The 54,797-nt window shown below is 63.5% G+C and carries 54 protein-coding genes and 2 pseudogenes (1 of these 56 running past the window's edge); 26 read left to right on the top strand and 30 right to left on the bottom strand.

The genetic code is table 11. The annotated features are described in order from the left end of the window. Window positions 1-228: 228 nt before the first annotated feature. Window positions 229-2,655, bottom strand: a complete 2,427-nt coding sequence (locus J2X70_RS00005; protein WP_051501681.1) for a DUF3772 domain-containing protein — start codon at window positions 2,653-2,655, stop codon at window positions 229-231. A 90-nt stretch (window positions 2,656-2,745) separates the two neighbouring features. Further along, a complete protein-coding gene (locus tag J2X70_RS00010) occupies window positions 2,746-2,994 on the bottom strand; it encodes a hypothetical protein (protein ID WP_025874572.1) in 249 nt (82 codons plus the stop codon). A gap of 182 nt (window positions 2,995-3,176) precedes the next feature. On the opposite strand from J2X70_RS00010, the gene J2X70_RS00015 reads away from it, so the two are divergent. From J2X70_RS00015 to J2X70_RS00025, 3 genes are all read left to right on the top strand, one after another. After that, window positions 3,177-3,671, top strand: coding sequence for a lipocalin family protein (locus J2X70_RS00015; protein WP_025874571.1), 495 nt, complete (start codon window positions 3,177-3,179; stop codon window positions 3,669-3,671). Window positions 3,672-3,683: 12 nt separating this feature from the next. Beyond that, window positions 3,684-4,892, top strand: a complete 1,209-nt coding sequence (locus J2X70_RS00020; RefSeq protein WP_025874570.1) for an FAD-dependent oxidoreductase — start codon at window positions 3,684-3,686, stop codon at window positions 4,890-4,892. A gap of 125 nt (window positions 4,893-5,017) precedes the next feature. Then, window positions 5,018-5,509 carry a hypothetical protein gene (locus J2X70_RS00025; RefSeq protein ID WP_025874569.1) on the top strand — a complete coding sequence of 164 codons (492 nt, stop codon included), beginning with the start codon at window positions 5,018-5,020 and terminating at the stop codon, window positions 5,507-5,509. Between the two features lie 151 nt (window positions 5,510-5,660). On the opposite strand, the gene J2X70_RS00030 is transcribed toward J2X70_RS00025, so the two are convergent. Then, entirely contained in the window at window positions 5,661-6,095 is a 435-nt protein-coding gene (locus J2X70_RS00030; protein WP_025874568.1) for a PepSY domain-containing protein, read from the bottom strand. A gap of 155 nt (window positions 6,096-6,250) precedes the next feature. Here J2X70_RS00030 and J2X70_RS00035 point away from each other — a divergent pair, with 155 nt between their 5' ends. Genes J2X70_RS00035 through J2X70_RS00045 form a run of 3 tightly spaced genes read left to right on the top strand, consistent with a single transcriptional unit; the run spans window position 6,251 to window position 8,516 of the window. Continuing rightward, a complete protein-coding gene (locus J2X70_RS00035; RefSeq protein WP_049465658.1) occupies window positions 6,251-6,541 on the top strand; it encodes a PepSY domain-containing protein in 291 nt (96 codons plus the stop codon). Beyond that, a complete protein-coding gene (locus tag J2X70_RS00040; protein ID WP_025874566.1) occupies window positions 6,541-7,200 on the top strand; it encodes a response regulator transcription factor in 660 nt (219 codons plus the stop codon). The genes J2X70_RS00035 and J2X70_RS00040 overlap by 1 nt, the downstream gene beginning before the upstream one ends. Next, window positions 7,197-8,516, top strand: coding sequence for a sensor histidine kinase (locus J2X70_RS00045; RefSeq protein WP_100437016.1), 1,320 nt, complete (start codon window positions 7,197-7,199; stop codon window positions 8,514-8,516). Before J2X70_RS00040 ends, J2X70_RS00045 begins: the two co-directional genes overlap by 4 nt. A gap of 118 nt (window positions 8,517-8,634) precedes the next feature. On the opposite strand, the gene J2X70_RS00050 is transcribed toward J2X70_RS00045, so the two are convergent. Next, window positions 8,635-8,955 (bottom strand): DUF6122 family protein, encoded by a 321-nt coding sequence (locus J2X70_RS00050; protein WP_033832425.1) that lies wholly within the window; start codon window positions 8,953-8,955, stop codon window positions 8,635-8,637. A 43-nt stretch (window positions 8,956-8,998) separates the two neighbouring features. Next, entirely contained in the window at window positions 8,999-10,888 is a 1,890-nt protein-coding gene (gene speA / locus J2X70_RS00055; RefSeq protein ID WP_080149658.1) for an arginine decarboxylase, read from the bottom strand. Between the two features lie 179 nt (window positions 10,889-11,067). Here speA and speE point away from each other — a divergent pair, with 179 nt between their 5' ends. Next, window positions 11,068-11,919, top strand: coding sequence for a polyamine aminopropyltransferase (gene speE, locus J2X70_RS00060; protein ID WP_025874562.1), 852 nt, complete (start codon window positions 11,068-11,070; stop codon window positions 11,917-11,919). Between the two features lie 144 nt (window positions 11,920-12,063). Here the strand turns inward: speE and J2X70_RS00065 are convergent, their stop codons facing one another. Then, window positions 12,064-12,969, bottom strand: a complete 906-nt coding sequence (locus J2X70_RS00065) for an aspartyl/asparaginyl beta-hydroxylase domain-containing protein (protein ID WP_049465655.1) — start codon at window positions 12,967-12,969, stop codon at window positions 12,064-12,066. A gap of 441 nt (window positions 12,970-13,410) precedes the next feature. Between J2X70_RS00065 and J2X70_RS00070 the strand changes: the two genes are divergently transcribed. Continuing rightward, window positions 13,411-14,070, top strand: a complete 660-nt coding sequence (locus J2X70_RS00070) for an RIO1 family regulatory kinase/ATPase (RefSeq protein ID WP_032951715.1) — start codon at window positions 13,411-13,413, stop codon at window positions 14,068-14,070. 88 nt (window positions 14,071-14,158) lie between these two features. On the opposite strand, the gene J2X70_RS00075 is transcribed toward J2X70_RS00070, so the two are convergent. Beyond that, entirely contained in the window at window positions 14,159-14,497 is a 339-nt protein-coding gene (locus tag J2X70_RS00075; protein ID WP_025874559.1) for a P-II family nitrogen regulator, read from the bottom strand. Between the two features lie 158 nt (window positions 14,498-14,655). On the opposite strand from J2X70_RS00075, the gene J2X70_RS00080 reads away from it, so the two are divergent. After that, window positions 14,656-14,910, top strand: coding sequence for an accessory factor UbiK family protein (locus J2X70_RS00080; RefSeq protein ID WP_080149656.1), 255 nt, complete (start codon window positions 14,656-14,658; stop codon window positions 14,908-14,910). Window positions 14,911-15,026: 116 nt separating this feature from the next. On the opposite strand, the gene J2X70_RS00085 is transcribed toward J2X70_RS00080, so the two are convergent. After that, complete coding sequence (locus tag J2X70_RS00085) at window positions 15,027-15,455, bottom strand: hypothetical protein (protein ID WP_309908283.1); 429 nt, start codon at window positions 15,453-15,455, stop codon at window positions 15,027-15,029. Between the two features lie 175 nt (window positions 15,456-15,630). Here J2X70_RS00085 and J2X70_RS00090 point away from each other — a divergent pair, with 175 nt between their 5' ends. Beyond that, on the top strand, window positions 15,631-15,831 hold the full coding sequence (locus tag J2X70_RS00090) for an accessory factor UbiK family protein (RefSeq protein ID WP_279208962.1): 201 nt from the start codon (window positions 15,631-15,633) through the stop codon (window positions 15,829-15,831). Window positions 15,832-15,956: 125 nt separating this feature from the next. Then, window positions 15,957-16,391, top strand: a complete 435-nt coding sequence (arr, locus tag J2X70_RS00095; protein ID WP_279208963.1) for an NAD(+)--rifampin ADP-ribosyltransferase — start codon at window positions 15,957-15,959, stop codon at window positions 16,389-16,391. Between the two features lie 425 nt (window positions 16,392-16,816). Here arr and J2X70_RS00100 read toward each other — a convergent pair whose 3' ends face one another. Then, entirely contained in the window at window positions 16,817-17,740 is a 924-nt protein-coding gene (locus J2X70_RS00100; RefSeq protein WP_301865287.1) for a LysR family transcriptional regulator, read from the bottom strand. Between the two features lie 130 nt (window positions 17,741-17,870). Between J2X70_RS00100 and J2X70_RS00105 the strand changes: the two genes are divergently transcribed. The 5 genes from J2X70_RS00105 (at window position 17,871) to J2X70_RS00125 (ending at window position 21,386) form a co-directional block, all read left to right on the top strand. Then, window positions 17,871-18,653 (top strand): glucose 1-dehydrogenase, encoded by a 783-nt coding sequence (locus tag J2X70_RS00105; RefSeq protein ID WP_301865285.1) that lies wholly within the window; start codon window positions 17,871-17,873, stop codon window positions 18,651-18,653. A 56-nt stretch (window positions 18,654-18,709) separates the two neighbouring features. Next, entirely contained in the window at window positions 18,710-19,117 is a 408-nt protein-coding gene (locus tag J2X70_RS00110) for a nuclear transport factor 2 family protein (protein WP_279208260.1), read from the top strand. A 54-nt stretch (window positions 19,118-19,171) separates the two neighbouring features. Then, entirely contained in the window at window positions 19,172-19,894 is a 723-nt protein-coding gene (locus J2X70_RS00115; RefSeq protein WP_301865283.1) for an HAD family phosphatase, read from the top strand. A gap of 585 nt (window positions 19,895-20,479) precedes the next feature. Continuing rightward, complete coding sequence (locus J2X70_RS00120) at window positions 20,480-20,836, top strand: hypothetical protein (protein WP_279208258.1); 357 nt, start codon at window positions 20,480-20,482, stop codon at window positions 20,834-20,836. Between the two features lie 46 nt (window positions 20,837-20,882). Further along, window positions 20,883-21,386, top strand: a complete 504-nt coding sequence (locus tag J2X70_RS00125; protein ID WP_279208257.1) for a cold-shock protein — start codon at window positions 20,883-20,885, stop codon at window positions 21,384-21,386. A gap of 725 nt (window positions 21,387-22,111) precedes the next feature. Here J2X70_RS00125 and J2X70_RS00130 read toward each other — a convergent pair. The 6 genes from J2X70_RS00130 to J2X70_RS00155 all read right to left on the bottom strand — a co-directional run bounded on the left by J2X70_RS00130 (window position 22,112) and on the right by J2X70_RS00155 (window position 28,005). Continuing rightward, entirely contained in the window at window positions 22,112-23,359 is a 1,248-nt protein-coding gene (locus tag J2X70_RS00130; protein WP_309908290.1) for an FtsX-like permease family protein, read from the bottom strand. Next, window positions 23,356-24,669, bottom strand: a complete 1,314-nt coding sequence (locus J2X70_RS00135) for an ABC transporter permease (RefSeq protein ID WP_238582221.1) — start codon at window positions 24,667-24,669, stop codon at window positions 23,356-23,358. Before J2X70_RS00135 ends, J2X70_RS00130 begins: the two co-directional genes overlap by 4 nt. 4 nt (window positions 24,670-24,673) lie before the next feature. Continuing rightward, a complete protein-coding gene (locus J2X70_RS00140) occupies window positions 24,674-25,447 on the bottom strand; it encodes a class I SAM-dependent methyltransferase (protein ID WP_059065422.1) in 774 nt (257 codons plus the stop codon). Next, complete coding sequence (locus J2X70_RS00145) at window positions 25,437-26,282, bottom strand: hypothetical protein (protein ID WP_309908293.1); 846 nt, start codon at window positions 26,280-26,282, stop codon at window positions 25,437-25,439. The genes J2X70_RS00140 and J2X70_RS00145 overlap by 11 nt, the downstream gene beginning before the upstream one ends. Further along, a complete protein-coding gene (locus tag J2X70_RS00150; protein WP_025874548.1) occupies window positions 26,279-27,526 on the bottom strand; it encodes a hypothetical protein in 1,248 nt (415 codons plus the stop codon). Before J2X70_RS00150 ends, J2X70_RS00145 begins: the two co-directional genes overlap by 4 nt. A 170-nt stretch (window positions 27,527-27,696) precedes the next feature. Next, window positions 27,697-28,005, bottom strand: coding sequence for a hypothetical protein (locus J2X70_RS00155; RefSeq protein WP_059065428.1), 309 nt, complete (start codon window positions 28,003-28,005; stop codon window positions 27,697-27,699). A gap of 447 nt (window positions 28,006-28,452) precedes the next feature. Between J2X70_RS00155 and J2X70_RS00160 the strand changes: the two genes are divergently transcribed. The 3 genes and pseudogenes from J2X70_RS00160 (at window position 28,453) to J2X70_RS00170 (ending at window position 30,378) form a co-directional block, all read left to right on the top strand. Next, entirely contained in the window at window positions 28,453-28,803 is a 351-nt protein-coding gene (locus tag J2X70_RS00160; protein ID WP_025874546.1) for a helix-turn-helix transcriptional regulator, read from the top strand. Window positions 28,804-28,932: 129 nt separating this feature from the next. Further along, window positions 28,933-29,568 (top strand): annotated as a pseudogene (locus tag J2X70_RS00165) (magnesium chelatase domain-containing protein); the annotation flags it as partial. Window positions 29,569-29,748: 180 nt separating this feature from the next. Further along, window positions 29,749-30,378, top strand: coding sequence for a hypothetical protein (locus J2X70_RS00170; protein ID WP_197612465.1), 630 nt, complete (start codon window positions 29,749-29,751; stop codon window positions 30,376-30,378). A gap of 21 nt (window positions 30,379-30,399) precedes the next feature. On the opposite strand, the gene J2X70_RS00175 is transcribed toward J2X70_RS00170, so the two are convergent. The 4 genes from J2X70_RS00175 to J2X70_RS00190 all read right to left on the bottom strand — a co-directional run bounded on the left by J2X70_RS00175 (window position 30,400) and on the right by J2X70_RS00190 (window position 33,785). Then, a complete protein-coding gene (locus J2X70_RS00175) occupies window positions 30,400-31,356 on the bottom strand; it encodes a reverse transcriptase family protein (RefSeq protein ID WP_197612464.1) in 957 nt (318 codons plus the stop codon). Continuing rightward, the gene (locus J2X70_RS00180; RefSeq protein ID WP_309908299.1) at window positions 31,334-31,627 is read right to left on the bottom strand and encodes a helix-turn-helix transcriptional regulator; all 294 of its coding nucleotides are present in this window, start codon (window positions 31,625-31,627) and stop codon (window positions 31,334-31,336) included. The genes J2X70_RS00175 and J2X70_RS00180 overlap by 23 nt, the downstream gene beginning before the upstream one ends. A 51-nt stretch (window positions 31,628-31,678) precedes the next feature. Beyond that, the gene (locus J2X70_RS00185) at window positions 31,679-31,912 is read right to left on the bottom strand and encodes a hypothetical protein (protein ID WP_081280509.1); all 234 of its coding nucleotides are present in this window, start codon (window positions 31,910-31,912) and stop codon (window positions 31,679-31,681) included. Window positions 31,913-32,738: 826 nt separating this feature from the next. Further along, window positions 32,739-33,785 (bottom strand): ImmA/IrrE family metallo-endopeptidase, encoded by a 1,047-nt coding sequence (locus tag J2X70_RS00190; protein WP_197612463.1) that lies wholly within the window; start codon window positions 33,783-33,785, stop codon window positions 32,739-32,741. A gap of 279 nt (window positions 33,786-34,064) precedes the next feature. Between J2X70_RS00190 and J2X70_RS00195 the strand changes: the two genes are divergently transcribed. After that, window positions 34,065-34,637, top strand: coding sequence for a recombinase family protein (locus J2X70_RS00195; RefSeq protein ID WP_309908302.1), 573 nt, complete (start codon window positions 34,065-34,067; stop codon window positions 34,635-34,637). Here the strand turns inward: J2X70_RS00195 and J2X70_RS00200 are convergent. The 3 genes from J2X70_RS00200 to J2X70_RS00210 all read right to left on the bottom strand — a co-directional run bounded on the left by J2X70_RS00200 (window position 34,634) and on the right by J2X70_RS00210 (window position 38,393). Beyond that, on the bottom strand, window positions 34,634-35,335 hold the full coding sequence (locus J2X70_RS00200; RefSeq protein ID WP_197612461.1) for a hypothetical protein: 702 nt from the start codon (window positions 35,333-35,335) through the stop codon (window positions 34,634-34,636). The genes J2X70_RS00195 and J2X70_RS00200 overlap by 4 nt on opposite strands. A 10-nt stretch (window positions 35,336-35,345) precedes the next feature. After that, a complete protein-coding gene (locus J2X70_RS00205) occupies window positions 35,346-35,705 on the bottom strand; it encodes a helix-turn-helix transcriptional regulator (protein ID WP_309908304.1) in 360 nt (119 codons plus the stop codon). Window positions 35,706-36,737: 1,032 nt separating this feature from the next. Next, window positions 36,738-38,393, bottom strand: coding sequence for a recombinase family protein (locus J2X70_RS00210; RefSeq protein ID WP_309908306.1), 1,656 nt, complete (start codon window positions 38,391-38,393; stop codon window positions 36,738-36,740). A 24-nt stretch (window positions 38,394-38,417) separates the two neighbouring features. Here J2X70_RS00210 and J2X70_RS00215 point away from each other — a divergent pair. The 3 genes and pseudogenes from J2X70_RS00215 to J2X70_RS00225 form a co-directional block, all read left to right on the top strand. Continuing rightward, window positions 38,418-39,287: pseudogene (locus J2X70_RS00215) on the top strand (ATP-binding protein); the annotation flags it as partial. 183 nt (window positions 39,288-39,470) lie between these two features. Beyond that, on the top strand, window positions 39,471-39,839 hold the full coding sequence (locus tag J2X70_RS00220) for a hypothetical protein (RefSeq protein ID WP_025874544.1): 369 nt from the start codon (window positions 39,471-39,473) through the stop codon (window positions 39,837-39,839). Between the two features lie 36 nt (window positions 39,840-39,875). After that, window positions 39,876-44,222 (top strand): AAA domain-containing protein, encoded by a 4,347-nt coding sequence (locus J2X70_RS00225; RefSeq protein WP_309908308.1) that lies wholly within the window; start codon window positions 39,876-39,878, stop codon window positions 44,220-44,222. Here the strand turns inward: J2X70_RS00225 and J2X70_RS00230 are convergent. The 3 genes from J2X70_RS00230 to J2X70_RS00240 all read right to left on the bottom strand — a co-directional run bounded on the left by J2X70_RS00230 (window position 44,219) and on the right by J2X70_RS00240 (window position 47,964). Next, entirely contained in the window at window positions 44,219-44,521 is a 303-nt protein-coding gene (locus tag J2X70_RS00230; RefSeq protein WP_309908310.1) for a hypothetical protein, read from the bottom strand. The two genes, J2X70_RS00225 and J2X70_RS00230, sit on opposite strands and share 4 nt — an antisense overlap. 706 nt (window positions 44,522-45,227) lie before the next feature. Then, window positions 45,228-47,543 (bottom strand): TonB-dependent receptor, encoded by a 2,316-nt coding sequence (locus J2X70_RS00235; RefSeq protein WP_309908312.1) that lies wholly within the window; start codon window positions 47,541-47,543, stop codon window positions 45,228-45,230. Window positions 47,544-47,670: 127 nt separating this feature from the next. Then, window positions 47,671-47,964 carry a hypothetical protein gene (locus tag J2X70_RS00240; protein WP_309908314.1) on the bottom strand — a complete coding sequence of 98 codons (294 nt, stop codon included), beginning with the start codon at window positions 47,962-47,964 and terminating at the stop codon, window positions 47,671-47,673. 45 nt (window positions 47,965-48,009) lie between these two features. Between J2X70_RS00240 and J2X70_RS00245 the strand changes: the two genes are divergently transcribed. Next, window positions 48,010-48,492 carry a hypothetical protein gene (locus J2X70_RS00245; RefSeq protein WP_025877402.1) on the top strand — a complete coding sequence of 161 codons (483 nt, stop codon included), beginning with the start codon at window positions 48,010-48,012 and terminating at the stop codon, window positions 48,490-48,492. A gap of 60 nt (window positions 48,493-48,552) precedes the next feature. On the opposite strand, the gene yidA is transcribed toward J2X70_RS00245, so the two are convergent. Next, window positions 48,553-49,386: a sugar-phosphatase gene (gene yidA, locus J2X70_RS00250; protein ID WP_309908317.1), complete on the bottom strand. Its 834-nt coding sequence runs from the start codon at window positions 49,384-49,386 to the stop codon at window positions 48,553-48,555. A 172-nt stretch (window positions 49,387-49,558) separates the two neighbouring features. On the opposite strand from yidA, the gene J2X70_RS00255 reads away from it, so the two are divergent. Continuing rightward, window positions 49,559-50,221 (top strand): exopolysaccharide biosynthesis protein, encoded by a 663-nt coding sequence (locus J2X70_RS00255; RefSeq protein WP_025877405.1) that lies wholly within the window; start codon window positions 49,559-49,561, stop codon window positions 50,219-50,221. Between the two features lie 50 nt (window positions 50,222-50,271). On the opposite strand, the gene J2X70_RS00260 is transcribed toward J2X70_RS00255, so the two are convergent. The 4 genes from J2X70_RS00260 to J2X70_RS00275 all read right to left on the bottom strand — a co-directional run bounded on the left by J2X70_RS00260 (window position 50,272) and on the right by J2X70_RS00275 (window position 52,855). After that, window positions 50,272-51,582 carry a sorbosone dehydrogenase family protein gene (locus J2X70_RS00260; RefSeq protein ID WP_309908319.1) on the bottom strand — a complete coding sequence of 437 codons (1,311 nt, stop codon included), beginning with the start codon at window positions 51,580-51,582 and terminating at the stop codon, window positions 50,272-50,274. Beyond that, the gene (locus tag J2X70_RS00265) at window positions 51,575-52,015 is read right to left on the bottom strand and encodes a DUF2231 domain-containing protein (protein WP_025877408.1); all 441 of its coding nucleotides are present in this window, start codon (window positions 52,013-52,015) and stop codon (window positions 51,575-51,577) included. Before J2X70_RS00265 ends, J2X70_RS00260 begins: the two co-directional genes overlap by 8 nt. A 94-nt stretch (window positions 52,016-52,109) precedes the next feature. Then, window positions 52,110-52,433, bottom strand: coding sequence for a hypothetical protein (locus J2X70_RS00270; RefSeq protein ID WP_080149642.1), 324 nt, complete (start codon window positions 52,431-52,433; stop codon window positions 52,110-52,112). Further along, entirely contained in the window at window positions 52,430-52,855 is a 426-nt protein-coding gene (locus J2X70_RS00275) for a hypothetical protein (protein WP_309908321.1), read from the bottom strand. The genes J2X70_RS00270 and J2X70_RS00275 overlap by 4 nt, the downstream gene beginning before the upstream one ends. Window positions 52,856-53,133: 278 nt before the next feature. On the opposite strand from J2X70_RS00275, the gene J2X70_RS00280 reads away from it, so the two are divergent. Further along, window positions 53,134-54,797 carry the 5' portion of a S8 family serine peptidase gene (locus J2X70_RS00280; RefSeq protein ID WP_025877415.1) on the top strand. The gene runs 103 nt beyond the window's last position, so only the first 1,664 of its 1,767 coding nucleotides appear in the window; the start codon lies at window positions 53,134-53,136; its stop codon lies beyond the right edge, outside the window.

Consider the following 54,797-nt stretch of genomic DNA (forward strand, 5'->3'; position numbering starts at 1 on the left):
GGTTGCGGGGGTGTCCGCGGCATGGATGCCGCGGCCAAGCCCCCAAGGACGGGTTTACGGCGTCCCCCGCAACCGGACCCACCCCGCCATCCCACAGGAAACCCGCTTTTGCTTTTGCTTTCGCTGTTGCCGTTGCTGTTGCTGTTGCTGTTGCTCCTGAGGTTGCCGGCCAGCGGCCGGCACTACCGCTTCGGCGGGTGCAGGGCGCAGCCCTGCCGACCCACCCGCTTACTGCGGCGGATCGCGGGTGATATGGATGTCGGTCGGCGTGGACAGCGGGATGTTCCGCTCGGCCAGGATCTGCAGCAGGCTGAAATACAGATCGCTGCGCGTGCCATACACCTGCCGCGGGCTGGCCACGTAGGCGAAGCTGTTGATGGTGATCTGGCCGCCAGCGATGCTGTCGATGTACACAGACGGCGCCGGCTGCTGCAGCACCGTGTTGTGGGCACCGTAGGCATCCAGCAGCGCCTGCCGCAGGCCCGCGACATCGGTGCTGGCCGGCACCGCGAACTGGATCTGGATGCGGCCCTGGTTGTTGCCCATCGTCATGTTGCGGATGGTCTTGGTGATCAACTCGGAATTGGGCACGATCAAGGTGGACTTGTCGCTCACCTGGATCTCGGTGGAGCGCACGTTGATGCGGCGGATGTCGCCTTCCTGATCGCCCAGCTTCACCCAGTCACCGATCTTCACCGGCCGCTCGGTCAGCAGGATCAGGCCGGAGACGAAGTTCTGGATGATCGCCTGCAGGCCGAAGCCGATACCTACCGAGAGCGCACTGACCAGCAACGCCAGGTTCTTCAGGTTCAGGCCCATGGCGGTCAGCGCCCACAGCGCCACCAGGATGATGCCCACGTAGCGGGTGATCGTGCTGATTGAATTGCGCGCGCCCAGGTCCAGTTCGGTCTTGGGCAGGTAGGTGTCGGTCAACCAGCGCTGCAGCAGCTGCGTCAGCCCCAACCCGACCAGCATCACCAGCAGGGCGATGGCGATACGCGCAGGCTTGAGCGTGATGTCGCCGATGGAAATGCCGTTGGCCAGCGAAGCGACGCGCTCGACCACCGAGCCGATGTTGCCGAACGGCGCCGCCAGTGCCAGCAGCGCGATCAGCACCACGAACGTGCGCAGCACGGCGGACAGCAGCACACCGGCCTGCTCCAGCCGCGACACGCTCAGACCGGTGCTGAGCAGGATGGTCTGGCCGACCTTGCTGTCGGCGTTGAGCAGCCAGGTGGAGAAATCATCGACGAACTTGAACAGCAGCGTCGCCGCCAGCACCACGATGCTGCCGCCGATCAGCTGCTGGTTGACGAACTTGGCGAAGTTCACATAGCCCATCAGGGTGGCGATGATCGCGGCCACCACGGCGATGTTGCCGGCCACACGTGCCAGCACCAGCCAGCTGCTGCGCCGCACCGGAACGGCCGCACCCTGGCCGTCGGCCTGCGCTTCCAGCTTCGCCTCAGCCTCGGCGGTCTGGCGCCGATGCAGGCGCGCCAGGGTCACCAGCATGGCCATGATCAGGCCCAGATAGGTCAGCGCGATCACGCCGTCCAGCGCCACCGTAGTGACGTCGCTGGTGCGGGTGGCGCGATCGATGGCCACCAGCACCGTGCTCAGCCAGGCCAGTGCTGCGGCACCCCAGGCGTACTTGCGTAGTTTCAGCGCGGCGGTGTCATCCAGGTTCAGCAGCCGCCACGAAGGCCGCTTGGGCACCAGCAGGCAGGCGCTGAGCGCGGAAATGAAGGCCGCAGCAAACGTCGCCGCCTGTACGCCTTCGGCCACGCTCTGCAGGCGCGGCGGAATCGCGCCGATGGCATCCAGTGCAGCCACCAGCACCACCACGGCGTAGCCGGGCAGCAGGGTGCCCACCAGCAGCAGCCACATGGCCAGACCGGAGCGGCGCAGGCGGCCGTCGGGGGCACGCTCGGACGCAGCGAACCGGCGCCCCAGCGCGCGCAGCCACAGGCGCAACGGGAACATCATCACCAGTGCCGCCGCCAGCCCCAGCAGCAACGTGCCCCAGCCATGGGTGGCAATGGCCGTGGTCAGCGCGGCACGGCCCTGCTGGGCCAAAGGAGTGACGCGGGCGATGTCGTTTGGCAACTGGTCGGCCACCTGTCGCCACAGCGTTGGCGACAGTGGCGAGGCGACCTTGCGCCCCAGTTCCTCGGTGCGCTGCGCGTTGCGCTGCTTGTCGATGTCCGCGCTCAACTGCTGCGCACGGACGGCACTGGACTTGGCCTGGGCAATCGATGCCGCCAGGGCATCGCGCTGGCGCGTCAGCGTGCGCCGCTGCGCCGCCAGCTCCGGCGGTTCAGTGGTGTCCTTGGGCGCCTCGCCCAGCTGCGTCAGCTGCTCGTTGAGCTGGTCCAGCTGCGGCTGCAGGGTCTTTTCCAGCGCCTCGGCATCACGCTTGGCCTGTGATGCATTTTCCGAAAGCGTGCCCAGCGTTTCGGTGGCCTCGGCATCAACACGCTTGCGCTCAACATCTTTCAGCGTGCTGTCGATCTGCGCCAGCTGCTGCTTGGGCGTGGGGTCGTCATCCTGGGCCAGCGCCGGCACAGCCAGCAGCAGCGTGCAGCACAACAGCAGGGCCAACCAGGGGCCACGCACCAGGATCGTTCGGAAGAAGGAAGACAAGCCAGCCACACCGTTTTGCGCGGACCACCGCGCCTGCGCGCGACTATACGGCAGGTACTGTAAACGGCGGATGCGCAGGCGCTGGCCGCTGGTTGCGGCTCAGTACTTCAGGCGCAGCTCTTCCACCTGCGGCTGCTGCAGCGCGTACCAGTCCTGGAATTCTTCCTCGGTGATCTCATCCGGCGCATACACCGCGATCGGGTGCCAGGCGTGGTCGGTCGGCAACGGCTGGCGCGGCCCGGCGCGCAGGCTGTAGGCCACGCCTTCGTAGTCCACCAGATCGTCCACCTGCGGCCACTGCTCGCGGGCGAACTGGGTTTCACTCTTCAACAGGATCACCTGGTACATCGGCACCTCCACTTCGGTTGGATCGGAAAAACGCGGCGCTGGCGGAAGCATACCGCTGCGCCGATGACGGCACGCGCTCCGCCCGGGCGACGGAATGTTCTGGACATGGCCCTCGCCCCGGCTTCACCCGCCCGTGGCAGTGTCCTCGGCATCGTGGAGGTCCTCTCCTGCCACGCCTGACAATGACCGACCTGCCTCCCCTGAAGACCGTCACCGACCTCAAGCTGCCCCGCTACCTGGGCACCTGGTACGAGATCGCCCGCCTGCCGATGCGCCACGAGCCGGAGGGCTGCACCGATGTGTCGGCCCATTACCAGCTGCTCGACAACGGCAACGTGGGCGTCACCAACCGCTGCCGCATGGACGGCGAGATCGAGGAAGCCACCGGAGAGGCCTGCGCGATCGACAACGACAGCGCGCGGCTGGAAGTCAGCTTCCTGCCCAAGGGCCTGCGCTGGCTGCCCTTCGCCAAGGGTGACTACTGGGTGATACAGGTGGCGCCGGACTACAGCGTTGCCCTGGTCGGCAGCCCGGATCGCAAGTACCTGTGGCTGCTGGCACGTGAGCCCCGGCTCGATGCCACCGTGCAGGAACATTATCTGGCCAGCGCGCGCCTGCAGGGCTTCGATCTGTCCGAACTGATCCTGACCCCGCATACCGGCCACCCCACCGCCTGAGCACGAACCCGCATGGACCTGAAGAGTGGCTACCCGTGGTGGGCGGTGCGCAACGGCCTGATCCAGGCCTTTCCGCCGCTGGAACAGGATCTGCAGAGCGATGTGCTGGTGGTCGGTGGTGGCATCACCGGCGCGCTGATCGCCGATGAGCTGTCGGCCCATGGCCACGACGTTGCGCTGATCGAGCAGCGTGACATCGGCTGGGGCAGCACCGCAGCCAGTACCGCGCTGCTGCAGTACGAGATCGATACCCACCTGCTGGAGCTGGCCTCGCAGTATGGCCAGGACGCTGCGGCACTGGCCTACCAGGCCTGTGCGGACGCGATCCCTGCATTGGGCGAGGTCGCGCGCGGCCTGAAGGACGTCGACTTCAAGCAGATGGACAGCCTGTACCTGGCCAGCCGTCGCCGTGACGTACCGCGGCTGATGGCCGAAGGCGAGGCGCGCCGTGGTATCGGCCTGGATGCGCGCTGGCTGGACCGGGATGCGCTGCAGGAACGTTTCAGCGTCGATGCCGGAGGCGCCCTGCTGACCCGCCAGGCCGCACGGGTTGATCCCTACTGCTTCACTTACGGGCTGCTGCGGCGGTTGCAGCGGCGCGGCGGCACTGTGCATGACCGCACCGTGCTGCATGCCCTCACCCCCACCGCGCGCGGCGTAACCGCCCGCACCGAATCCGGCATGCAGATCCGCGCCCGCCACGTGGTGCTGGCGATGGGCTATGCCAACCAGCAGTGGCTGGACCCACGCGTGGCCCGCAACCGCAGCAGCTATGCGTTCATCACCGACCCGATCAACGCCGATGAACTGGGCTGGCTGCAGCGCACGATGGTCTGGGAGAGCGCGCGCCCCTACCTGTACCTGCGTGCCACTGGCGACCGCAGGCTGTTGGTGGGCGGGCTGGACGATGCCATCGATATTCCCGCCCGCCGCGATGGCCGGGTGGACAGCAAGGCCCGCAAACTGATGAAGCAGCTGCTGCAATGGTTCCCGCACCTGCAGCCGACCCCGGCGTTTTCATGGGCGGGCACCTTTGCCGAGACCGCTGACGGCCTGCCGTTCTTCGGGCCGCATGCGCAATGGGGGCCACGGGTACAGTTCGCCATGGCCTATGGTGGCAACGGCATCACCTATTCGATGATCGGCGCCGGGCTGCTGCGGGCGCGGATCGAGCGGCGCCGGCACCCGCTGCAGGACCTGTTCGGGTTCGGGCGGTTGTAGCGTGAAGCCAGGCATGGCCTGGCTCTACCGCAAACGGGCGCCGACAGGCATCATTCAAGCAACGCCTGCTAGCGTCGGCCTGTACCGCCGCGTGCTGCGCGGCCCCTCTGCGCTGGAGTGCCGTCATGATCCGCCCCCTGACCCTGCTGCTGTGCCTGGCCGCCCTGCCCGGGACCGCGTTGGCGCAGTCCGCCGCCGGCGCCACCGCGCCGCAGGCGTCCGGCCTGGACCTGTCCGTGCCGCAGACGCCGATGCGCTATCTCAACGATCCGACGCTGCAGCAGGATCCGCCCGGCACGTTCTACGGCGACAAGACCGGCCCGCGCGTGCACGGCGACGGCAGGATCGCCGACGTGCAGGACGACAAGGTCAAGGTCTCCGGCAGCTTCACCACCGGCATCGGCTATGCCAAGAATTACGGCAACACCCACTACAACGCCGCCACGCTGAATCTCAGCAAGAACTACACCAACGATGAAGGCAAGACCCGTGGGGTCAACGTCAACATCCACGTGAGCGAAGGCAAGGGCCCGGGCTTCTTCGGGCCGTACGGTGGTGGTGGGTATTACGGTGGTGGCCCGGGCTATTGGGATTACCCGCCGCCTTACGGCTGGTAAGCCCCGCGTCGGGCCTGGGCCGACCAAGGTCGGCCTCTACTGGTAACAGCGGAAGGTAGCGCCGGGCCATGCCCGGCGGCCTGATGCGTCCGCTGCGCTCGCCGGGCATGGCCCGGCGCTACCAGCGACACGCCCCATCCCGAAGCAGGCGTCAATCCAGCCAGCCATCGCGCTCGCTGTGCAGGATGCGGCCGTCATGACCGCTCAGGCGCACTTCCACCTTCTGGTTGCGGGCATTGCGCGCTTCCAGCGACCACGTCGCACCATCGCGTTCCAGCGAATGGATCTCGCGCAGGCCCTGCGACTGCGCCTTGGCCAGCACCTGCTCGGTGCTCAGCTGCGCACGCCCATCGTGCTCGTCGAAGATCTCGCCGGTCTTCGGGTCCACATACACCTCGCTGAAACGACCGTCGGCACGGCTGACATCGGCTTCCCACAGGCCATCATCCCGCTCGATCTCATGGATCTGGGTGTAGCCGGCCTTGCGCAGGGTCTGTTCGACCTGGGCCATGCCCAGCGGTGCCGCCTGTACGGCGGGGGCCACGGCCAGGGCGACAACGGTAGCGAGGGTGAGCGACTTCAACATGGGGTTCTCCTGTTCGGTGCCGGACCATCCCGGCAACGCCACGATGCACGGCGTGGTTAACAGCGGCCTAGCCGGCGCTGTTAGCCAACCGTTAGTCGGCCGCGGCACACTCGCGCCTGTCACTTGTTCCCATGCTCCCAGCCACTCACGTGCCGATCCTGCCCTCCCTGTCCCTGCTGCTGGCCCTGGCCAGCGCCCCGACCGCCACCGGCCCTGCCCAGGACCCGGCGCAGCAGGTCGCGCGCCGCGCCGTGCAGCAAGGCCGCTACGTGCCGCTGGAAGGCGTGGTGCGCGATGCGCTCAAGCGCCACCCCGGCCAGCTGCTGGAAGTGGAACTGGACGATGGCGTGTACGAAGTGGAGATCCTGCGCGCCGACGGCGTGGTGGTGGAGCTGGACTATGATGCGCGCAACGGCAGGCTGTTGAAGACGGAGCTGGACGACTGATGCGCATCCTGTTGGCCGAAGACGATGCCGCATTGGCCGAGCGCCTGCAGCCGCTGCTGGAGCAGGCCGGTTACGTGGTCGAGGTGGTGGCCGATGGTCGCCAGGCCGAGGAGATCGGCCAGGTGGAAGACCTGCAGGCCGCCATCGTCGATCTGGGCCTGCCCGGGCTGGACGGCCTGAGCGTGATCGAACGCTGGCGCGGCAACGGCCGCGACTTTCCGGTGCTGGTGCTGACGGCACGCGGCCGCTGGCACGACAAGCTGGCCGGCTTCGACGCCGGTGCCGACGACTACCTGACCAAACCCTTCCAGGCCGACGAACTGGTGTTGCGCCTGCGCGCGCTGATCCGCCGCAGCCACGGCCATGCCAGTCCACGGTTGCAGTGCGGTCCGCTGCAGCTGGACGTCAATGCCGGGCGCTTCGACCTGGATGGCCAGGCGTTGGCGCTGAGCCCGCAGGAATTCCGCCTGCTGAGCTACTTCATCCACCACAGCGGCCAGGTGATCGGCCGCGACCGCCTGGGCGAACATGTGTTCGATGGCGGTCACGACCCCGATTCGAATGCGCTGGACGTACTGCTGGGGCGGGTGCGCCGCAAGCTCGGCACCGACCTGATCCAGACCGTACGCGGCCAGGGCTGGCGGTTGGCCGCGCCGTGAGCCGGCAGCCGTCATTGCGACGCCGGCTGCTGTTGGCCGGTGGCATCGGCCTGCTGCTGGTCTCGGCACTGGCCAGTGCGCTGCTGGGCGAACTGTTCAAGCGCAGCGCGCGCGACCGCCTGGACAACGAACTGCAGCAGGACATGCTGACCCTGCTGGCGCAGGCCGAGATCGATGCCGATGGCCAGCTGCAGCTGCGCCAGGAACCCAACGATGCGCGCTTCCAGCGCGTGTTCTCCGGCGCGTACTGGCAGATCGCCGATGGCAGCGGCAAGGTGCTGCTGCAGTCACGTTCGTTATGGGACGAAACGCTGCCAGTGGCCGCCACTGGCACGGCCGAACGCAATCTTCCGGGCCCGCTGCAGCAATCGCTGCGCGCGCGCGTGCAGCCGGTGCGCCTGCCCCGCGCCAACCAACCCTATGTCGCCGTGGTCGCCACCGACCGCAGTGCACTGGATGCGGACGTCGCCGCGTTCCGCCAGCGCAGCGCAATGGCGTTGGCCGTGCTGGTGGCGGCGTGGCTGGCGGTACTGGCCAGCCAGGTACATTTCGGTCTGCGGCCCCTGCAGCGTCTCGGTGCGCAGCTGGAACGCGTGCGCCGCGGCGATGCACAGCGCATCGATACGGCCGGATTGGGCGCTGAAATCGCACCGCTCGGTGAGGAGCTCAATACCCTGCTCGACCACCAGCAACGGATGGTGGGCCGCGCCCGCACCAGCGCACAGGATCTGGCGCATGCGCTGAAAACACCGCTGAGCGTGCTCGCCGCCGAAGCCGATGGCGAGGGCCGCGCGTGGCGGGCGACGCTGCGCGAACAGGGCGCACGCATGCAGGCCAGCGTCGATCGCTACCTTGCCGCCGGGCTGACCGCCGACCATCGCGAACGCACGCCGGTGGCCACGGTTGCACAGGCGCTGTGCGGGCTGATGGCGCGCGTGCATGGCGACCGTGCGCTGCAGTTCCAGGCCGAAGGCATTGCCGACGACCTGCAGTTCGCCGGTGCCAGCGCCGACCTGGAAGAGATGCTCGGCAACCTGCTCGACAACGCCGGCAAGTGGGCACAGCGGGAGGTGACGGTCACTGCGCGCGTGGACGACGAACAGTTGCGCATTGATGTGCGCGACGACGGTCCGGGGCTGGCAGCCGAGGCGCTGGCGCAGGTGACCCAACGTGGCGTACGGCTGGATGAGCGCGAAAACAGCAGTGGCCTGGGCCTGGCCATCGTGGGTGATATCGCCGCCAGTTATGGTGGACGGCTGGCGCTGGAGAATGCACAACCGGGATTGCGCGCCACGTTGTGGTTGCCGATGGGGTGACGCGCCGCTGCGCTCGCCGGGCATGGCCCGGCGCTACCGGATCATGCGCGCGCCGGCAGGTGTCGACCGTGGTCGACACGCATCAAGAGCGCCGACCAAGGTCGGCATCTACCAAGCCTCAACGGTGATGCATCCACCAGCAGTCGATGGCATCGAGCACGATGTGGATCATCAAACCGATGCCCACCAGCCGCGTTTTCTTCGGCACGCACAGCCCGGCATACACGGCAATCGCCGGTGCGGTATGCAGCGGGTGGAAGCCGATGCTGCAGCGGTTCGGGGCGTAGATCGGATCGGCCAGCAGGTGGTCCAGATCGATGATCCAGCCCAGCAGCAGCAACAGCCACGCCGAGGCGAAACGCTTGCGCCAGAACAGCCATGCCAGCAGGGCTGGCACGGCGGCATGCAGGAACAGATGAAAGATCGCGCGGGCGCTCATCAGCACCGGTAGCGCCGGGCCATGCCCGGCTTTCCCGTCACCCTCAGATCAACGGTTCGTCGGACAGGTAGGTGTAACCGGTCAGGCCCGCTTCCAGCGCTTCGGACAGTTCCTGGGCGCGCTCCGGCGACAGGTCCGCCGATGCCACGCGTTCGGCGTAGGCCGCACGCAGGTCATCCAGCTTGTAGCCCACGTAGTCCAGCATCACGTCGGTGGTATCGCCGCGACGCTGCTGGGTGATGGCATAGCCATCGGCATCGGCCAGCACTTCCACCGCGTCGGTATCGCCGAACAGGTTGTGGATGTCGCCGAGGATTTCCTGGTAGGCACCGACCATGAAGAAACCGATGCGGTAGCTCTCGCCGTGCTTGATCGCGTGCAGCGGCAGCGAGCTGTCCAGGCTTTCGTTCTCGACGTAGGTCTTGACCATGCCATCGGAATCGCAGGTCATGTCGGCGATGATCCCGCGGCGATCCGGCATCTCGTTCAAGCGCTCGATCGGCACGATCGGGAACACCTGGTCGATCGCCCACGCATCGGGAATCGACTCGAACACGCTGAAGTTGACGAAGTACTTGTCGACCAGGCGCTCGTTCAGTTCATCCAGCGCCGGGCGATGGCTCTTCTCGTCGTAGCTCAGGCGCGCACGCACGCCATGGGCGATGGCATAGAACAGATCGTCGATGCGTGCACGCTGCGGCAGGTCGATCTGGCCCAGCGCATAGCTGGACAGGCCTTCGGCGTGGAAGTGCTGTGCTTCCTGGAACAGCTCCACCGCCGGGCGCACGTCCAGTTCTTCGTGGATCTCGCGCAGGTGGCGGATCGAAGCCGGCTCGTCATCGTGCTGGTCCGGCACGCGGCCTTCCTGCGCCTGTTCCACTTCAGACACGTTGGCGATCAGCACCGCGTGGTGCGCGGTCATCGCGCGGCCACACTCGGTGACGATGCGCGGCGGGGTCAGGCCGTGTTCTTCGCAGGCATTGGCCAGCGGCTGCACGATGTTGCTGGCGTACGAATTGAGGCCGTAGTTGATCGAGCAGAAGCTGCGCGAACGGGTGCCTTCGTAGTCCACGCCCAGGCCACCGCCCACGTCGACGTGGGTGATCTTCGCACCCAGCTGTGACAGCTCGACGAAGTAGCGGGTGGCTTCGCGCATGCCGTTGGCGATGTCGCGCACGTTGGAGATCTGCGAGCCCATGTGGAAGTGCAGCAGGCTCAGGCAGTCGGCGTATTCGGTATCGCGCAGCGACTTCCACAGGTCCAGCAGCTGGCGCGGCGACAGCCCGAACTTGGCCTTGTCGCCACCACTGTTCTGCCACTTGCCGGCGCCCAGCGAGGCCAGGCGCATGCGCACGCCCAGGCCCGGCTTCACGTCCAGCGCCTTGGACTCTTCCAGCACCAGCTTCAGCTCGGACGGCTTCTCGATGACGATGAAGGTCTGCAGGCCCAGCTTGCGGCCGATCAGGGCCAGGCGGATGTACTCGCGGTCCTTGTAGCCGTTGCAGACGATCAGGCCACCCGGGCGCGACAGCGCCAGCACGGCCATCAGTTCCGGCTTGCTGCCCGCTTCCAGGCCGAAGCCTTCACCGTGGTGGCTGGCCAAGGTTCCGGCCACGCCGCGGTGCTGGTTCACCTTGATCGGATACACGGCCGTGTAGCCGCCCGGGTAGTCCCAATCCTGCTGGGCCTGGGCGAACGCCGCCTGCAGCTTGCCCAGGCGCTGGCCGAGGATGTCCGGGAAGCGCACCAGCAGCGGCAGCTTGGCACCGGCCGCGCGCGCGGCATCGACCACCTTGGGCAGCGACACCACCGGGCCATCCGCCCCGGTCGGTCTCACCACCATGTGCCCGGCCTGATCCACGTCGAAATAGCCATCCGCCCAGTGCGGGATCGAGTAGGTCTTGCGGGCTTGGTCGAGGGACCAATCGGTCATTGCAGTCGGCCTTGTGGCAAATAAAAGGGGGGGCATGATAACGCCTATATGCCCACAGGTTCGTTATCATGCGCGCCCGCGCCCGTGGCAGGTCTGAACCTGAACGGGCCGATCCGTCCGGATGCGTGGCACCCCGCCTTCAGCCCGGCTCCATCCCCTCCGAACAGGAATGCTTTCCCATGACTGACAACAGCAACTGGTACATCGAACACTTCGAGCGCACCGGCTCGGCCATCGGCTACCGCATCACCGGCAAGCTGGACGAAGTGCAGTCGCCGTTCCAGAAGATCGAGATCTTCCAGACCACCGACTGGGGCAACCTGATGACCATCGATGGGGCCATCATGCTGACCAGCAAGGACAACTTCTTCTACCACGAGATGATCAGCCACCCGGTGCTGTTCACCCACGCCGCGCCCAAGCGCGTGGTGATCATCGGCGGCGGCGACTGCGGCACCCTGCGCGAAGTGCTCAAGCACAAGGGCGTGGAGAGCGTGACCCAGTGCGACATCGACGAGCAGGTGACGGTGATGGCGCGCAAGCACTTCCCGGAACTGTGCGATTCCAACGACGACCCGCGCGCCGAGCTGATGTTCGACGACGGCGTGGCCTACATGGCCAACTGCCCGGCCGGCAGCGTGGACGTGGTGATCGTCGATTCGACCGATCCGGTTGGCCCGGGTGAAGGCCTGTTCAACAAGGCGTTCTACGAGAGCTGCTTCAAGGCCCTGAAGGACGACGGCATCCTGGTGCAGCAGTCCGAGTCGCCGCTGATGCAGCTGGAGCTGATCAACGAAATGCGCACCGAGATGGGCAAGGCCGGCTTCGGCTCGTTCAAGACCCTGCCGTTCCCGCAGCCGTGCTACCCCACCGGCTGGTGGAGCGTGACCCTGGCGCGCAAGGGCGACAGCAGCTTCGACTTCCGCCAGGCCGATTCGGCCGCCAAGACCTTCGACACCCTGTACTACACCGCCGCGCTGCACACCGGCGTGCTGGTGACCCCGCCGTTCGTGAAGGCGGCGTTGAAGTAAGGCGTGCCGACCAACGGTCGGCACCCACCGGGGTTGGGATGTGCCAACCAAGGTTGGCACCTACCAAAGCAAAAACCCGCGCTGGCGACAGCGCGGGTTTTTTCGTTTTCCGGTAGCGCCGGGCCATGCCCGGCGGCCGTCCGCTTACAGCGCCCAGATACCGGCGATCACCGCCACCACCAGGCCCCACTTGATCACCTGATAGGCCACCACGCTGCGCTCGCGCAGCGCCTTGGCCTTCAGCCGCACCTTGTAGACGCTGCCGAAGGCCTTGTTGACGCCACCGGTCGGGTCGCCCGGCAGGTTCGGCGAGGCGCCACCGGCCAGCAGCGTGGACGCCACCAGGCGGTTGAACAGGCCCGGCAGGCCGAAGCGCAGCGGGCGGGCGATATCGCAGAACAGGATCACCCGGTCATCGGGCGTCTCGTTGTGCGCATGGTGGATGTAGGTTTCGTCGAACATCATCCACTCACCGTCACGCCAGCTCTTCTTGATGCCGTCCACTTCGATGTAGCAGGCATCGTTGTTGGGCGTGGCCAGGCCCAGGTGCAGGCGCAGCGAACCGGCGAACGGGTCGCGGTGCGGGCGCAGCTCGCTGCCCGAGGGCAGCTGCGCGAACATCGCCGCGCGCACGTCCGGCAGCGATTCCAGCAGCGCGGTGGTCTTGGGGCACATCGCCTTGGCCGACGGGTGCGAGGGGCCGTACCACTTCAGGTAGAAGCGCTTCCAGCCGCGGCGGAAGAACGAATTGAAGCCGGCATCGTTGAACGTGCTGGAGGCAGCGATCGCCTGCGCATCGCGCAGCGCCAGTGCCTCGTCGCGGATCATCTGCCAGTTCTGCCGCAACGGCTCCAGCTGCGGGAATTCCTTGCCCGGGTCCAGGAACGGCGTGGTCGGCACCTTGGAGAACATGTACATGACCACGTTGATCGGGGCCATGAAGCTGGAGTGGTCCAGCAGCTGGCGCGACCAGCGCGCACGGACCTTGCCACGGAAGTGGATGTACAGCACGCAGGACACGAACAGCGCCGCAAGTACGATTTTGATGATCAAAGCACTTTCCTCCAGCACGCGCCGGACAGGGAAACAGGGCGATGCGGCCGCAGGGCCGGCATCAGTGGGGGAACGCGGCAGGAGACGGGGACGTGCCGGGTGGGTGCGGCCGTCGATGTCGCGTGTAACAGCTTATGGTCGGCAGGCCGTGCGCCGGGGTCAAGCCAAGCGTGCGTGGGCCGCAGCGCCGCGCCGCGAGCGCTGCCGGACGCATCTGCAAGCTATTGAAATCAAATTGCTTTTCGAAAAGTGAGACAGAATTGTCCGAAAAAGCGCGACGAACTGTTCCAGCCACGACGCCGACATTTCTCCGACAAATCGTGGAATAGCGAACTTGCCGGTACTAAAATTGACTTAACGAAAGTTTAGCCAGTTCCCCCCGTCGTACCGGTTCGCTTGACGCTTCAGCGCCGCCCACCGGGTCGCCCGAGACCCCACATGATCCCTTCCATCACTCCCTCCCCGTCCTGCGGCGATGACGCCGTGGCGCCGCTGCTGCTCAAGCGCGGCGAGCGCTTCCTCGCCCCCGATGTCTACCGCACCTGCCTGGACGGCCGTCCGGCGGTGGTGAAGGACTACTCCCGCTACCGTGGCACCCCGGTGTCGCCGATCGCCCGGCTGATGGTGCGCCGCGAGGCACGCATGCTGGAGCGGCTGGGCGGCTGGAAGCACGCCCCGGCCCTGCTCGGCACCCTCGGTGGCCTCGCACTGGGCATGGAATTCATCCCCGGCCAGACGTTGAGCACCGCGCAGGCCGTGGGCAATGAAGTGTTCGAACAGCTGCAGCACGCGCTGAGCCGCCTGCATGCCGCCGGCATCACCCACAACGACCTGCATGGCACCAACGTGGTGGTCAGCGCCGGCGTGCCGGTACTGCTGGATTTCACCTCGGCCTGGCGCGTACCGCGCTGGCTGCGCCGCAACCCGCTGAGCCGGCAGCTGAGCCGCAGCGACATGAAGAACCTGCTGAAGATGCGCCAGCGCGTGACCGGGCAGGCGCCGAGCCCTGCGCAGGCGGCCATGGTGGCCGACCCCGGTTGGGTGGCGGCTGTGCGCCAAGGCTGGAAGCGGTTCTACAAGTGGGCCAAGCGTCGGTAGGCGCTTCGCTCTGGTGGGGGTCGAGCTTGCTCGACCGCTCTTCGTTCCGGCGACGCAAAACCTCGCCGGTCCCGTCCCTCTCGGCGGCTTACAACGCGTCCGCGTCCAATTCACCGGTACGAATACGCACCACGCTGCCCAGGTCGTACACGAACACCTTGCCATCGCCGATCTTGCCGGTGCCGGCCGCCTTCACGATGGCTTCCACCACCACGTCCACCTGATCGTCGGTCACCGCCACTTCCAGCTTCACCTTCGGCAGGAAGTCGACCACGTACTCGGCGCCACGGTACAGCTCGGTATGGCCCTTCTGGCGACCGAAGCCCTTCACTTCCGTCACCGTGATCCCGGTAACCCCGCGCTCGGCCAGCGCTTCGCGCACGTCGTCGAGCTTGAACGGCTTGATCACCGCCATGACCATCTTCATCGTCTATCTCCTGTATTCCGGCGTGGAGGATAGCGCCTGAACGCGGCCGGTGCGAAACCCGCAGCGCCTGTCCGGCAGGCCGGGGCCGGCAGTATCCTTAGCGCCGAACAGCCGTGGCCGCGCCGGATGCGCAGGCCCACCACCCCACGGAGCACCCCATGATCGACCTGAACCAAATCGATGACCTCGCCCGTCGCCTCAGCGACCTGGTGCCGCCGGGCCTGCGCGAATCGCGCGAGGAGCTGCAGGCCACCTTCAAGAGCGCACTGCAGGCCGGCCTGGCCAAGCTGGACCTGGTGACCCGCGAAGAGTTTGAAGTGCAGCGCGCAGTGCTGCTGAAGACCCGCGAGAAGCTGGATGCGCTGGAAACGGCGGTGCGCGAGCTGGAACAGGGCCGCAGCGACGCCGGCTGAGTGGACCGCCCCTGCGGCGGTGAACAACAAGGCCCGCGATTGCAGGCCTTGCCGTGTCATGCCCAGCGAGCTCACTCCAGCATGGTCAACACGTAGCATCTGCCCGGGCCATCGGCTTACTCATTGAACCGGAACGACCGGACCTCCTCAATGTCAAAGACAACGAGACCCTCCGGCTGCAGCCGTACCCGCCCAGATACCTCCACGACGGCCGTGGTGTTGCACACCGCTGGAGCATCGCGCTTCAAGCAGATGCGCTTCTGTTCCGCGTAGAACCGCTTGACCGAATCGGACGACCCATGCCTGCCGATCACCAGGATGTGCCCACCCTCGCCGCAATGGGAATTGCGCAACATCTCGAAGTGCCGGTTATCCGTTATGTACGTTGCGGACAACACAAGCTCTTCCCCATCGTGTTGGCTGGGGTTGCCCGCGATGGCGCACAGTAATTCGTCGCGGGGCTCTACCTCCACCGTGGTCGCGACACGATGCGCGCATGCAGGCAGCATCAGGGTCAGCACGAACGCGGCACACGCTGGCTTCATGGTCATTTGTCCTTCGCGGTCCTTTGCTGACGTGCTTCCCAGCACTTGACGGAACCCTCAACGCTCTTGGGCTGAGGCCCGAAACAGCGTGTACACGACACGCCCTTACAGCGGCGTTCTGCTGCACCCCGGCCCGGAGCATAGCGCTTGCACGCAGCCGGCGCGAAACCACCGAGTGCCGCCGGGCCTGCGCGAATCGCGCGAGGAGCTGCAGGCCACCTTCAAGAGCGCGCTGCAGGCCGGCCTGGCCAAGCTGGACCTGGTGACCCGCGAAGAGTTTGAAGTGCAGCGCGCCGTGTTATTGAAGACCCGCGAGAAGCTGGATGCGCTGGAAACGGCGGTGCGTGAGCTTGAAGGCCGCGGCACGGCAGAATAAAAAAGGAGGCGCACCGCGCCTCCCACTTACAGATTATTTCCTTGATGGGGCCTTGCCGCAAGGCCCGCCCGGCGCCCTAGACTCGCCGGCCTGTCGATCCGGCAGGACAGGTAGGGGCAGTGCCGATGGCACAGGACACCGAATGGACACCCGTATCGCACGACACCTGCGACCAGGTTGCCGGGCCGTTCTATCACGGCACCCGCGCTGACCTCGCGGTGGGCGAGCTGCTGAGCGCGGGGTTCCGCTCCAACTATCGCCACAGCGTGGTGATGAACCACATCTATTTCACGGCGATTGCCAAGGGCGCCGGGCTGGCTGCGGAGATGGCCAAGGGTGAGGGGCGACCGCGTGTGTATGTCGTGGAGCCTACCGGGCCATTTGAGGACGACCCGAACGTGACCAACAAGAAGTTTGCGGGGAATCCGACGCGGTCGTATCGGAGTGCGGAGCCGTTGCGGGTTGTTGGGGAGATTACGGAGTGGGAGGCCTACGATGCGGAGTTCGTTCGGCAGTTGCGGGCGTTTGTGGCGTCGGGGAGTGGGGAGATCATCAACTGATGAATAGAAGTGTCCGTGCTTTGGCCGGCGGACGGTCAACGCAGCAGGTTTTCGAACGATGTCCGCTTTCGGCCAGAAGCGGACGTTGGCCCGCTAACTGCCGGACCGCGGCTTAGCCGCCCCATCAGGCTCCCGAAGCCCGGCTCGGATTTCCTTCGCGACCCGCTTGGCCGATTCTGGCCAACCGAGCTCCATCGCTCCCACGCAGCCCCAGCAGTCTCCGCCGCAGTCGGCAGAGAGCAGATCGGCAGAGACGCCAAGCTTTCGACCGCAGATGTTGCACCGGGTGCTGACCATCGACACGTTCCTCATCATTAAAGCGCGCTGCCAGGGAGGCTCACATCCGCTTCCGGCCAGAAGCAGACCTCCGGCGACCTTACTGCGGCTCTCTCGTTCACTTGGCCCGGGGCTAGCGCTCGCGTGCGTCAGTGCCTGGCTACTGAGTTTGACCGTTCGAGCCGGGCATAGATCTCGCTGACCCACTCTACAAACACGCGAACTTTTGTGCTGAGTTGCCGGCTCGGTGCATAGGCGATGAAGACATCCAGAGGGGCAGGTCGCCATTCCTGGAGGACAGCTACCAGCTCGCCCCGATCGATTGCCGGTCGCACCATGAAATCCAGAGTATGGATGAGCCCGAGACCAGCTAATCCCGTTGCCAGGTGGGCGTTGCTTTCATTGACCATCACCGCGCAGTTGGGCACGATCTCCATCGGCACTCCGTCGCTGAGAAAATGGAGCGGAGGTGCCTTGCCGCTGTGTGCGGAGAAGTACCCGACTACCGGAAACCGAGACTGAAGCAGTTCTTCAGGGTGAGCAGGCACACCGTAGCGTGAGATGTACGCCGGACTAGCGCAGGTGGTCCATTCAAGACTCCCGATCCTGCGGGAGATCAATGCACCGTCGTCTGATGTGCTGCGGATGGCACAGTCTATGTTTTCGCCGATGACATCCGACGTCCGGTCGGTAACGCCCAGGTGCAGTTGTATGTCCGGATACAGTGCGCGGAACTCGGGCAGTGCCGGGATCAGCACACCACTGGCGGTCGAGCCGCCAGTGTCCACGCGCAACCGGCCCTTGGGGCTGCCTTGGGCACGCCCCAGCGTGGCCTCCACGTCATCCAGCTCCGTCAACAGGTGGCGGATGCGTTCGTAGTATGCAGCCCCGTCATTGGTGACGCTGACGCGGCGAGTGCTGCGCTCGAGCAGCTTGACCCCAAGATGCCTCTCCAGTGCGCTGATCGACTTGCTCAATGTGGCATTGGGCATCTGGAGTGATTCAGCCGCGCGATTGAAGCCGCCCGTCTCCACGACGCGAGCGAAGGCGCGTATTGCCTGCATGTGGTCCATCAGGGGCTCCCGGTAATGTGAGATTATTTACCTAGGGAAATAAAGAATCAATGAGTTCTGCGTTTATCTGGCAAATGCGACCTAATAGACTTGCACCATCGCGGCAGCAGCCGTCCAAGCAGACAACGTCATGCACATTCAGGATTTGGTCAACGTCCACACCGCGAAACATGCGGGTAAGGTCGCTTTGGTCACCGGCGGCAGTTCGGGCATCGGTTTGGCCGCCGCCAAGCGCCTTGCGCACGAGGGGGCGCTGGTGGTCATCAGCGGGCGGCGCCAGCACGAGCTTGACCGCGCCGCAGCCGATATCGGGCATGGTGCGCTTGCAGTGCGCGGTGACATCTCCATCGCCGCTGACCTGGACGCCATCATGGATGCCATCCGCACAGCACATGGTCGGCTGGACCTTCTCATTGCCAACGCAGGCGGTGGCGAGTTCACCCCTATTGGCTCGATCACCGAGGCAGGGTTCGACAAGTACTTCGGTATCAATGTCAAAGGCACGCTGTTTACGGTGCAGAAGGCACTTCCGTTGATGGCCGCTGGCGGTGCCATCGTCGTTACGGGTTCTATTGCGGCCAATCAGGGCGTACCCGCGTTCGGTGTCTACGCGGCGTCGAAGGCCGCGCTGCGCTCGTTCGTGAGGACATGGGCGTCCGAACTGAAGGGTCGGAATATTCGGGTGAATCTGGTTGCGCCCGGCGTTGTGGTTACCCCAGCCTACAAATCCGAGCTGGGCATGAGCGACCAGGACATCAACGCCTACCTTGCCGACATAGAGCAGAAGGCCCCATTAGGGCGTGCGGGCACCCCGGATGAGATTGCGAAGGCAATGTCGTTCCTGGCGTCGCCGGATGCGTCCTACATCACCGGCGTGGAGCTGACGGTCGACGGCGGCCTGACCCAGATCTGACATGGCAATGTAGGACACCCCGCAGTTCGCCCTCCCATCCCACTGAGATAGACGAAATGACCATGCAGGAAAACCTGAAAATTGCGCACTGTTTGCTTGAGAAAATGGGTTCCGGCGCAGCGCCCGAGGAGATCGCGTCACTGTTCAGCGCTGACCTGGAATGGCACATTCCGGGCGACAGCACCGCCCTGCCCTGGATCGGTCGAAAATCCGGACGAGGCGCGGTGGAGAGCTTCGTACGTGAGTCGAGCACGTTGATGGAGCGCATCCGACTGGATGTGCATGATGTTCTTGTCAGCGATGACCGGGCCGTCATCGTGGGTGAGCTTGTTACGCTCATCACCGCCACGGGGAAGGTGATCGACTCGCCCTTTGTGATCGTGCTGACCATCGCAGGGGGCGAGATCTCCAACTTCCTGATGCTTGAGAACAGCCTTGCCGTGGCCGAGGCTACTCGTCCCTGATCCCAGTTTTCGCGTAACCGTGAGGTTGCATTCCGTAAGGCGAGGAACTGAATCATGCCAGCGTTTCCATTCGATGCCGTGCTGTTCGACTGCGATGGCGTACTGGTTGATTCCGAGCCTCTGACCGCCTGCGTGCTGTCGGAGATGCTGAGCGAGCAAGGCTGGCTCCTGACGCCAGAGCAGGCGGCCGAGCGTTTCATCGGGAAGGCCATCGCTGGGCAGGCGAGCGTGATAGAGGCACATACGGGAAGACCTTTCACCACGCTATGGCTGGATGAGTTCCGTCGCCGCCGTAAGGTCTTACTGGAGCGTGACCTGGTAGAAGTCCACGGCGCCAAGGTCGCCGTGGCGTCCATTTTCGCCGCCACGGGCGGTCGGATTGCCTGTGCATCCGGGGCAGATCTGCAGAAGGTGACACTGCAACTGCAGAAGGTTGGACTTGCCGAGCCATTCGCCAACAACATCTTCAGCGGGCAGAACGTGCCTCGCAACAAGCCCTATCCCGATGTGTACTTCGCGGCAGCGGCGGCATTGGGGGCGTCGTCTGGGCGCTGCGCTGTCATAGAGGACACCGAGACCGGGACGATGGCCGGCGCCGCGGCGGGTGCAGTCGTGTTCGGCTACAGCGCAGGCGGCGTCTACGGAAGTACGTCAGAAAGCCTCCTCAGAGCAGGGGCGCACGTTATCTTCCATCGCATGGAAGACCTTTTTGGCATTCTGAAGGGCTATCAGCGTAACGAGGGCAGCAAGAACCCTGGCCCGCCAGGCCCACGCTAGGAGCTGGAAATCAGCCTTGGAAGTGGCCTGCCCGCAATGTGTCCGCTTCCGGCCAGAAGCGGACATCGCACCGGCCCGCACCTGGTATTCGCAAGTAGGTAAGCGGCACCTTCCGGTTCCAGCCCATGGGCGTCTCGGCAATATAGCTGGACGAGCGATGTCGCACTTGCCATGTTCCGAGCCTGACATCGGAACAACTGGCCGATGCTCCCCCCATAAGTGCCAAAGCTCTTGTCCCCCAAGGAATCTCGCAGTAAACGCTCCTATGCGACAATGCCAAAAACGTCTCGGGCTTTGGCGGCTTTGGCCCAACCCCTTGGCATTTCAAACAACATCAGGCAACTCTGGTAGAGCCACCGACAACGGGTGGCCGGGCGTCGAAAACCCGATTCACTAGACGTTGTTTACGCTTGCCAGCCGGTGCCGCCACGCGCGGTGCCGGCTGGCAATCCGTCTGCCGGCTATGGCGGGCGGTGCGTGGGGGTCTTGTACCCGCCGGCATTGTCTAGTGATCCGGTTTTCGAGCCACGCATCGTCCGCCACCTTTATCGGTGGCGGCTTCTGCCTGCTTGCACGGAGCCTGCCATGACCACGCCGCACTCCCCTCCCCCGCGCCCCATCCAGGAAGCCCCCTCGCCTGCATCTGCTCTGGACCCCAACAGCCTCATCGCCATCCTGCGCAGCATCGGCGCCGGCGCTGCAGCCGATGGTCAGCCCTGGCCCGAGCGCCATCACCTGCGCAGCCGGCAGATGCAGCTGTCCGACGCCGACTGCGCATTGACGGGCCAGCGCATCGTGCAGGAAATCCTGCTGGCGGCCGAGCGCACGCGCCAGAACGGTGAGCCCGACCAGTACGTGGGCGATCGGGTGATGGAGGGCCTGGTAATGGCCGACATCGCACTCACGGCCTTCATCCACGAACGGGTGCGGCCAAGAGACTGAGGGCACGCTTGTGGGCGTGACGTTCTGTTTTTGTGCGGGGTGATGAATGAAGAAGCGTGGGCTTGCCGCGGCGGCGGTGTGCATCGCGTTGATCGGCGCGGTATGGGCGGGGTGGCCGGAGCCAGCGGGCGATCAGGTGTGGGCCTACCAGAAGCTGCAGCCAGTCGACTACCGGCTGCTGCACAGTGATGCACTCGGCTTCGTGACCGCCAAAGCAGATGAGGGCTTTGAACTGCACACGCGCTATGCCGGGGTGACGTCCTTCGAGATCCGCTGCAAGGGCGTCCTGGTGATGGACGTGGAGAACGGCCCCTCACGCGTGCTGATCCGGGTGCCCGCCGATGCACTTACGCGGGCGCCGGATATCGAGCGCCTGCGCCTCAGTTTCGAGCGATGGTTGGACTACCACCAGAGCCAGGGCGCGTTGCTGGTGGAGAGTGCAGGAACATCGTGGATCGAAGCGCTGTTTGGGCGTTTCAATGGGGCAGTGCCTGATGAGCAGCGTTGCTTGTTGGGGACCGCGGGCAGCCCTTGGTCGCAATCCCTCTAGCCGCTCCGCCAACGACTCCCGATCGCAGCCCGCAGAGTGCTCGTCGCACCATCGTGCGTCCTCTGTCCACCCTCCGCAGACCATCAGATTGGGCTCCGTCGCATTAATCGAATTGCGACGCCGTCATCGATCAGATTCGTTTCCGGCCAGAGGCTGACCTCTCCGGGTACTGGACAAACCCAGCGCCCCACGTAGCAATCCTGCCGTCCAGTGACGCTGGCCCGATGCTCGACCATCAGGGGCAGCGCCGACATCATGGGCGATCCGTACTGACGGAAACGGAGCCGTCTTCCCTCAGCCGGACGCTTACATACACATCTGGCGGAGGTATCCGATGGATCGACGCCCCCGCAGGAAGGATCTCCCAGCTGGTGATCGAGCCGCAGATTGTTCTATGAATCAGCCTGTGACTATCCAACCCCCGTCTGGAAAGCTCGGCAACACCCCCTTCAGGGGGTGGCGATCAAAGCCCTTATAGGCAGCGCAGGTCTTTCCGGTCTGACCCATGGGATACGTTGAACTCTCCACCTCGTCCCTGCACCCCAGCAGGCCCAGGATGAGCGAGAGGATGGTTGGTATCCGAATGCATCGCATTGCCGGTTACTCCTTTCCTCCACTGCCGTGTTACACGCCTTGTCCATCGCAGCGCCTCCGAGTCGCCATCGCGTAGCCGTAAGGAACGGTGCTTTGGCGCGAGCACTGGCCGGATGACAGACCCGTCCGGGTCAGGCGCTACGCAGGATCGCCACCGGGGCCTCTTTGGCTGCTCGTCGGGCCGGAACAAATGCTGCGGCCTGGCCCAACAGAAGCACGGTCAGTACGCCAATGGCGAGAAATGGCGCCTCGATCCTGGCCACCTCGTAGTACCGGGCCACGGCCATGTTCAGGCCGATGGCCAGTACGGTGCCGACAACAGACCCGGTGGCGGTGAGAATCAGGTTCTCCACCAGGAAGTACCGGAGGATGTCGGATTTCCGGGCGCCCAATGCGCGCCGGATACCGATCTGACGATACCGCTTGCGAACCCAGAAGCTGGCCAGTCCGTACACGCCCGTAGCCGTTACCACCAACAGCGCCAACCCGGAGCTCAGGAACATGATCGCCATGGTCTGATCGTGGCGGAAGTAGTCGGCGCGCAGTTCCCGGAACGAGGTGCTGCGGGCGATGGTGCGGTTTGCGTCGCGCTGCGACAAGGTCGCCTCACTGGACGCAATCACATCCGCCACTCGCCCATCCGCGGCACGGATGGCGAACATCACGCGAGGCCCGTCCGGAATCAGCGGCAGGATGAGTGACATGTCATTGTCTGCATCGGTCTTCAGAACAGGCCGGGAAAGCGTCTTGACGATGCCGACCACCTGGATGGGGTGCTGCGCATCGGCATACAGGAACTTGCCGACTGCGCCGCCCTCCGGAAACAGCTTGTCTGCCAGTGCCTGCGAGACAACGGCCTCGCTTGCCTTGTAGAGCCCGGCATAGTCGGCGCTGGCCTCCATCGGCACGAACGCTCCCGCAGACAGGTCACGGCCGGCAACAAGGGTCAGGCCCAACACCTTGGCGGCAGGCGAAGATGCCGTGTAGACAGTCGGTTCGGCCTCTACGATGCCGGAGATATCATTTCCTTCAAGCACCTTGTTGGTGAATCCCACCGACCAGCTGCGCTGGGAGAGGGGAAGCGACTCTGCTGCGACTACCTGTTCGACGCCTGGCTGTTGCCGGATGGCCTCCAGGTCGGTCCTGATCGAGGCTGCAGGGTTGGCTGCTGCAGGCCCCAGGTACTCTGTCTCGATGACGCCCAGGTTCGCCTCTTCCAGGCCCGTCTTGTAGGTGAGGGTTCCCAGCCGCTCGGACAGCAGAAACGCAAGGTTCGTCACGCACGCCGTGGCAACCAGCACCTGCACCAGGAGAATGGACGCGATGACGCGGTTGCGGGTGAGCGCACGGACGATAAGGGGGACTTCTGCAATGCTCATTCTGACGCCTTGATCTGCATGGCCAGACGGCCTGAGGTAGCGCGCAGCGCAGGGAAGAACGCAGCGATGACACTGGAGACACACGCCAGGCCCACGGTGAGGGCGGCCATGCTCAGATCCATGTTGGCCAACGAGGCGTAGTCTTCCGGCTGCATCCGCACAAGGTAGAGGCCGGCCTCTGCAACGATCAACCCTACCGCCCCGCCCAAGCCGCCGATGATCAGTGCTTCAGTGCAGAGCTGATAGATGACGTCCTGCCGACGCGCACCCAGCGCCCGACGGACCGATATTTCATGGGACCGGCGGATGAAGCGGGCGAAGATCAAGGCACTCATGTTCAGCAGGCAAACGATCAGGAACCCCAGGCACAGCGCCAGCTGCAGCTTCACCTCGTTGGGGATGATGCGATGCTCGACCAGGAAGTCCTTCAGGGACACCATCCGCGGTGCAGTTGTCCTGTCAAACCTTCCCGCCTGGTGCTGTGTACGTGCGTAGTTGCCCAGGAAGCGCTCGTACTGCTCGACACTGGCCGCGTCAGGCAACTCGGCCCAGAACTGGATCCACGACGTCCGAGCGTCCTGCAGGCGATTGGGTGATTTGTCACCACTCCATGAAAAGACGCTGTTGGACACCGTCATCTGCATCTCTGCCGCGGCACCTATCGGTATGAAGAAGTCTTCGCGCCCCTTGAACACGTCCTGCTGAAGGTCCGTATAGAACCTGGGGCGTGGGCTCCACGGACCGGCAACACCCACCACCGTGAATGCTTGGCCACCCACCCGAACGGTTGTACCCACCAGGCCTTCACCGCCCAAACGAGCAGCCAGATCCTGACCCAGCACGACAACCCGGGCGTGGGCAGCATCATCTTCACGCGTCCAGGCCCTGCCCTGCACCACTGGGATGCCGAACATGGCAAACGCATCTGCAGTGACATACTGCCCTTGCGTGAAGAATGGAATCTGCACGCTGCGCTGCGCATCCACCAATAGACGAGCAGATGCCAGCGCGGTCTGATGGGATGCCGGGGCCTGCCGCAGCAGGTTCTGCGCATCCACCCAGGTGAGAGCCACGCGCGGGTCCATGCCCGGCCTGACGTCGTAGGACGTGGGAAGCGCGTCAATGAAGGGGTGATAGAGATGCTCGCTCCGCCCCGGCAGTGGATCCCACGTCATTGTCCGCACGACAGTCAGCATTGTCATGCTTGCGCCGATGCCCAACCCCAGCGCCAGGATCAGCGCTGCGCTCATCCCCTTGGTTTCCATAAGCCTGGTGCGGGCCAGCGCAAAGTAATAGCCGAACATATACATCTCTCTAATGCAGGAAGGTGGCCGCAGTCGGAATCACGTCCACCGGTTCAATCGAGATCCACGCCGTGCTGTTCTGCGCCCTATCGCAGGCTTCCAGCAGATGCATCAGCCGGAAGCGCGAGCGTTGGACCATACGCAGCAGCGCGTCAATGTCCTGCTCGCTGCGATCCTTGATGAACGCCCTGGGTATCTTATTCTGATTCAGGGCGTCCACAACGGCCTCCAGGGTCAGGTAGCTGAGCCGCTGGGTGGAGGCACTGTCGATGAAGATCGAAGCGCTTTCCGCCATGCGCGGCAGAAACGCCGCCAGCAAGGCCTGGATGCTGTCCTGGGAGTGGTTGAAGTCGGAGAAGACCATGTCTATTCCGCCGTCAAAGGCGGGGGCCTGGGCAATCTCGGCAAAGCCGATCTCCTGCCAGTTGGCGACAACGTGATTCTCGACCCCGGCCCACTGGAATACGTGCTGCAGGAAAGCGGGATAGTCCTGCCCCATCTCCCGCAGTGAATCGGCAAGCGGCCCCTGCAGGCCGTCCACAAACCTGATGCCTGGCTCGCTGGAGAAGTGCGAGCCATTGTCGTAGGTGTGAATGACACCGCCACCATTCTCCCGCAGCGCACCGGCCATCCAGGCTGCAGTGACGCCAAAGCCGGTACCCAGTTCAACCACGATGCGTGGGCGCATCCGCTTGACCAGGCTGTACAACAGTACGCACAGGTCCTCGCTTCCGTAGACCCAGCCCATGGACTCGCGCAGCGAGCTCAGCTTCTCAAGCAGCATTCACACCTCCGGCGCTGCCGGTAAGCAACCACGCGTCCAACGCATCCTGCACTGCCGCGTCGGCGGCGACGGAACGAAGGTAAGGCGAGAATGCATGGAAGGTGACCGCCTCCTCCGTCACATACAGGAGCATCTCTCCCGCTTCGGATCGGAAGGCGTGTGCGGCCGCTCGCGTCAGCTGTTCGCACACACCACCATCGACCTCAACGCTTTCACGGGGAAAGTGGATTCCGTTGTAGTCCCGCCCAAGGAACCACGCAACCACAGGGACGCCCTTCGGCCTGGAAACGTGGAACTGGTGTCTGCGGCGCTCTTCATCATCAAGCTGCCGTTCCTGCCGCCAGTCAAAAAGTGACCATACCGACTTCTGCATGGGGTCCTCGATGCGGGAGAGGTCTGGTTCGTCGTAGCCAAAACTGTAGGCGAAGTCAGGCGTGTTCGCCTCTGGAAGAGCGCGTTCGAGTTCAAACCACTGCACGTTCAACGGAGCCAGGCACCGGGACACACCGCGCGTGCCGGTGTCGTGACAGAGGCTCACCCCCAGCGCCAGAAGCGGCTGCAGGCGGATATGGAACCAGCGGGCGTCCACTCCGTGCTCGGCCAGGAACCGTTCGACCTGCGTTCCTTCCAGGGAGAAGACCCGGTTCACCACATTGGCTCCGCGGAACAGATGCTCGAGATGCGCACCTGGGCTCAAGCGGAGTACTTCGGGCCAGGGTTGGCCCTCCATTACCGGGATGAGTTCATCAATGTGCATGGCAGGGACACCCGTAGCCATGGCCCGCAGGGCGACCGGGTCAAGGTGATCCGCATGGATGACGACCGTTCTGCTCATTGCTGCCACTCCCCATAACGATACTGCCGCTTCATTTCGGCCTGCATTCGATCGATCATCTGCCCGACCTCACTATTGATGGCGCCCTTGGTCATCAACCGACCACTGAGATCCTGCTCGATCAGGAAGCCGGCGGCGCAGACGGCCAACCTGCGCTGGACGTGGCGCTTGGCGGCTTCACCCAGGCCCGGAGAGATCTCAAGATGACGCTTGAGCAGGCGATGACACACGTAATAGACGAAGACCGCGTGGATGTAGGAGGAGTTGGGAATGGGATTGCCGGACCACGGAGACACGACACGGTGCTGGTAGTCATTGGCAACGAAGAACCCGTTGGCAAGCTCCCACGCGGCCAGATAGTTGTGCGTGCTTTCATGCATGATGCTCTCCATGCACGCCTCAACCAGAAGTTCAGGGTTATGCGTGTTCAGCAGTCGAATGGAACCCGGCTGCCTCGGCACATGCTCCGAGCCGTAGCGGCCGGCTTCATCGGAGGTGACGTCTGCCGACTTGCGTACGGTGATCCGCCGGACGAAGTTGCGGATAAGAAGGCCGTACATGGGTTCTGCACTATCGATCGCCGCCAGTGCGTCTGACAGCTTTCGCGAGACATGCTCGCACTCCACATCGGTCAGCGGCAGGCACGGTTGGCTCAGCACCCCAGAACGCGGCTCATGGTGCCGCGCCGGTGGGCTCTCAAGATCCAACGCGATACAGTCACCCAGCTTCGGCAACTGCCGAAGGGTCCACACGCCCGTGGCATCCTTTTCCGCAACGCAGTCTCCAACCGGACTGTAGAGCTGCCACTGCCGCGCCTCTCTCAGATATCTGCCGGTCCGCCCCTGCGCCAGTTCGGCGATCGACTTCTCCCGAGCGATGATGTCGTGCAGCGCGCCAAGCGCGCGGGCCTGTTCCTCTGCCCTCTCCTGCTCGTCGGCTCCCGCCTCCAGCCTACCCTTCCGTGCGGACTCCAGGCACAGATACTGCTCACAGAACTCGGAACTGAGCAGTACGCGGGCTTGGTGATCGGCACTGATTGACTGGTACATCTGGTGCATGGCACGAGCCATGGCCCCGTACTGCTGGTCGGCAAGCACTTCCTGAAGTCGCGCTCTCATCCTGCGGAGTCTTGACCAGAGGATGCCCTCGACGACCGGCTCCATGCTTTCTGTTGTATCTGCGATTTCCATCAGGCAGATCGGGTTCTTTACATCTGGCGGCTGCGCCTGGGCCATCGAACTCATTCTCCTACTCCATGTGGGGATCGCCGTCCTCGCCACTTGCTCCTGGCCGCTCTTATCCACCCTTCAAATCCACTTTGAGGCCCAAGATAAAAAACCACCTCCGGCCTCCATAGGCTCTGCATGACAGTGATTCACGTGCAAGGGGCGGAGAGATCCCCGCCCCTCTCTCTTCAGACGTCGAATCGGGAATCCGCGGCGATGCGCGAAGCAAATGCCATCTGCTTGCTCGCCGTGTCATGATGGTGATGGGATCCGAAAGAATCGGAGTGATGGTGCCCATCTGCGAGAAGCGCAGATTTCTCGTCTCTGAACTCACTGATGCTCAGAGACTGCATATCCGCCTGGATGGACGTCGACGCCGCAATGTCATTGGCGAAAGTTCCGTTCGATGCAGCAGCAGAAGCCGAACCTGCGGCCGCGACACCCGCAATGATCAGCGTGAGGGACGAGAGAGTCTTCACAGCAGTGCGTTGGGTCATTTTTCTTTACTCCATGTAATGGTGGGCATTTGATCTTCTGAGCTGCGAACGTGATCAGCGTTGTGGCTCAACTTGATTCAACGGCCCGCCGGCATCCAGCTGCAACCTCGCTGCTGTGCCGCGCACAGCTTCCGCCGCGCTTGGGCGGTTGCGCCCCAGCTTTCACTGCGTGCAGAGGGCAACCATCACGGGTCGAGCGCTTGCATTTGCGCTTGCGTGCTGGCCCTGAAAGGACGTCACTGTCGCTAACGTCTTGGCCAAGGATAGGGAGGACGCGGCGTTCATCCCGCATCGCCACGTGTCAGAAGCAGCGTCCTCAGCGCATTCAAGAAGAGATTCGTGCGAGAACCGACATATGTAGGCCTGCTACAGAATTGACGATCTGTATTGGCGCTCACACACTTCCCCGCACGCCCTGTGCAAGGCAGCATAGGAAGGGGAGTATTCATGGAGTTCCGCACTGATTCACTGTCCGCCCGGATCCGCGTTGCGCGTATCAGCAACGGGCTATCTCAAACCGATCTCGCCAAAGCCCTGAACGTAAACCGGGCGACGGTGGGCCACTGGGAACGCGAACTAGGCTTCGTGCCGTCTATCGACCATCTGCATGCGCTGAGCAGGGTCACGTGCGTGAGCGTATCTTGGCTGATTACGGGGGACACCATCGCGGATGGTGGCAAGCCAGAAGGAATGCGCCTGCAGATGGAAGCCCACATGTTGACGGCATCGCGCAACCTGCCGATCTCCCTCCTCGACAACATTGTTGAGTTGATGAGGTCTGCCGAACGCCATATCTGACGTCGTTCCGACGACTGAACCACACGTAGTGGCTGGCCGGACAAATCCTATATACCCCGCCGGAGTAGTCCGATGGTGATCGGCGCACCGCCCCCTCACCATCAAGCGCCCCTCCGCAGGAATCCACACATGAGCCTGGCGCTGGTCCACAGCCGTGCCCGCGCGGGGGTCGATGCCCCGCTGGTGCGGATCGAAGTGCATCTCTCCGGCGGCCTGCCGGTCACCCAGATTGTCGGCCTGGCCGAGACCAGCGTGCGCGAATCACGCGAGCGCGTGCGTGCCGCCCTGCTCTGCGCGCGCTTCGACTTCCCGCAGCGGCGCATCACCTTGAACCTGGCCCCCGCGGACCTGCCGAAAGAAGGTGGTCGCTACGATCTGGCCATCGCGCTGGGCATCCTCGCGGCCAGCGGTCAGGTGGACCCACAGTCGCTGCTGCAGTACGAGTTCCTCGGCGAACTTGGCCTGACCGGCGAGCTGCGCGCGGTGTCCGGTGCACTGCCGGCCGCCATTGCCGCCGCCGAAGCCGGACGCATCCTGATCGTGCCCCCGGCCAATGCCGCTGAAGCCGCGCTGGCCCAGCACGCCGATGTGCGAGTGGCGCGCACGCTGCTGGAATGCTGCGCCGGGCTGGGCAACCCGCGTTTGCTACCGCAGGTGGAACGCGTGGACACCACGCCGCTGCCATTGCCGGATCTGGCCGACGTACGCGGGCAGGCGCTCGCACGCCGAGCGTTGGAGGTGGCCGCGGCCGGTGGTCACCATCTGTTCCATTTGGAAGCCATTACACCCCTTTTTTGGAAAGCAGCAAATTGGAGAATTTGCAGCCTTGCTCACTCGGCTCTAAATATTCGTTGTGGCAGTTCCGCCACCCGCTGCTGAGGCTAGACCCGCAGTCAGGCACCCACCCCAATAAAGGGAAGAAGCATCCAAAATTTGTAGACGAACATGACGCACAAAGAAAAAATTTCAAACTATTCGAGGTATCGCGGAGTACTGCAGGTTGAACCTGCACCATGGAACACGGCAGAGCCCAAGAAGAAGAATTCTTGCGTGGAGGGGTGGAAGCAGTTCCTATCCGAACTCAGCCAAGACTCATACCTGTGGACCTTGTCATTCATGCGTCCCTATTCCGACTCCCAATGCATCAAGGCCCTCTGGGAAGCAACGAAGTACATCAACAGAGAGATGTGGGGACCTAGATGGTCGAAGAAGAGGGCTGGCATGCATGCTACGGTCGTCGCGGAAAGGCACCAACTCAGCCAGGAACTGAGAGGCAGGCTCCATTTCCACGTGCTGGTGCATGACTTGGAGGACGTATGCGAGGAACGTCTTAGGTCCGCAGTGATTCGCACAGCAGAATGGCTTCGTGACGAACACGGACAGACGATGTCTGCGGCGGAGAGAACGGATGTCCGGAAGGTGAGCGACAGCGACGGTCTTGCGTCCTATTTGGCTAAGGATATTGGTTCATGGCCGAACGAACGGGGTAACAGCGTGTTCTTCATTCGCCCGTCGGGCCTCGAAGGTGTCGTAGTCGAGAACATGACGTCAAAGCAGCTTCAGCGCCTTCACTAAGCCCAAGATGGCTCGCCTGTTCTAGACTGCTGCTGTCAGCAGTCTTCTGAGCGCATCAAGCCTACTCTTCAGCATTTGGCCCTCATTTGGATGAAGTCGTCGCAGGCGAGCAACTTGCCCCGACACACTGCTCAGGCGCCTCAGCAGCTCATCAGAAGGCCCGGCTAGAGCCATCCGTTCCAGGCCATGCACAGCCCCCCGTATCGCGTGTCGTTCCTTTTTCGTAAGGGCGACGCGTGTATTAGTCTGAAGTTTTGTCACTAGAACAGGACCATTAGCCCACTGAATCTGCTGCTTTGCTCTTTTGGGGCGATATCCGTTCCGCCCCATCATCGTATAGACGCGAGAGATGCAAGCAGCAAGCTCCTGTCTACTAAGCTGATTCACAGACGACACCGATACGTCGTCAACATATCGGGAATAGCGAATGCCCTCACGATGCAGCTCCTCATACAGAGCATGCTCTTCGCGCCAAAAGGCCAGATTTGCGAGATGGGAACTCGTTACGGCCCCCTCAGGCAATGCCCCGTTCAGCGTAGTCAGCTGAGTCAGCAGTTCGCTCACCTCAGTAGAGAAGCCGAAGAATCCTCGCCAGATGCCAAGCACGGCCGGTGAACTGGTGGCCGGAAAGAAGCCGGCTACGTCCTCACACACGACCACCGACGCTCCAACGTGCAGACGAGCATTTGCAACTGCGTCCTTCCCTTTGAGACTTCCGGTGAGGTAGTCCGGGAACCTGACTTGGTCCAAAATCCGCTCTTTAATCCGGACTTGGACGCCTTTCAGCTTCACCCTGGCATCGACAGGACGTCTCACAGAGCCATCAGCTTTTACGATTGGCTTTGCCAATCTGTAGCTATTGTCGGCATCTTTGGCTATCTGCAGTAGTTTGTCGGCTGGCACGCCGAGCGTGCGAGACAGCGCCGCGAGGCTTTGGATGCTCCCATGCGGGTAGCTAGGGGGGGGCACTCGGCTCATTCAGCAAGTCCAATGCCACCATGGCCAACTGACCGGCCAGCTCGGCATTGAGACCGGCAAGCTCGCCCTTCTCGGCACCCAAGAAGAACAGAATCTCTGTCGGGATACCCAACGCACTGGCTATAGAAGACACAGTAGATAGCGTGGGGTCTCTCTTGGAGTTCTCCAGAAGCGAGAGATATGAAACCGAACATCCTGCGCGCTGCGCCAGTTCCGCTTGGCTGAGCTGACGACGAATGCGACACATGCGTATCGCGTTCCCGATGTTCATAAGAGGAACCTCCAGAAAACATGAAAGGCTTGTTGTGCATCGCCTATTCCTTCACTTCATCAGTTCGGACACGTTCGTCAACAACCGAACTAAGTCCGCGATTAGCGTAAGAACCCGAAAGCCCAATGTCTCCTTGGCCTTCAATTTCTCGATGTCGTTGCTCTTTTCAAGCAGGGCAATGACAGCGTCAATTTCCGCGATAACACTTGTACCGAGTTGGCCTTGATGAGCGTCACGAATACGTTTGAGTACCGCAACGCTGTTCTCTGTCGTGCGAGCGTCCAATGGACTCTCCTTCAATCCGGGCGACATTGCCCGTGCCCATAGCAAGAAGCCGGAAGGGGCCAACCCGATACAACAAGCCAATCACCATTAAACGCTCTGTAACGTGCCCATCAACTTGCACATCACTTCGTACGACGAATCGGGCCTAGGCTCGAGACGTGTGCACAGCGCATAGCTCCATGAATGGACATGAAGCGTTCTCACTTCATCGAGAACCGATTAGCTAGCTCTTGCTTTCAGCGAACAGAAGGAGGAACTCATACCACCGAGAACATCAACCGAGCGATGTCACTCGGCCTAGGACTCAAGATAGGGGCTCAGAAGGGCGCTGTCAATATTTTTTGACTGTGAGTCAATGCGCACAGCTGGGCGGGCTAGCGATAGCCAGTCTGGCGAAGCACGTCAACCAACGATAGGCACCCAATGCCGAAGTGGGCGCAAGCATTGGGAATCTTAGGCTTTGAAGCCTTCCCCATCGTTTCGTAGGTGACGACGCTTCTCCCCGCCGAAAGAGCGTAAGCGACCACCCACGGGTCCGCACCGGACCTGTCTCGCTCATGGTCTGCCAAGTTCGGGAAAGCGATGAGAACATCCCTCAGTGCGGTCTGCACATCTGCGCTGGCAGGTACAAAGAGCTTTTCCTGGCTTTTCGTCCAAGCCGATAGCTCGTCTTCCTGTCGGTGGAGTTCATGCCTGACTTCGTCAATAGCAGCAACGTGCCCCTGGTCGACCAGGTTCTCCAGCCACCCCCAAATGGGCTGGAACAGGTCCGGGGGATATCGGCGAGTCCAAGGCTCTATGAGTGCACTCGTATCAAAGCTATAGCTCATCGAAGTGTCTCCGGCATCCCTACCTCCGCCTGAATTTTTGGCAGATGCAAAAGCTTGGTCCCTAACATGCGAGAGAGTTCAGTCCCTGTAATGAGCTCACGCTGGTACGCATCAACCACCAAGCGGGTGAATACTCTCCCGTTGTGATTCACCACACGCCGGAAGTACTCAACGAACCCTCCGTCGTCGCTCGAGGCCCCTTCCATTGCCCGCTGTTGTTGAGCTCGCCAATGTCCATAGAAGTCAGGGGATGCGGCACGCCCAATCACTAGACGACGAAGCACAACCTCTGAAGAGGTACCGAAGTGCCTTGATAGTTCAATTAAGGAGGAATCGTCCCACTCACCTTCTGTGTTCCGCCGCAGTCCCTCAACGACGGTCCGTGAGCTCAGGAGGGCATCCATGGGGACCAATGCGGCGCCGGCAATGTGGTTGCAGAAGACCTCAATGCTCTCCTTCAAGGGCGAACGCGTTCCAGTTCCATCCACAAGGTCACAGAGACTGTCTTGTCCCAGTGCAAGGTGGCCGAGCTCATGAAGCAGGGTAAAGGTGCGACCTGCCGGTGCGTCGCCCCCGTTGACAATGACGACTGGCAGCGGGAAAGACGCCAACGCGCATCCCCTCATCACGCTCACCGGAATACCGGAGGCTTGCATGATGAGAACACCCACTCGTTCAATCGCCTCCCGCCAAGTCTTCAACGCCGTGTACTTGTCGCGCCAAAGTCGGTTGCCGGGAGTCGGGACATCCAGCCAGCGCCTGAGCTTGGAACCAACGACTTCAGGGTCATCCTTAAGAGATGCCCTAAAGGTGAACTCAGGCAATGGGACCTCAAGCTCCTCAGCCAAGTCCAACGCATCCTGACGCTTAAGCTCGGCCAGTCGGAGCTCTAGCTCCAATGCGACACCCATTCCCGATTCACTAGTCTCCGGAAGAGTTCTGAAGTCGACTTGTCGCCGTCCTTTCTCGGGCGGAGGCTCAGGAAGGAAGAACGTTGCAGTTGGCCTTTTCAGCCTGTCCGCGATGTCGCGCAGCTGAGCCATGGACGGCTGCTCGATTCCTTCCTCCCAAGCCAATACACGCTCTTCCGCTTGACCAATAGCTCCCGCCAAGCCGGAGACGGTCAATCCAGCCGCTTCTCTGGCCCAAGTCAGCAACGCGGGAGTAACGAGTGCAGGTGGCGTTCTCATGTGTGCAGCATAGCCTTCCATGGCGGCGTGGAGTTCTCAATTTGTATACCTCATGGGACTACCAAACCACCATTCCAAAACTCATCCCAAAATGATAGTCTCGCAACCTCTAGGAATTACGGGACACCCAAGATGGAAGTCGTCGGCTATGCACGTGTCAGCTCAGCAGGCCAGTCTCTAGAGGTGCAGTTGGAGAAGCTGTCGAATGCAGGATGCACCAGGGTCTACCAAGAGAAGCGCTCAGGGCGCCAAGCAGAGAATCGTCCAGCTCTTCAAGATGCTCTCGACTATGTGCGTGATGGCGATGTCCTCGTCATTTCTCGCCTCGACCGAATCGCGCGTTCGGTGCTGGACCTAGCCAAAATCGCCGACCACCTCAAGCGCAAGAATGTGAGTCTCCGCGTGCTGGACCAGGGATTGGACACAAACTCTTCAGAAGGAAAGTTGATGTTCAATCTCTTGGGTGCGTTTGCGGAGTTCGAGGCTGATATACGCGCCGAACGCCAACGCGATGGCATTGCACTCGCTCAGAAGAACGGTACAAAGTTTGGACGAAAGAAGGCACTCACTGAAGCTCAAGAAGCGCGCATTAGGAAGATGCGGCTGGAAGAAGGCTTCAGCATTGACCAGTTAGCTGAAAGATTTGCAATTGGCCGCAGTAGCGTCTATCGAGCCTTGAAAGCTGCTCGCGAGCAGGATAGCTAGCGCTTCTTAGTCCATCCCGGAACGGTGGCCGACCATGCTCTAAACTCAGCGGACACGTTGTAGATGTCCTGGAAGAACTCAGCCACCACCCTGAGCGACTCAATCATATGATGAGTTAGAAGCGACATAGCCTGGTCCTCCCCGCCTGCCTTCGAAACGAGCTGGGCTAGTGAAAGCTCATTGGCTCTCTCAGACTCCGAGTGAAAGAAGTCGTCATTGAACCATGCTCTCACTACGGCAGACGTGTTCAAGTTCGCGCCATCAACAGCCATCGACATCCTGCCCTCGAAAGCGCTGTTCTCCCATCGCAGGCGATGTTGTCTCAAGCAAGGCCGCAAGTCCTCCGCGGCCCCGAGCGAGCGCAGCGAAAGAAGCTTTGTGAAGCAGAGAGGGTCTTTCTCAAGAAAGAAGGGCCGCATCTCCATAGCAAGCACCTTAACGTCAGAGTGCTTGGGCTTTTTCGAGGCCAATAGTTGCCCGTTGTTGAACGCCAGGCCAATGTCACCGACGGCCTGGCGCGCCTCAATAGAGCGCGTAAAACGCAGGAACGCACGCTTTAACCGATTGAAATCTTCATCAGCCAGGGCAACTTGGTAGTCCACAGGTGCCGCTAGGCGAGGGTGGAGCGGCAGCGCCTCTGCCGTCAGAGTACGAACGTAGTTGCCATGTTCATCGACGCAGCGAATCTGAATCTTCACTCGGACTCCTTTATGCAGACGATGAGGGCTTCCCTACCCGACCGGCTCGCAAATCAGCAGCCAACTTTCGCTGCTCGGCGGGCGATAGTGTCGTAGCAAGAAGGATGATGTCCCCCAATGCTTCCGTGTCAGCTAGCAGGTAAGCAAGCGGTACTCCCAGCTCCTTCGCCAACCTACCAGCGGTCGCGAAATCTGGCTCAGAAGTTCCCAACTCGTACCTTGCTACCCTGCTGGACACGACATCCTCCGCCAACCCAATCCGTCGCCCAAGCTCTCGCTGCGAGATGCCCAAAGCCAAGCGCGCTTCCTTAAGGCGCTTGGTGAACAGACTGCGGAGTTTTGGGAGCGCCATAAGCCGAGACGAATCCATCCTGTAGCGGCCTACAGGATGGCCATCTCGCGCACTGCCGTATGCTACATTATCTGTAGCACGACACCTCTTGGAACATTGTTTGCTTTTGCGAGAACGGGCAACCAATGTGTTGCTGAAAGCCTTGCAGGACAAGCATTTCAGGGTTTTTTGTGCTCGCTAAGGTGCATGTGTTTTAAGCAGCCAGAGCTACGGTAACGGGAGCGAGCTATCACTCAATTCCAGAGTCACCTGCTCCGGTCAAGTAGTACCCAAGGTGGCGAGCTGCCGGAGATTTCACCAACTTTTTTGCTAGTCAAGCCAACAACAAGGATGCTTCCCAACGAGGAACCAACCTCTGAACCGTTCGGCCCCTGGGCAACCGAAGCGCATATCAATTGGCATGGTCATTCTGTCTGTTGCTCTCGTCAACGTAGCAGCTTGCGCGCGTGACTCAGGGTCACATTCACTAGATGAGATTGCCACTGATTTGCCCAGCTACCTCGCACGCTACCCCGGAGTTCAAAGAGGGCAGACGAGCTCCTGCATTGAGCTGAAAGTCGACTTAGTGCAGGCCGTCAGGAACGGAAGTATCGATGCATCCAGCGGTCTCATTGACCGCACGACAGACCCTAGCCGCCTCAGAAACGGTCAAGTCGTCTACTTCGAAGGGCTCGCCAAGAATGTAATCGTCCCAATCAAGACTGCCAACGAGACGCTATTCTCAGGGACGCTACAGACCGCTGGCTCAACTGATGGACTGCTCTTCCGTTCGTCCGCGCAAGCAACCAATGCAAGAGTGAATGAGGGCTCTCTGATGAAGGGAGGAGCTTCCTCACCGATGATGGACAATCGCGGCGCATACGTCTGTGGGTTTGGAGTGGCAGTTGTCAGCGGCCGCCTGAATGGAATAGCAGTTACCGATGCCATCGAGTTCACGCCACGGTGAGTGCGAGGTCAAAGCAAGTTTGGCTTTTAATCGACTTGTGAACTAAGTACCAGCCACCTATTGGCCCCTTAAAGGCAGAGAGGCGAGCTCTCTGCCCTTCTCGGCTATCCTTTGCCAATAGGCGGAAGGTCCGATAGGTGGACACTATTCTTTCCGATTGGCAACACCATTCTTCGCCGCCCGTCTTTGAAGGTGAGGAAGAGCTTGGGAGAGTTGTTTCCGTTCTTGGTGACATGCGGCTCCCCTCTCCCTACCGCCATGACATCAATCCGACTCAGAAGACGCGAAATGTTCTGTCTAAGTCGGACTCGGAGAAGATAGAGCTGCTGCTTCTCCACTGATGCCATCTGGTCATACAGGCGCAAGAGGTTCTGAGCAAAGGTACCAGGGTCGTCAACGGCCATTCCTAGAGCCGCGTCCTCCGCTTGGAGCTCATCGCAGCGCCTCCTCTGCTCATCCGCCACCCCTTCGAGCGTGGCCACCACACTGACAAGGGTTCTGACGTTTGCCGGGGCCTGCGAGACGAGTTCCGCTGACAGGCTCGCGAGTCTACGCTCTGAGTCAGCTAGCTCCAACGAAACTCGCGCGAGTTCAGTGCGGATATCCTGCCGACGCTGATTGGTGTCAACACCAGCAAGCACCGCTGCCAAGTCAAGCTGGCGAAGCGCGTAGAGCACATACATCTCCACGTCATCGTAGTTCCATGACCTGTACTTGCAGTCCTTGCCACGGCGCCCCTTGGAGCAGACAAGGTAGCGGCCGCCCTTACGTCCTGGACCCTTGTTAGCCATAGACATTGGAGCGCCGCACCAGTGGCAGTACACAAATCCAGTGAAAAGGTTCGTCAGCGTCTCCCCCTGCCGACCAACGAGTGAAGCAATTGGAGCGTACTGCCTCGCGTTCACTCGAAGGAAGAGGTCTTCTTCAAGCACCTTCGGGTAGTAGTCCGGTACCTCGTCGCCGTCAGGTACTCGCTTCTTTACGCCCGTCGCCGAGTCGTAGTACATGCGGTGCGGCTGATAGAAGCCTATGAGAGAGCGGTTTCTAAGAATCTTTGAGACGGATGAGGTTTGCCAGCCCTCATTGGGATTCCGGAAGCTGGCAAAGCCATTGGAGTTGAGATACTTCACGATGCGCCCGCGCCCAAGACCGGCATCGGCCAGCTCGTAAATTTTTCTGACTGCGTCGACGCGCTCCGGAATGGGCTTGAACGAGCCGGTCGCTTCATCGAACTCCAGCCACTCCGGAGCTCTACGACTAACAGGCTTGTTCGCAGCATTCCTACGCTTCGCCTGCCACGCTGCCTTCACTCGCCTGGACTTTGTTTCAGACTCTTCATTGGCGCGATGCATGACACTCAGCGCAATGACCAGTGGCCCGAGCCCTGACGCCTTATCCAGCACCTGCGCCCCGTCATCATTGAGCGGGACAATCTTGATGCCTTTGTCTATCAGAGACACAAGCAAAGACAGCGCATCCATTACCTTCTGACGGGAGAGTCTGTCCAGCGACTCAACCAAGAGGTACGAGCCCTTTGGCACTCTGCCAGCGTCTACCTCTGCAATGAACTTCCCCAAGCCGTTGCGCAGGTTGGCGCCTCGATAGCTGGAGACGCCCAAGTCTTGGAATGCACTGCTCTCCGTGAGGGTCAGATTTTTCTCGCGTACAAACGCATCGATAGCTGCTTGCTGTCTTTCCAGGCTATTCCCTTCACTTTGCTCGGGTGTAGAGAAGCGGATGTACGTGTAAGCTCGCGTCATGGGGTGTAATGTGCCACACATTGCTTGCTGATCGGCAGCCCCGGCTGCGGCAAGACCCTGCTGGCCTCGCGCCTGCCCAGCCTGCTGCCGGATTCCGAAGAGATCGATGCCCTGCAGTTGGCGGCCATTACCTCGGTCAGCGGCGAAGGGCTGGACCCGAAGCGTTGGCGACAGCGGCCGTTCCGGGCGCCGCACCACAGTGCGAGCGCTGCGGCTTTGGTGGGGGGCGGTAATCCGCCCTGCCCCGGCGAAATCTCGCTGGCGCACCACGGCGTGCTGTTCCTGGATGAACTGCCGGAGTGGAACCGCAGTGCGCTGGAAACCCTGCGCGAGCCACTGGAGTCGGGCCACATCCGCATCTCCCGCGCAGCGCGCAGCGTGGTCTACCCGGCACGCTTCCAACTGGTGGCGGCGATGAACCCGTGTCCCTGTGGCTGGGCCGGCGACCGCAGCAACCGTTGCCTGTGCAGCGACGAGCGCATCACCCGCTACCGCGCACGGGTATCGGGCCCGTTGCTGGACCGCATCGACTTGCACATCAACGTGAGCCGCATGGATGCGGTGGAGCTGCGCGAGAGCACACCCTTGGGCGAGCCCAGCGCCAGCGTACGTTCGCGGGTGGAAGCGGCACATACGCGGCAACAGGCGCGCGGTGGCCTCAACGCGCACCTGCCGCCTGCTGCCCTGCGCGCGTGCACGCGCTTGAGCGAAGCCGACCAGGATCTGCTGGAACAAGCCATCGAGCGCCTGCAGCTGTCGGCGCGGGCGATGCATCGCATCCTGCGCGTGGCACGCACCATTGCCGATCTGGCCGAAAGCGAGACCATCCGGACCGCGCACTTGGCCGAGGCCATCGGCTACCGGCAGCTGGACCGGGGCAAACCAGGTGCATAGCACTCTGTTGCATGCACGAAGGAATCAGATTCATCTGATATCTGCCATGCCACCTGCGCCCTGACCATTTCCGCGAGCCCATACACAAGGAGACGCGGTTTGCTCAGGATGCTCATCATGGGCGGGCAGGAGGCCGCCCGTCAGCGGATATCACGGACGATAGGACGGCGCGGCCTGATCCGCATGGAATCGATCTACAGCGTGGACGGCGGCCTGTCGGTGCTGGAGTGGCGCAACTACGACCTGGTGGGAACGTTCCTGGCGGCCGGCCTCGGTACGCGCCTGCAGGAATCGTTCGTGCTGCGCGATGCGAAGGTGCAGCTGGTGCTGTTCGGCATGGGGCTGAGCGAGGAAGTCGCCAGTATCCGCCTGCGCCTGCGCGCGCAGGGTCTGCCGTCGCCGATTCTGGTCCGGACCGACTTCGACAGCTACGACGAGTCGCTGTTCTGGCGATCGCTGACGTCGCACATGATCCTGCCGTCGGTACTGGAGGGCACTGGCCCCCTCCCCGCCGTGGGCGACGCGTGCGACCATGCAGGGCCCAGTCCCTAGCGGTGCCTGCCCTGCCAGGTGCCCGCCCTGCCATACATGAGCACTCTGCAACCGCCGCACCTGCCGACCTCCGATGCGTCCACCCCGCTGACACCTGCGGCAACCGGCGGCGACGGGCCTCTGGGTGAAACGAAGATGCGCGAAATCGCGGTGCGGATCTCGCAGTACTTCCGCGATTTCCTTGAATCGGATTTCAAGCGCGCGCAGGCACCGCGGCGCCGCATCGTGCTTACCAGCGATTCCGGCTTCCGCGCAGGCATGCGCACCGCGCCGTATCCGGCGTTGGACAAGGAGCTGTGGAAGCTGCTCAGCCGGCCCTCCGGCGAGGAGCTTTCGTTCACCATCGGCCCGCGCAGCTATACCCGGCCGATCAGCGCGACGCTGCGCCGCATCGTCGAAGAACAAGTGAACGCCATCACCGAGACCGCCATCGCCACGGTGCGCGTGGCCGTGCTGGACAAGGCGCGCGCCAGCATGGCCGGTGCACTGGAAGACCCGGAAGCCTGGGTGGAATCGGTGCAGGGCACCTTGGTGGATGCGATGTGCGTGCAGGTGGTGCGGCCGCTGATCGCGCATCTGGCCGGCCCACTGCAGGGCCAGGCGTACTGGGTGATGGATTCGCTGCACGCGGCTGAATCGGACCTGGTCACCCGCTCCGTTGTGGATCTGTACCAGACCCTGCCGGAGGTGCTGGCGCGCTTGCTGGCCACCGGCGACGAACTGCCGCTGCAGCAGGCTTGCGAGCACCAGCTGACCCGCGACGGCACGATCAGCGCGCTGATGGCCTTCTTCGAGAACTTCGTGGCGGCCGACGCCTTCCATGAGTTCCGCGACCTGGAAACCTATGTCGCCACCGGTGATGGCCTGCAGCTGTATCTCTACGTGGGCACGCTCAAGTACGCGGGCGTGCAGTACCCGGTGTTCTACCTGCCGCTGGACGTGGTGCGGGCCAAGGATGGGTCGGGCTACACCCTGACCCTCAGCAACCGTCTGTTCGCCAACCGCCGCGCGATCGACTTCGTGCTGCAGGAACTGGCCGTGGGCATGGCCCGCGAGTGGGTGTCGCCGATCCAGGAGCGCATCCAGTACCTCGACCCGGCGCAGAGCCTGTTCGAAGTGGCGGCGTCGCTGTTCCGGCAGGTAGCCAACGCGGTGGATCTGGGCGGCGAAGTCTCGCTTTCCTCGTCTGCCAGCGAGGCATCCACCGCCACCGTTACGCTGTCGCCTGCCCTGCACCTGGCTGCGTTCGAGCGCGCCGACGAGGCGCTGCTGAATGATTTCGAGGAGATCATCGACCAGGCCCGCAATGGGGGGTCGAAGCTGGTGGATCTGTTCCACGGCATGGTGGAAGGCGTGCTGATGCGCAACCCCGAGCCCATCGGGGAACGCGTGGAATCGGCCTGGGATGCGCTGCCGCTGGTGGAGCGCATGGTGTTCGATTCGCCCATTCCGTTGAACGAGGAACAGCGCAAGATCCTGCTGGCGGTGCGCGAACCACAGGGCCGCATCGTGGTGGTCGAAGGCCCGCCCGGCACCGGCAAGTCGCACACCATCACCGCCATCGCTGCGGACTGCGCGTTCAACAAGAAGAGCTGCCTGGTGCTGTCGGACAAGACCGAAGCGCTGGACGTGGTGTACGACAAGCTGTCCGATGCGATGAGCCGGGTTCGCCATGATCGCGATTTCCCCAACCCGATCCTGCGGCTCGGCCAGCAGGCGGCCAACTTCAAGCGCTTGACCTCCACCGGCACGATCAGCCAGATCTCGGCCTTCGCCAAGGCGATGAAGGCCAACCAGCCCGCCCTTGAGAGCGAGCGCCAGGACACGGCACAGACGCTCCGGCAGGCCATCTCCACTACCGTGCAGACGCTGGGGCGTGTATCGCTTGCTGCAGTGAAGACCATGCACGAGCAGGAAGCGGCGCTGGGCGAGCGCGCCCCCGCGGTGCTGCAGCAGGTACACGCGGTGATGGATGCCAACGTGCTGTCCGAGCTGGAAGCGGTGACCGCGCAGGCGGATGCACTGGAAGCTTATCTTGCCGACCTGTTCGGCAGCACCGACTACACGCCGGCCTCACTGGACGAACGTATCCGCCGCGATGCGGTGACCACCGCCTTCCTCGCCGACCGACCGGTTGACGGCTGGGCGCTGTTCGAGTCGTTGGATGCCGGGCAGATACGGCTGCTGGGCACGCTGTTGCTGCAGTACCAGCAGCTGAAGATGCCGCTGCTGGGCTATCTGCTGCGTGGCAATGCGGTGCGCGGGCTGGAGCTTCAGCTCAACCAGCTCGGCACCACCCGCCCGCTGCTGCTCAAGCAGGATGCAGCCGCCCTGCAGGACATCGTGCAGGGCGCAAACGCGCTGCGCATGAAGCTGGAGGCCGAAGGCCTGGGCACGCAGCTGCCGGCCAGTTACCGGCAGATTGCCCACGGCGCCGCGCCGGGACCGGGTGCGGCGGTTGCACGTCAGGCAATGACCCTGCTGGCGCGGCTCAATCCGGCCATCGTCGAGGCCCTGCTGGCCGAGCCGAAGGACGATCCCGCACTGTGGGCGCTGACCCTGCGCTTCCTGCAGGGCTGGATGGCCACGCGCAAGGCCTTCGTCGACGCGCCGCAGTACGACTATGTGGGCACCAAGACCAAGCTGGAGCGCCTGAACACCTCGGTGATGAACGCCCATGTAGATGGGCGCCTGATCAGCTTCATGGATCATCACCGCGCCGATGCGCGGGCATTGGCGGGCGTGATCGCCAACCGGCAGAAATTCCCGGTGGACAAGTTCGAGAGCGTGCGCGAGTCGTTCCCGGTGATGATCGCCAGCATCCGCGAGTTCGGCGAATACATGCCGCTGGCACCGGACCTGTTCGACGTGCTGGTGATCGACGAAGGCTCGCAGGTCTCAGTGGCGCAGGCGCTGCCGGCGCTGCTGCGCGCGCGCAAGGTGGTGGTACTGGGCGATTCCAAGCAGTTCTCCAACGTCAAGGCCGCCAACGCCAGCATCGCGCTGAACGACAAGTACCGCTCGGACCTGGTCAACTATTTCCGCACCAACGTCAGCCAGCAGGCCGACGTGCTGGAACGGTTGGCCATGTTCGATGTGAAGCGCTCGGTGCTGGAGTTCTGCTCGCTCTCTGCCTCGTACTCGGTGATGCTGCGCAAGCATTTCCGCAGCTATGCGGAACTGATCGGGTTCTCGTCCTCCACCTTCTACAACCACCAGCTGCAGGCACTGAAGATCCGCAGCCGGCCGCTGCAGGAAGTGATCCGCTTCAGCCAGGTCGATGCCAGCGGGCACCGCACCAGCCGCAGCACCAACGACGCCGAAGCGGCGTTCATCGCCGAGCGCCTGGTGGAACTGCTGGATACAGACGCGCCGCCCACGGTCGGCATCATCACCCCGTTCCGCGAGCAGCAGACGCTGTTGTCCAAGACGCTGTTCAACCATCCGCGCGGCCGCGAGTTCGAAGAGCGGCTTCGGCTGAAGGTGATGACGGTCGACTCCTGCCAGGGTGAGGAACGCGGGCTGATCTTCTATTCGATGGTGGCGACCGCCGGCCAGGATGCGCTGAACTACATCTTCCCGGTCAGCCTGAGCGGCGCGGTGGATGCGGTGGAAGACAAGCTGAAAGTGCAGCGTCTGAATGTCGGCTTCTCCCGTGCGCAGGAGGCGATCTGGTTCGTCCATTCGATGCCGGTGGATGCGTTCCGCGGCGCAATCGGCAATGCGCTGCGTTACTACGCCAGCCAGCTGGACCGCCCCGCGCCCGACGCCGCGCAGACCGATGCGCGCAGCCCGATGGAATCGAAGGTGCTGCAGTGGCTGCAGCAGACGCCGTTCGTGCTTGCCCATGGCGATGCGGTCGAGATCATTCCGCAGTTCCCGGTGGGTGACTACCTGCGCCAGCTTGACCCGACCTATCAGCACCCGGCGTGGCGCGTGGACTTCCTGGTGACCGTGCAGACCGTGCGTGGCGCGCTGCAGATCGTGATCGAGTACGACGGCTTCGAATTCCATTTCCGCCGCGATAAGCCGGTGCATGTGGGCAACCACGAGCGCTATCTGGTGGAGGCCGACGTCGAGCGCCAGCTGACCCTGGAAAGCTACGGCTACCGCTTCCTGCGCATCAACCGGTTCAACCTCGGCAGCGACCCGGTGCAGACGCTGTCCGACCGGCTCTATCGCCTGATTGAAGTGGCCGGCACGGAGATCCGCTCGGCAGCGGTCGATCAGGTGATCGAGCAGGTGCAGGGGCTGGAATCGAAAGAGAAGAAAGTCTGCAGCCGCTGTGGGCAGATCCGCAGCCAGGAAGAGTTCTTCGACCCTGACCTGCGCGCCGGTGCCGGCGGGGTGGGACGGATCTGCATGCCCTGCAAGGCGGGCTAGGCGGTGCTGCCGGGTGCCAGCGTGCGCACGGCCACCGCCGCCAGCCTGCGGCTGACCAGCCCGTAGAGTTCTTCCAGTTCGGCCGCGCGCGCCTCGGTCATGTTGGTACCGAACAGTACCCGCGACAGCGCGGCCTTGTGGGTGTCGGCGGGATAGCGCGCCCGCGCCCGGTACACGGCCTGCAGCACCAGCCAGGCCAGGCGGAACTCGCCTCCGGGCAGGGGGCGGACTACGCGGTCATAGACCTGCCAGAACTGGTATTCGGCCTCCAGGTCGACCGCCGGTGCTGCGAACGGCACCGGACGCGCACGTCCATGGGCGCGCCTGCGAACCGGAGGGAAACGGGGGTTGTGCTGTGCCATGCCTACAGGATGACCCAGCAACATTGTGGGAACCTTGCGTTGGTGCCGGAATATCAGTGCTGATTGTGCAAAGTGCGGCCGATGGCCCGCTGGGATGGAGCGATTCCGCCGGGCATGGCCCGGCGCTACCGGATTGCGTGCGGCGGATGGCCCGCTTGGGTGGAGCGATTCCGCCGGGCATGGCCCGGCGCTACCAGATTGCGTGCGGCGAGGGCCCCGCTTGGGTAGATGCCAACCTTGGTTGGCAAGGCGCGTCGGCGCCGGAGCGATTCCGCCGGGCATGGCCCGGCGCTACCAGATTGCGTGCGGCGAAGGGCCACGCTTGGGTAGATGCCAACCTTGGTTGGCAAGGCGCGTCGGCGCCGGAGGGATTTCGCCGGGCATGGCCCGGCGCTACCGGATTGCGTGCGGCGAAGGGCCACGCTTGGGTAGATGCCAACCTTGGTTGGCAAGGCGCGTCGGCGCCGGAGCGATTCCGCCGGGCATGGCCCGGCGCTACCGGATTGCGTGCGGCGAAGGGCCACGCTTGGGTAGATGCCAACCTTGATTGGCAAGGCGCGTCGGCGCCGGAGGGATTTCGCCGGGCATGGCCCGGCGCTACCCAGCCTGCCGCGAAGTGCATCCACGCATGGCGTGGATCTACTTAGAAGGCTATCGAGGTGCTGAACATCACCTGCCGGGGGGCGCTGCGCTGCAGGGTCTGGTAGTCGCCCGAGAACGACGAGCCGGCGATGGTGGCGGTGCCGATGTTGTTGCGGTTGAACAGGTTGCTTACGTCCAGCCGCAGCTCCAGCCCCGGCAGCAGGCTGTCCGGGCCCAGGGTGTAGGCGGTGTACGCGTTGACCTGCCAGAACGTCGGCACGCGGATGTCGTTTTCATAGGTGAAGGGCTGGCGCAGGTACGAGGTGCTGGTGGCACCGAAACGCCAGTGGCCGAAATGCGCGGACAGGTCGCTGACCAGCGACAGCTGCGGGTAGCCCGGCTGCGCGTTGCCCTTGATCGGGTACACGGTATCGCCCACCACGAAATCGCTGTCGTAGTACGAGCGCGCCAGCGCGATGCCCTGGTAGAACTGCAGGTGGTCGGTCAGGTCGGCGGTGATGCCGAGATCGGCGCCGATCACGTGCATCTTCGGCATCAAGCGCACCGTGTTGATCTGCGCGAACTGGGTGCCGATGGCTGCCGACAGCAGGCGGTTGCGGATATCGTTGTAGAACACATCGCCAGTCACGGTCAGGCGGTCGAAGCGGTGGCTGGCGCCCACGGTCAGGTTCCAGTTCTTTTCCGGACGCAGGGTGCCGGCCACGCGGTCGAACTCTTTCTGGTCACTGATGGTCCAGGCTGACGCGGTATAGCCGATGTTGCCGCGCTGGGCCACGCGATAGCCGTTCATGGTGTTGACCAGGTCGATGAAGGCATCGGTCCGCTCGGTCGGGCTCCAGTACAGCGACACGTGTGGCAGGAAGTTACTCTTTGCGCGCAGCGTGCCGAACACCGGGCGCTCCGCTGAGTCGCCGATGCCACCACCGGTGGTAGTGAAGTCCAGGGCCTTGAAGCCCAGCCCCAGCACCAGCGTGTCGGTGACGGCGTAGTTGTCATGCAGGTAGAGCTGCCGTGAACGGGTCACCCAGCTGGATGCGTTGTCGGTCTGGAACGCCGGCCCGTACACATCGAACGGCCCGGTCGCCTTGAGTGGTTTGCCCTGCCCCAGCAGCGGCTGCTGGTACCACTCGGTCTTTGCGGCCGCCTTGCTCTTCTCCTGCCAGAAACCGGCGGTGAGGGTGTGCGCACCGGTCTCGAACTGCAGATTGAACATGCCACCGAGGCGATTGAGGTGCGGCGTCTGCACCTGTTCGGAGAAAGGCGCGCCGTTGGGCGAGGGCACGGTCGGGTCGGTCAAGGTGGCCTGGGTGTGGCTGTTGGCGTTGTACAGCTGCACGTTGCCGCTGAGCGCGGGCGTGATCTGGAAGCGATGGTTGATCGACGCGACGCGGTCGCGGGTCACCTGGCCGGTGTCGTAGGGAATCAGCTCGGACAGCTCGCCGCAGGTGTAGGCGCCGCAGGACGTGTCGGCGTTCTCCGGCGAGGCCACGTAGTACGCCCATGCATAGTCCGGATAGAAGCTGTCGGCCTTCCAGCCCAGCTTGCGGATCATGTCGAAGGAGATGTTGTTGTAGCCCCACACCGCGGCCTTGCTGTCGGACAGGAACACGGTGAAGTCACCCCACGCCACATCCTGCTGCGCCTTCAGGTCACCGCGCAGGAACTTCTGGGTGCCGGCGCCCTGGTACTTGTCGGCCGACACGCGCTGCAGGTCGACCAGCAGCTTCGGGCCGTGTTCGCCCAGCTGGCCGCTCTGGCCCGAGACCGTGGTGACCCGCGTGTTGTTGCTGCCCACGCCCTGCTTGATGCGCAGGCTGGGGTTGTCCTGCAGGTCGCGCAGGCGGTACTCGAGGCTGCCGCCATTGACGCTGCTGGAGAACACACTGACCGGTGCACCGCCCGGGCTGACCGTGATCGAACCGATGCCATCGGGCACACCGACGTTGACCACGCTGGTGCCGGTAAGCGAGAGGAAGCCGTTGTCGTTCAGCGGCACGCCTTCGAAGGTGATGCCCATTTCATTCATGCGGAAACCGCGCACGAACAGGCTGGTGGCGGAAATATCCAGCCCCAGCCCGTCGGTGGCGGTGTAGCTGCCACCCGGCACGTTCTTCAGCATCGACAGGCCGTTGTTGCCGGACACCATCGAATCCAGGTCGGTGGCGTTGATGACGTAGCGGTTCGGGCCCACGACCTGGGTGGGGGCAACGGCAGCGCCGCGTGGGGTGGCGATGACCTGCAGCGCATTCAAGGTGGTGGGGGTGTCGTGCGCGGCGTCGGTGGATTCGGCAGCGTGCAGCGGTGCAACGAGGGCGATGCCGATTGCCAGGGCAAGAAGCGTAGGTGGAGTGTTCATGGCCAGATTCCAAGGTGCAGGGAGAAGAGGACGCAGGCGCACGCCCAGCGCGATGCAGCGCCGGATGGCCATGCAGTGGCTGGTGACGCGATTGCGTTGAAGGCGGGAACGGCGCTGCGCGCGCCGGTCAGCGGCAGACGAAGACGATCAGCTGCCGAACGATTCGATGGCGTGATTTCGACGTGCGGAAGTGTTGCATCGGACCGCCACATCCGCCATTGCACCGTGGGAAAGCGCGGCTATACGCAGGTATCGCTTTCGATGCCGCGCTATCACCTGCACGTTGCAGCGTGATGTCTGTGCGCTCGGTCAGCCTTTCGACTATTCGTTCCTGGCTCGACTTGCGCCACCCTGGATGCTGAATGATCATGTCGGCGGCGGCCGCGCGGATATCTGCGATGCCTTCCGCACGCGCTGCCATGCAAGGCTCCGACGCGTTAACTCGACACTTCAAAGGACGAACGTCATGTTGAATGGATTGAAACCGCTCGCCGCAACTGCACTTTGCCTGCTCGGCCTGTCCGCCTTCGCCGAAAATGCCGCCGCTGCGCAATGGGTCGACAGCGGCCGCACTGCGTACTTCAAGCAAAGCCCCTTCTCCAGCGCATGGGAACACACCTGCACGACCGGCGGCACGCCGATCCAGGACTTCCCGGGCACCTGCGCCAACGATCCGTTCAGCGGCTGGACGACCAACTACAACGCCGCCAGCGCATCGGCCAACAACCAGCTCAATGCCTGCCACTTCGACTCGCAGAAGCTCGGCTCGGCCTGCTACGGCCTGGCGTACGCGATCAATGGGCAGGTCTACGCTGGCGGCCTGCCTGCCAACTGCAACGTCGGTGCCCGTGCGGTGGTGGTTTCGACCCGCATGGAAACGATCGAGATCCAGAACCATGAGCTCGATGTAGAGAGCGTCCAGTCGGGCAACGAGTACGTCTGCCAGTAAAACCGTTGGTGGGACGCCGCCACCGTGCGTGGCGGCGCCCTTCTTCGTATTGCCGGCTTCTTACTGCAGCACGAAGCGCTCGATCGCCCTGGCCACGCCTTCATCGGCGTTGGTGGCGGTCTCGAAGCGCGCCGCGGCCTTCACCGCATCGATGGCATTGCCCATCGCCACGCTGGTACCGGCGTACTGCAGCATGGTGAGGTCGTTCTCCTGGTCGCCGATGGCCATCACGTTGGCGCGGTCGATGCCCAGGTGCTCGGCCAGCTTCTGCAGGCTGGGCCCCTTGCCGGCGCGGTGGTCGAACACTTCCAGGAAGAACGGCGCGCTCTTCAGCACCGCGAAACGCTCGGTCAGCGCGGCCGGCAGGCGCGCGATGGCGGCGTCCAGCACGTCCGGTTCGTCGATCATCATCAGCTTGATGAAGGACATGCCAGGGTCCATGTCGGCCACGCGGCGGTACGACAGTGGCATGCGCGAAAGATGCGAGTCGGCCACGGTGTAGATGCTGATGTCCTGGTTGGGCGTGTACATGCGCTGCGCGTCCAGTGCCTGGAAGTGCACGCCGATCTCGCGGGCGACCTGTTCGCAGTACACGAAATCGTCGAAGCTGAGCGGATACTCGACAACGGTTTCGCGCGGGCCGATGCGCTGCACCAGGCCGCCGTTGCAGGCGATGCAGTAGTCATCGTCGCCCTCGATGCCAAGCTCATGCAGGAACGGCGCCAGCCCTGGAACCGGGCGGCCGCTGGTCAACACGATGTGCACGCCCAGCGCGCGCGCCTGGGCGATGGCCTGCTTCACGCGCGCGGTGAGCTTGTGGGCGGGGTCCAGCAGGGTGCCATCCATATCGATGGCGACCAGTTCGATGGTCGATTGCCTGCGACCCATGTCCATCATCTTCAACCAGTGCGGGGGACGCCCATTTTAGGCCAGGCCGCCTGGCAACGCCGGCCTCATGCATCGTTCACCTCTGCGCGGCGCTGGCCGGGGATACTCGTGGGGCCTGTGCGTCCCCCACCGCAGGACGGCCCTATCGACCGCCCTTCCCTGGACATTCTTTCGACGCATGACCTACCAAGCGCCCGACGCCACTGACACCGCCCCTCTCGCCCAGCAGATTGAAGACCTGATCGACGGCCTGCCCGGCGACCATATCCGCGTCGGCACGCTGCTGCATGCGCTGGGCGACGAAGGCCTGATGCTGGTGGTGATCCTGCTGTCGGCGATCTTCCTGATTCCGGTATCGATTCCCGGGCTGAGCACGGTGTTCGGTGCGTCCATCCTGCTGATCGGCCTGAGCCGCGTACGCGACCGTCCGTTGTGGGTGCCGCAGCGATTGGCCGACAAGCAGATCGCCACCGACAAGCTGAAAGCCAACCTGGGCCGTGCCCTGAAATGGGTGCATCGGATGGAGCGGTTGTCCCGGCCGATGCGGCTGGCAGCGATGGTGCGCTCGAAGAAGATGATGCGGTTGAACAACCTGGCGCTGGTGTTCGCCACGATCCTGCTGATGCTGCCGGCCGGGCCGATTCCCTTCAGCAACACGCTGCCGGCGCTGGCGCTGATGTCCTTTGCGATCGGCTTCATCCAGCGCGATGGCGCGGCGGTGGCAGCCGGCTACGGCTTCGTGGTGGCGTCGGTGGTGTACTTCGGTGTGCTGCTGGGCGGCGTGGGCTTTGCGGCCGAATCAGTGTTCAGCGGCTTCCGCAGCGGGTCATCGGCGCTGTAGAGCCGAGCATGGGCTCGGCTCTACAGCACGGGTGATGCGCGGGCAGCCGGCTACTTCGCCGACACCCGCCACACCACGTCGCCCACATCGTCGGCGACCAGCAGCGCGCCCTCCGCATCGATGGCCATGCCCACCGGCGCGCCCATCAGCGTCTTCTCGTCCTTGGACGCGAACCCGCTCACCACCGCTTCCGGGCGGCCGGCCGGCTTGCCGTCCTTGAACGGCACGTACACCACTTCGTAGCCGCTCAGTGGCGAGCGGTCCCAGCTGCCGTGCTCGCCGATGAAGGCACCGCCGTGGTACTTCGCCGGCAGTGCCTGGCCGGTGTAGAACAGCAGGCCCAGCGGTGCCACGTGCGAGCCGATGGCGAAGTCCGGGCGGATTGCCTTGGCCACCAGGTCCGGCCGCTGCGGCTGCACGCGCTCGTCCACATGCTGGCCGTAGTAGCTGTAGGGCCAGCCGTAGAAGCCGTGCTCCTGCACCGAGGTGAGGTAATCGGGCACCAGGTCGGCGCCGATCTCGTCGCGTTCGTTCACCACCGCCCACAGCTTGCCGGTGCTCGGCTCCCAGTCCAGGCCGGTGGGGTTGCGCAGGCCCGAGGCGTAGATGCGGCTGCCGCTGGTGGCCACGTCCACTTCCAGCACCACCGCGCGGCGGTACTCGACGGCCAGGCCGTTCTCGGTGATGTTGCTGTTGGAGCCCACGCCCACGTACAGCTTGCTGCCATCGCGGCTGGCCAGCAGTTCCTTGGTCCAGTGGTGGTTGATGGTGCTGGGCAGGTCGGTGAACTCGCTGCCCTTGTCGGACATGCGGGTTTCGCCCGGCACGTAGTGGTATTTCATGATGTTGCCGGTGTTGGCCACATACAGCGTGTCACCGATCAGCTGGATGCCGAACGGCGAGTGCAGGTTTTCGATGTACACGTGCTGGGTCCAGGTGCCGGTGCCCGGCTCGCGCCGCAGCAACGTGACCCGGTTGCCGCCCTTGCCGGCCTTGCCCGAGCGCGCCTTCACCTTGCCGGCGATCCACTGCTTGGGCGTGGTGACCGGCTCTTCGCCGGGACCGTTGCCTTCCACTACCAGCACATCACCATTGGGCAGCGACAGCAGCCGGCGCGGGTGCTGCAGGTTGGCAGCGATGCGTTCGATCTTCAGGCCGTCGGCCACCGACGGTGCCTGGCCCTCGGCCCAGCCCACGCCCTTGGGCACCTGCATCGGCGGCAACAGGTAGTTCTCGGGTTTGGGCAACGGCGGTTGCGCGCCGGACTGGTCGGCCGGGTGGTATTCGGCCTTGCCGGCACAGGCGACCAACGCCAGGGACAACGAGAGCACGCCCACGGCGGGCAGGATGCGCTTAGCCATGACGGGCTCCTTGCAGCACCGGCTGCTGCAGCGAAAGCACGATGAAGCCGAGCGCGATCAGTGCCACCGTCAGCGCGGAGAGGATGGTGCCCGGCACGGCCGCCGCATAGGCGTCGCGGCTGTGCACGAAGGCGTTCCAGACGGCCAGCACGATGGCGACCAGGTTGAGCAGGAAATCGAGGCGGTCGGTGCCGGTGGCGGTGCCGTTGCGGCGCCAGACCGCGAACAGGTTGATCAGCCGCGGCAGGATGGCGATCAGCAGGCCGAAGGTGATCAGCCACGCCGCCGACTTGCCCCACATCACTTCAGCGGTGTTGAGGTAGAGGATGTCGAAAATGAGGCCGGCCACGAAGAAGCCGAACGGTATCGGATTCAACAGGCTGAAGAGTGTTGTGCCGAGGCCGCGATGGGCCTGGGCGACGGGGTTGACCATGGTCGTGCTCCGTTCGGGGAAGGGGTGCACGGGCTGTAGTAGCACAGGGGGGCGGGAGGGGGTGCGATGATCTGGGCATCGGATGGCCTCGACGCTATGGCGATGCCCAATGCGAAGTCCGCACGACGTGGCCAGTGCCATCCAGCTCCACCGACCACGCCTCGATATGGGGCAGGAATGGATTTTCGTACCACAGCCGTTCCACGCAGGTGCCACTGCATGGGGTGCTGGCATAGCGGGAAAACCGTTGTCCACGCGGCTCTGTGACATCGGGTGCGCCCAGCGCATCGATGACCGCCTCTCGACGGTCCCCGGGCTGCAGGGAAGCGATGCCGCGCTCGGCCAGGATGGAAGTAGCCGAGCATCCCCCCACGTAAAACACGGCTGCCATCGCCAACAGCCACGCCAGGTTCTTCACGTCTGCGCCTCCGCATCCAGCTCCATGGCAGCGTCCCGTATCTCATGGAATGGCAGCATGGTCTCGAAGCCGAATTCGTGTTCCATGCTGATGCGGACCAGGCCGCCAATGGCGAACCAGCTGGTATTGGCGTGCACATCGATGCCATGCCAACCGCCCCCTGCCAGCAGATCCAGCGTCTGCGCCCGGGGCATCTTTGTGCTTTCCTCCCGCAGCAGCGCGCGGCGGTGCCGTTTCATCAGCAGGCGCAGCTGCTTCACCGTGGTGATGTTGAAGGCGCTGAGCTCCGGCAGCAGCTCGGCGATGTCGGCATCGGTCCAGTAATCGTGGCGACGGTGATACATCGACAGCACCACCTTGCGGATGGTGGCCACGGTGAGTGGGGCCAGATCGGCGCGGGCGCGGGCATTGGGGCGTTTCATCCGGTGTCCTCCGGGGAGCCTGGGCATGGTGGCATGGCGGTGGGGTTCCGGTGCGGGTGGATTGTGCCAACCAAGGTTGGCACCTACCGGGGCACCGACCAGAGCGGCGCAGTCGTCATTACAAGGCGGCATAAGTGTTTGTGACGTATTTGGCACATCCGCACATCGACTGCGTGAAGAGGTAGGGGGTTGTTCGTTGTGTCGCGTTTGGCTCGTTGCGATGGGGCAGATCCGCCCCGCCGTCCTGCCATGCCGATTCACAACAGAAGGATTCGTGTATGAAGCGACACACGCAACGCTCCGCGCCACCGCGCTCTGCGCGCCTGGCCCTGGCCACTGCCCTGGTACTGGGCAGCCTGGCCGTTACCGCCCAGGCGCAACAGGCCGACCCACTGGCGGGTATCCAGTGGCATCTGCTCAATACCGGGCAGACGGTGCCGGCCGATACGCTGCCGGTGGCCGGCAACGATCTCAACGTCGATGGCCTGTTCCGCAATGGCATCCGTGGCCAGGGCGTGGTGATCGGCATCGTCGATGACGGCCTGCAGATCGCCCACCCGGACCTGGCCGCGAACGTGGCGGCGGTAGCGGGCAAGAACTTCGCCAACGGCTCCAACAATCCCACGCCGTCCAATCCCGATGCTGACAACCACGGCACGATGGTGGGCGGCATCGCCGGTGCGGTGGGCGCCAACAACCTGGGCGTGCGTGGCGTGGCCCCGGCGGCAACGCTGAAGGGCTTCAACGTGCTGGCCTCCAATGCGCAGGGCAACCAGCAGAGCAACATCGAATACGCCTGGTGGGATGGCGCCGAGTCGGCCGATGTGCAGGTGTTCAACAACAGCTGGGGCGCTGGCCCGGGCAACCCCAACCTGCCCGTGGCCTACAGCCAGAACACGGTGAGTTCATACGAGCAGGCACTGTCGGGCACGCGCGGTGGCCGCGGCGGCATCTACGTGAAGTCGGCCGGCAACAACTTCAACAACGCCTCGATCAGCCAGACCCAGGACGTCTGCACCACCGATACCAAGAACCGCAACACCGGCTGTGTGCCGGCCGGCCGCGATCCACGCAACAACCTGTTCAACGTGATCACCGTGGGTGCAGTGCGCGCCGATGGCGTGCGTTCGTCGTACTCGTCCACCGGTTCGGCACTGTGGGTGTCGGCCTTTGGTGGCGAGTACGGCCTGCAGGCGCAGTACGCCCCGAACCTGGTGGCACGTGCGTACGATCCGGCCATCGTCACCACCGACGTGACCGGCTGCACGCAGGGCAGCAACAAGAACACCAACCGCCAGAACACGCTGGACAGCAACCTGTCGGCGATCGACAGCACCTGCAACTACACCGCGAAGATGAACGGTACGTCGGCGTCGGCGCCGATGGTGTCGGGCGTGGCGGCGCTGGTGCTGGAGGCCAACCCGAACCTGTCCTACCGCGATGTGAAGTACATCCTGGCCACCACGGCCACCCGCAACCATCCGAACCAGCCGGCGGTGACGCTGGCCGACGGCCGCACGCTGGTGCCGGGCTGGACGGTGAATGCAGCCAACCGCGCTTACAGCAACTGGTACGGCTTCGGTGTGGTCAACGCGGCGCGCGCCGTGCAGGTCGCCGAGAACTTCCAGTCGTTGGGCCCACTGCTGGATACGGGCTGGCGCACCACCACGCGCACGGTGGCCATCGGCAACACCTCCGCCGCCGCCGCGCGGTTGACCTTCCAGCTGGCCAATGGCGCACGCAACATCGAGTCGGTGCAGCTGGGCTTCCGGGTGAACCACAGCAATACCCGCCAGCTGCAGTTCGTGCTTGTTTCGCCCAGTGGTACGCGCAGCGTGGTGCAGCCGGCCTTCACCGCCATCGGTTCGGGTACCAATGGCGTGCAGCGCAACTTCACCAACTGGGATCTGCTGTCCAGCAATGCCTTCCTGGATGAAAGTGC

It is taken from the genome of Stenotrophomonas sp. 1337, from assembly GCF_031455455.1.
GTDB classification, from domain to species: Bacteria; Pseudomonadota; Gammaproteobacteria; order Xanthomonadales; family Xanthomonadaceae; genus Stenotrophomonas; species Stenotrophomonas indicatrix.

Excerpts from the sequence above, each read along its gene's own strand:
- J2X70_RS00010 (WP_025874572.1), bottom strand. The coding sequence starts at position 2,994 with ATGTACCAGGTGATCCTGTTGAAGAGTGAAACCCAGTTCGCCCGCGAG.
- J2X70_RS00015 (WP_025874571.1), top strand. The coding sequence starts at position 3,177 with ATGACCGACCTGCCTCCCCTGAAGACCGTCACCGACCTCAAGCTGCCC.
- J2X70_RS00020 (WP_025874570.1), top strand. The coding sequence starts at position 3,684 with ATGGACCTGAAGAGTGGCTACCCGTGGTGGGCGGTGCGCAACGGCCTG.
- J2X70_RS00025 (WP_025874569.1), top strand. The coding sequence starts at position 5,018 with ATGATCCGCCCCCTGACCCTGCTGCTGTGCCTGGCCGCCCTGCCCGGG.
- J2X70_RS00030 (WP_025874568.1), bottom strand. The coding sequence starts at position 6,095 with ATGTTGAAGTCGCTCACCCTCGCTACCGTTGTCGCCCTGGCCGTGGCC.
- J2X70_RS00040 (WP_025874566.1), top strand. The coding sequence starts at position 6,541 with ATGCGCATCCTGTTGGCCGAAGACGATGCCGCATTGGCCGAGCGCCTG.
- J2X70_RS00050 (WP_033832425.1), bottom strand. The coding sequence starts at position 8,955 with ATGAGCGCCCGCGCGATCTTTCATCTGTTCCTGCATGCCGCCGTGCCA.
- speA (WP_080149658.1), bottom strand. The coding sequence starts at position 10,888 with ATGACCGATTGGTCCCTCGACCAAGCCCGCAAGACCTACTCGATCCCG.
- speE (WP_025874562.1), top strand. The coding sequence starts at position 11,068 with ATGACTGACAACAGCAACTGGTACATCGAACACTTCGAGCGCACCGGC.
- J2X70_RS00070 (WP_032951715.1), top strand. The coding sequence starts at position 13,411 with ATGATCCCTTCCATCACTCCCTCCCCGTCCTGCGGCGATGACGCCGTG.
- J2X70_RS00075 (WP_025874559.1), bottom strand. The coding sequence starts at position 14,497 with ATGAAGATGGTCATGGCGGTGATCAAGCCGTTCAAGCTCGACGACGTG.
- J2X70_RS00080 (WP_080149656.1), top strand. The coding sequence starts at position 14,656 with ATGATCGACCTGAACCAAATCGATGACCTCGCCCGTCGCCTCAGCGAC.
- J2X70_RS00085 (WP_309908283.1), bottom strand. The coding sequence starts at position 15,455 with ATGAAGCCAGCGTGTGCCGCGTTCGTGCTGACCCTGATGCTGCCTGCA.
- arr (WP_279208963.1), top strand. The coding sequence starts at position 15,957 with ATGGCACAGGACACCGAATGGACACCCGTATCGCACGACACCTGCGAC.
- J2X70_RS00100 (WP_301865287.1), bottom strand. The coding sequence starts at position 17,740 with ATGGACCACATGCAGGCAATACGCGCCTTCGCTCGCGTCGTGGAGACG.
- J2X70_RS00105 (WP_301865285.1), top strand. The coding sequence starts at position 17,871 with ATGCACATTCAGGATTTGGTCAACGTCCACACCGCGAAACATGCGGGT.
- J2X70_RS00110 (WP_279208260.1), top strand. The coding sequence starts at position 18,710 with ATGACCATGCAGGAAAACCTGAAAATTGCGCACTGTTTGCTTGAGAAA.
- J2X70_RS00115 (WP_301865283.1), top strand. The coding sequence starts at position 19,172 with ATGCCAGCGTTTCCATTCGATGCCGTGCTGTTCGACTGCGATGGCGTA.
- J2X70_RS00120 (WP_279208258.1), top strand. The coding sequence starts at position 20,480 with ATGACCACGCCGCACTCCCCTCCCCCGCGCCCCATCCAGGAAGCCCCC.
- J2X70_RS00125 (WP_279208257.1), top strand. The coding sequence starts at position 20,883 with ATGAAGAAGCGTGGGCTTGCCGCGGCGGCGGTGTGCATCGCGTTGATC.
- J2X70_RS00130 (WP_309908290.1), bottom strand. The coding sequence starts at position 23,359 with ATGAGCATTGCAGAAGTCCCCCTTATCGTCCGTGCGCTCACCCGCAAC.
- J2X70_RS00135 (WP_238582221.1), bottom strand. The coding sequence starts at position 24,669 with ATGTATATGTTCGGCTATTACTTTGCGCTGGCCCGCACCAGGCTTATG.
- J2X70_RS00140 (WP_059065422.1), bottom strand. The coding sequence starts at position 25,447 with ATGCTGCTTGAGAAGCTGAGCTCGCTGCGCGAGTCCATGGGCTGGGTC.
- J2X70_RS00145 (WP_309908293.1), bottom strand. The coding sequence starts at position 26,282 with ATGAGCAGAACGGTCGTCATCCATGCGGATCACCTTGACCCGGTCGCC.
- J2X70_RS00150 (WP_025874548.1), bottom strand. The coding sequence starts at position 27,526 with ATGAGTTCGATGGCCCAGGCGCAGCCGCCAGATGTAAAGAACCCGATC.
- J2X70_RS00155 (WP_059065428.1), bottom strand. The coding sequence starts at position 28,005 with ATGACCCAACGCACTGCTGTGAAGACTCTCTCGTCCCTCACGCTGATC.
- J2X70_RS00160 (WP_025874546.1), top strand. The coding sequence starts at position 28,453 with ATGGAGTTCCGCACTGATTCACTGTCCGCCCGGATCCGCGTTGCGCGT.
- J2X70_RS00170 (WP_197612465.1), top strand. The coding sequence starts at position 29,749 with ATGACGCACAAAGAAAAAATTTCAAACTATTCGAGGTATCGCGGAGTA.
- J2X70_RS00175 (WP_197612464.1), bottom strand. The coding sequence starts at position 31,356 with ATGAGCCGAGTGCCCCCCCCTAGCTACCCGCATGGGAGCATCCAAAGC.
- J2X70_RS00180 (WP_309908299.1), bottom strand. The coding sequence starts at position 31,627 with ATGAACATCGGGAACGCGATACGCATGTGTCGCATTCGTCGTCAGCTC.
- J2X70_RS00190 (WP_197612463.1), bottom strand. The coding sequence starts at position 33,785 with ATGGCTCAGCTGCGCGACATCGCGGACAGGCTGAAAAGGCCAACTGCA.
- J2X70_RS00195 (WP_309908302.1), top strand. The coding sequence starts at position 34,065 with ATGGAAGTCGTCGGCTATGCACGTGTCAGCTCAGCAGGCCAGTCTCTA.
- J2X70_RS00205 (WP_309908304.1), bottom strand. The coding sequence starts at position 35,705 with ATGGATTCGTCTCGGCTTATGGCGCTCCCAAAACTCCGCAGTCTGTTC.
- J2X70_RS00210 (WP_309908306.1), bottom strand. The coding sequence starts at position 38,393 with ATGACGCGAGCTTACACGTACATCCGCTTCTCTACACCCGAGCAAAGT.
- J2X70_RS00220 (WP_025874544.1), top strand. The coding sequence starts at position 39,471 with ATGGAATCGATCTACAGCGTGGACGGCGGCCTGTCGGTGCTGGAGTGG.
- J2X70_RS00225 (WP_309908308.1), top strand. The coding sequence starts at position 39,876 with ATGAGCACTCTGCAACCGCCGCACCTGCCGACCTCCGATGCGTCCACC.
- J2X70_RS00235 (WP_309908312.1), bottom strand. The coding sequence starts at position 47,543 with ATGAACACTCCACCTACGCTTCTTGCCCTGGCAATCGGCATCGCCCTC.
- J2X70_RS00240 (WP_309908314.1), bottom strand. The coding sequence starts at position 47,964 with ATGGCAGCGCGTGCGGAAGGCATCGCAGATATCCGCGCGGCCGCCGCC.
- J2X70_RS00245 (WP_025877402.1), top strand. The coding sequence starts at position 48,010 with ATGTTGAATGGATTGAAACCGCTCGCCGCAACTGCACTTTGCCTGCTC.
- yidA (WP_309908317.1), bottom strand. The coding sequence starts at position 49,386 with ATGGACATGGGTCGCAGGCAATCGACCATCGAACTGGTCGCCATCGAT.
- J2X70_RS00255 (WP_025877405.1), top strand. The coding sequence starts at position 49,559 with ATGACCTACCAAGCGCCCGACGCCACTGACACCGCCCCTCTCGCCCAG.
- J2X70_RS00260 (WP_309908319.1), bottom strand. The coding sequence starts at position 51,582 with ATGGCTAAGCGCATCCTGCCCGCCGTGGGCGTGCTCTCGTTGTCCCTG.
- J2X70_RS00265 (WP_025877408.1), bottom strand. The coding sequence starts at position 52,015 with ATGGTCAACCCCGTCGCCCAGGCCCATCGCGGCCTCGGCACAACACTC.
- J2X70_RS00275 (WP_309908321.1), bottom strand. The coding sequence starts at position 52,855 with ATGAAACGCCCCAATGCCCGCGCCCGCGCCGATCTGGCCCCACTCACC.